This window comes from Phenylobacterium sp. VNQ135 (assembly GCF_049445735.1).
Classification (GTDB): domain Bacteria; phylum Pseudomonadota; class Alphaproteobacteria; order Caulobacterales; family Caulobacteraceae; genus Phenylobacterium.
Map to the genome: position 1 here is coordinate 163,413 of NZ_JBMSDS010000002.1, position 51,878 is coordinate 215,290.

Genomic DNA, 51,878 nt, shown 5'->3' on the forward strand with positions numbered 1-51,878 from the left:
CCTGCGCCTGCTGCACTATCCGCCGGTGCCGCAGGACGGGCCGCACATCCGCGCCGGCGCGCACGAGGACATCAACGTCATCACCCTGCTGCTCGGCGCCGAAGAGGCCGGGCTCGAGGTGAAGGACCACGACGGCCGCTGGATCGCGATCAACCCGCCGCCCGGCGCCTTGGTGGTGAACATCGGCGACATGCTGCAGCGGCTGACCAACCACCGGCTGCCGTCGACGACGCACCGGGTCGTCAATCCGGCCCCTGAGCGCCGCGGCTTCCCGCGGTACTCGACGCCGTTCTTCCTGCACTTCAACTCGGACTACGAGATCCGCACGCTGCCCAACTGCGTCGACGCCGAGCACCCGGACCGCTACCCGACGCCGATCACGGCGGACGAGTACCTCCAGGAGCGCCTGCGCGAGATCAAGCTGGCCTGACCTGCCTTCCCCCGAGCGGCGGGAGGCAAGTCAGGCACGGTTCAGCCGCCAGCGCGTTTTCTGGCGTCATGAAGACGCTGATCCTGACCTCCGCCTGCGCCCTCGCCTTCGCGGCGACCGGCGCCCATGCCGCATCCGGGAACTGGCGCGACGACGCCACGCGCGAGGACGTGCGCCGTATCCGGCAGCTCGACCGCGCCTGGAGCGAGGCCCTGGAGAGCAGCGGCCGCGCGCCGGAGCTCCGCCGGCTGGGCGCGGTGGCGAGGCCGGGCGGCGCGCTGGCGCGGCCCCAGCCGACGCCGGGGACCTATCGCTGCCGCACCATCAAGCTGGGCGCAGGCGCCGGCGGCGCGGGCGGGGGCGTGATCGCCTATGGCTGGTTCCAGTGCCGGGTGGCCTTGAGCCCCGGCGGCGACCTGACGATCCGCAAGACCACCGGCTCGCAGCGGCCGATGGGCAATCTCTATCCCGATACCGCCCGGCGGCTGGTCTACCTGGGCGCAGTGGCCTGGGGCCAGGAGCGGGACGCCGCCTATGGCCGCGACCCGGAACGGGACCAGGCGGGCGTGTTCGAGCGCATCGGCCCCAACCACTACCGCCTGGTCCTGCCCTATCCGAAGGTGGAGTCCACCCTCGACATCATCGAGCTGAGACGCTGAGGCCTACCAGCCGCAGTTCTCGCCCTTGTTCTGCTTCACGAGCCACGTGTTGAGCGGCTTGAAGTAGTCGGCCACGGCCGAGGCGTCGGTGCGGCTCTCGCCGGTGAACACCGCGAGCGTCTTCGGCCATTCCTGCGATTGGCCAAGCTCCATCATGGCGTTGAACTTCTGGCCCATCTCCTTCTCGCCGTACACGGAGCAGCGGTGCAGCGGCCCCTTCCAGCCGGCCTGCTTGCAGGCGGCGCGGTGGAACTGGAACTGGTAGATGTGGGCCAGGAAGTAGCGCGTGTACGGGGTGTTGCCCGGCACGTGGTACTTGGCGCCCGGATCGAAGGCGTCGGCCGGGCGCTGGGCCGGCGGCGTCAGGCCCTGGTACTGCAGGCGCAGCTTCCACCAGTCCGTGTTGTATTCGTCCGGGGTCGTCTCGCCGGAGAACACCTGCCAGCGCCAGCGGTCGACCAGCAGGCCGAACGGCAGGAAGGCGATCTTGTCGAGCGCCATCTTCAGCAGGAACGGGATGTCCTCCTGCTCGCCCGGGACCTTCTCCAGCAGGCCGATCTGCTGGAGGTAGGTTGGCGTCGAGGCCGACAGCGCCGCGAAGTCGCCGATGGCTTCGTGGAAGCCGTCGTTGGCCGCGCCGCGGAACAGCACCGGCTGGTTCTTGTAGGCGCGCTGGTAATAGTTGTGACCCAGCTCGTGGTGCACGGTCCGGAAATCGTCCGCGTTCACCTTGGTGCACATCTTGATGCGGATGTCGTCCTTGTCGTCGATGTCCCAGGCCGAGGCGTGGCAGACGACTTCGCGGTCGCGCGGACGGGTGATCAGCGAGCGCTCCCAGAAGGTCTCCGGCAGCGGCGCATAGCCCAGCGACGAATAGAAGTTCTCGCCGGTCTTCACCATCTTCACCGGGTCGTAGCCCTTCTCGACCAGCAGCTTGTCGAGATCATAGCTGGAGGTCACGCCCTTCGGCTGGACGACGTCGTAGATGTTGCCCCACTGCTGGGCCCACATGTTGCCGAGGAGATCGGCGCGGATCGGGCCGGTGCGCGGCTGCACGGCGTCGCCGTACTTCTCGTTGAGGCGCGCACGCACGTAGCAGTGCAGGTTCTTGTAGAACGGCTCGACCTGCTTCCAGAGACGGTCGGTCTCGGCGGCGAAGGCGTCGGGCTCCATGTCGTAGTTGGAGCGCCAGAGGGCGCCGGTGTCCTTGTAGCCGAGGCTCGTGGCGCCTTCGTTCGAGAGCTCGGCGAACTTGGCGTAGTCGGGCTTCATCACCCGGGCGGTGTTGTGCCAGCCCTCCCACACGGCCTTCAGCTCGGCCGGGTCGCGGCTCTCGGCCAGGACGTCCTCGGCGTCGTTGAGGGTGATCGGCTTGCCCTTGTAGTCGAACTTGCCCGTCGAATAGGTGCTGTCGAGCTTGGTCAGCAGGCCGGCCAGCTCGTCGGCCGCGCCGGGGCGGTCCGGCGCCGGCGAGACGATGTAGAGCTTCAGCAGCTTCAGCTTGCGCGCGGTGACGGGGTCGACCGCCACGCCGTTGTAGCGGGCGGCCTCCTTGGCCAGGCGCGTGGCGAGTTCGTTCTGCTCGGCCGAGGCCTTGGCCTCCAGCCACTGGGTGTCGGGGGTGATGAAGTTGGCCCGCACCCAGGCGGCGCGGCTGGCGAAGGCGTTCACCTTCTCGAGCTGGGCCTCGGCGCTCTCGACGAAGGCCTTGGCGTCGGCGGCGGTGGGCCGCGCGGCGGCGGAGGCCGGGGCCGGGGTCTGGGCCACGGAAGGCCCGACGGCCACGAGCACGGCCACCGCGGCGGCGGCCATCAGCATGGATTTCATTGACGGTTCCTGAGCGTTTTCATCGGCCTTGGCGGCCGTTGCGGGCGACACAAGCCGCCCGCGCCCTTCCCGTCAAGCCAGGGCCGGCGGCCCGGCCGGCCTTCAGCCCTCGGACGCGTCCGGGATGTTGCGGAAGCGGTCGAGGCCGTCGGCCGCCTCGATGCTGGAGACCGTGACGCCCAGGTCGGTGACGAGGCCGTTGGCCAGCGAATAGACCCAGCCGTGCACGTTGAGCTCCTGGCCGCGGGCCCAGGCGTCCTGGACGAAGACGTCGGAGGCGACGTTGCGCACCTGGCGGATCACGTTCAGCTCGACGAGGCGGTCCCAGCGGGCGCGTTCGTCCGGCAGGGCGTCCAGCTCGTGCTTGTGGTCGTGGTGCACCTCGCGGATCGGGTGCAGCCAGTGATCGATCAGGCCCCGGCGCTTGCCGTCCACGGCGGCCGCGACGCCGCCGCAGCCGTAGTGGCCGACCACCAGGATGTGCTTCACCTTCAGGACGTCGACCGAGAACTGCAGCACGCTGAGGTAGTTGGCGTCTTGCGGCGGGGCGAGGTTGGCGACGTTGCGGTGCACGAACAGCTCGCCCGGATCGAGATCGACGATCTCGTTGGCCGGGACGCGGCTGTCGGAACAGCCGATCCACAGGTACTCGGGCGCCTGCTGGCCCACGAGGCGCTTGAAGAAGCCCGGGTCGGCCGAGATCTTACGGTCGGCCCAGCGGCGGTTGTTGGCGATCAGGTCTTGAAGCATCGGGCGGCCGGTCTCTCTAGGAAGGTTGGGCGTCGGGCTGCTTGTCGGGATGGGCGTCCGCGAAGGCCGGGTGGCCCGCGCAGGTGTCGGCCACGGCGCGGATCGCCGGATAGGGCGCGAGGTCGACGGCGTAGCGTTCGGCCGAATAGACCTGCGGGATCAGGAGGCAGTCGGCCAGCGTCGGCGTATCGCCGAACGCGAAGCCGCGGCCATGCCGGGCGACCATCGGCTCCAGCGCGCGGAAGCCGTCGTTGATCCAGCGCTGGGTCCAGAGCGTGCGGCCGGCGTCGTCGACCCCCAGCGCCGAAAGCTGCTTCTGGATGCGCAGGTTGTTCAGCGGGTGGATGTCGCAGGCCACGATCGCGGCCATGGCGCGGACGGTGGCGCGATCGTAGCGATCCTTCGGCAGCAGCGGCGGCTCGGGATGGACCTCGTCCATCCACTCGAGGATGGCGAGGCTCTGGGTCAGCACGTGACCGTCGCCTGTGTCGAGCGCCGGCAGCAGTTCCTGACGGTTGAGGTCGGCGTAGGCCTCGTCGTTCTGCTCGGCCTTGAGCAGGTTCACCGGCGCGTACTCGTAGGGCAGGCCCTTGAGGTTCAGGCCGATCCGCACCCGGTAAGGCGCGGTGGCGCGCCAGTAGCTGTGAAGGATGAGCGGCATCAGGCCACCGTGAACGCGAGCCGGCCCACGCCCTCCACCTCGCCCTCGACGCGGTCGCCGCGCGACAGGGGCCCCACGCCTTCCGGCGTGCCGGTGAAGATCAGGTCGCCGGGCGCCAGCGCCCAGAGCTTCGAAGCCTCGGAGACGATCTCGGCGACGTTCCAGATCATGTCGTCGAGCGTCGCATCCTGCCGCGTCTCGCCGTTGACCGACAGGCGGATCCGGCCCGCCGGCGGCGCCTTGCTCCAGCGGCGGATGGCGGAGATCGGCGCGCTATCGTCGAACCCCTTGGCGGCGTCCCACGGCTTGCCCGCGCCCTTGGCGGCGGCCTGCAGGTCGCGGCGGGTGAGGTCGACGCCCACCGCGTAGCCGAAGATCAGGTCGAGGGCGGCGTCCGGCGCGACGTCGGCGCCCGGCTTGCCGATGGCGACCACCAGCTCGATCTCATGGTGCAGGTTCTGGGTGCGCGAGGGATAGGCGGGGTCGCGGCCCGGCGGGACCACGGCGTCGCTCGGCTTGGAGAAGAAGAACGGCGGGGCGCGGTCGTCGCCGCCCATCTCCGCTCGGTGGGCGGCGTAGTTCTGGCCGACGCACAGGATGCGGCGAACCGGGAAGGCCTGGGCCTCGCCTTCGATCGGGACCGTGGGAACAGGGGCGGGTGCGATCGCGAATTCGGCCATGGCCGGGCATCTACGCCCCGCGGCCGGGGAAGTGAACCCCACGCAACGGCAGGTGTCGCGAGGGGGCCGGCGCGGGTCGCCGCGCGCGATCCGCCCGGATCGGCATCAGGAGGTAGGGTCGCGTGTTTCCGGGCGATATCCCATGGCCGCCGGTCCGGCCCCCGCGACAAGCCGCGGGCCTCCTGGACCGCGACTTAAGGCATAGCTCGGGCCGCGCCGAGGCGGCGCCTTGTCCCAGGACAGGCTGCCGCGCGTCAGGACGTCGCGAGCAACTCGGCGACGGCGGCGGCCACCTGAGTGACATCGTAGGGCTTGCGGATGACGGGAGCGTCGAAGCCCCCCGGCGCGCCGCCGGCCTCGCCGTAGCCGGTGGCGAACACGAAGGGCACGCCGCGCTGAGCCAGCAGCTCGGCGACCGGCATCACCGAGCGGCCATTGAGGTTGGCGTCGAGCACGGCGGCGTCGATGGGCCGGTCGAGGAGCGCCAGCGCCTCCTCCAGCTCATAGGCCGGCCCCACCACCTCGGCGCCCGCCTCCGACAACCCGGTCTCGAGCTCCAGCGCCAGCAGCACGGCGTCCTCGACGATCAGCACGCGCGAGCCCTTGAGGCTGGCCGGGCCGGAGGTGGTGACGACCGTCTCGGTGACCCGCTGGGTCGGGCCGTCGGGCACGGTCTCGGGACGCGGCGCCACGGCCTGGGGCCCGGCCCGGAGGCGTGCGCGAACGCCCGCCGGCGGATATTCGACCCGGGCCTCGCCGTTGAGTTCGCGGCCGGTGACCTGTTCCAGCAGCGTCGAGCCGAAGCCCCGGCGCGCAGGCGCGACCACGCGCGGGCCGCCGCTCTCGCTCCAGGTGAGCTCGAAGCCCCCGTCGGCGGTGCGCAGCCAGCGGACCTCCACCCGTCCGGTCTCGGTGGACAGCGCTCCGAACTTGACGGCGTTGGCGGCCAGCTCGTGCAGCGCCAGCGACAGGGCGTTGGCCGCCCGGGGCGTCAGGAAAAGCTCGGGACCGTCCGAGCGGGTCTGGCCCGGCGCGAGCGCCTTCAGCTCGGCCGCCACCAGGTGCTCGACGGCGGCGCCCCGCCACCGGGCGGCGGTGAGCAGTTCGTTCGCCGACGCCATCGCCTTCAGGCGGCCGCCGAAGTTGGACAGGAACGCCTGCAGCGAGGTCGTCCGCTTGGCGCTCTGGACGGCCAGGGCCTGGACCGTGGCCAGGACGTTCTTCACCCGGTGATCCAGCTCGGCCATCAGCTCCTGACGCTGATCGTCCTCGAGGCGCTGGGCGGTGACGTCCTGGACGATGCCGGTGATGCTGACCGCCCTACCATCGGGGTCGCGCACGATGACGCCGGCCACCCGCAGACACTGGACCGCGCCGTTGTCCGGGCGGACATGACGGTATTCGGTCTCGAAGGAATCCCGGCCGGCGAGATCCTGGTCGCGCTGGGCGATCAGCGCCTCGATGTCTTCGGAGTGGACGTGCTGGATCAGCGCGCGTCCGCCGTCCGCCGGAACCTCGCCGGCGGGCAGGCCGGTGATCGCGGCCATGCGTTCGCTGACCACGAAGATGTCGCGGTCGATGTCCCATTCGAACTCGCCAAGCCCGGCCGCCTTCAGGGCCAGGTCGAGGCGTCGTCGGTCCGGGCTGCGGCCCAGCTCTCGGCGCGTCATGGGTGAACCATAGGCAAACCCGGCAGGCTGCGCGACCGGTTTCGGCGCAACATCGGTCCGCGTTCCGACAAGTCTTCCCGCCGTCACGTCCGAGGCCTACATTGGGCGGAACAGCCAAGCTCTCCGGAGGCGCCTTCCCATGCCCAAGGCCAACGAGCTCACTCCCGACGAAACGCCCGCGGCCGAGGCCGCGAGCCTGGCCGACGAGGCCCAGCGCGTGCTGGCCGACGCCGCCAAGCAGATCGAGGCCGCCGTCCAGCAGGGCCTGGAACAGCTGCGCGCCCAGAGCCGCGTGGCGGCCGACGCCGCCAGCCAGCAGATCGAGGACGCATCGGAATACGTCAGCGAGCAGGTGCGCAGCCGCCCGCTCGCGGCCACCGGGCTGGCGCTGGGCGTCGGCGTGGTGATCGGCCTGCTTCTGGCCCAGCAGACCCGCCGGTGATCGTCCGGCGCCTGTTCAGCCTCGCCGCCGCCGTCGCCGCCATCGTGGCGGCGGTGATCGTGTGCGTGACGGCCGCCGCTTTCGCGCTCTACGCGGTGGCGCGAATCTGGCTGAGTTCGGCCGGCGCCGCGGCGGTCGTGGCCGTGGCCTTTGCCCTGGTGGCCGTCGGCGTGGCGGCCTGGGCCGTGCGCAAGGCGCCGCCGCCGGCGCCGACCGCGGCGGCTGACGACGTCTCGCTCGTGGAGCAGCTTCTCCAGATCGCCAAGGCCCGGCCGCTGATGGCCCTGGGCGCCGCGGCGGCGGCGGTGACGGTGCTGATCCGCAATCCGGCGGTCCTGACGGCCATCCTCAGCGCCGTCCTGGCCGGCGGGGCGGCCAAGACCGAGACCAAGTAGGCGGAACGGCCCCGCCGGCTCGCGGCCCTGGGGCTCCACGCCGGGCCCTGCCGCGCCGTCCCTGGCTTATGGACGCCTAGCGCCCCCGGCGGTCGAGAGACCAGGTGCGGTAGGGCTCGTAGCGCGATCCGGTCCAAGCCAGGGCCTTCACCCGGAAGCAACCCGCCTCGACCTCCACCACGTTGAAGCCCGGCGGCACGCCGCGTTCGCGCACCGAGAGCGTGCCCGCGCCGACGGCGTAGGTGCGGCCGTCGCCGTAGGGATAGGGCCAGGTGAAGGGTGCGTGGATATGGCCGGACAGCACGAGGTCGACCCGCGCCTCGGCGAAGGCCGCGGCCGCCTTCTCGCCGCCCCAGACCTTGGCGGTCATCGGGCCTCCGATCATCTCGATCAGCGGGTGGTGCACCACCACGATGCGGACGGAGGCGTCGTCCTGTCCGTCGAACCAGGCGGCGGCGGCCTGGGCCTGGCGCAGCGAGATCTGCCCCTTCGACCAGTTCAGGCGGGGCTGCGCGCCGCGGGCGGTGTTGACCCCGCGGACCGCGAACCCGCCGCCGGCATAGGTCTGGGCCGGCGCCGTCCCGATCCAGCGCTCGAACCGGCGGAACGGCGCGAAGATGCGCTCGGCCCAGGCGAGGTACGGCGCGTCATGGTTTCCCGGGGTGACGAGGCGCCGCTCGGGCAGGCGGTCCAGCCAGGCCCTCGCCTTCTGGAACTCGTGCACCTCGCCGAAGCGGGTGAGGTCGCCCGACACGATGATGAGGTCGAAGGCCTCCCGCGACAGGCAGTCGGCGGCGGCCGCCACGGCGGCCTCGTTCTCGCCGCCGAAATGGATGTCGGACAGATGGGCGATGCGGATCGTCATCAGACGTCCTTCGGGATCGACAGCACCCGCGCGACCTGGGGCGTGTAGCGCACCTCCGTCGCGGACTTCAGACGGACGGACTCCCCGTCGAGCACCGCCGGGATGCCTTGCGCGGACCAGATGCGGGCGTGGCGGCAGCGGCGGCTGGCCACCGCGGGGTCGTCGCGCCAGTCGCGGACCAGGGCGTTGAGGCCGAGCCGCAGGACGTCGGCGACGCCCGTCACGTCTAAGGCGGCGGCTTCCAGCACCTGCTCCTCGTCGGTCAGCGCGCGGGAGGTGGTCGGGCACATGAAGACCATCGCCTCGGCCTTCTCCCGCGGGCCGCCGTCGAGGGCGTAGCGCAGGCGGCCGGTGAAGGCCTGGCGGATCGCCCGCTTGGCGCGTGTCCAGGCCAGACGCCGGCGGCCGAAGCGGGCGGCCTCGCGGGCCGGGGCCCACAGCGCGGGCGAGCCCAGGATCGCGGCGACCATGAAGCGGTGCCCCTCGACCTCGCCGCCGCCGATCGCCCGCTCCTCGCCCTGGGCCAGGGCGATGGTCAGCGCGTCCTGCCAGGGCCGGACGCCATAGATGGCGTGGGGCAGCATGTTCATCGTCCCGCCCGGCAGCGGGGCGAGCATGGGGCCGTCGGGGCCGCAGAGCTCGGCGGCGGCGCGGGCGGTCCCGTCTCCCGCCAGCACCACCAGCAGGTCCGGCGCGGCGTCGACCGCCCGGCGCAGGCAGTCGGTCAGCTCATGGGTCTCCGGCGCGCAGACGTTCGCCGTCACGCCGAAGTCGGCGAAGATCTTGCCGAGCTGCTGCGGCGCGTCGTCGTTGACGCTGCCCGACGCCACGTTGGCGACGACCTCGACCTTGCGGATCTGAGTCACCGCCCCCTCCGCGGCCGATGGTGAGACGGGATCAGCGGCCAGGCTGGGTCGCGTCGTTGCCGTCCGTGGCGTCATTGATCGCGCGCCCGGCGTCGTCGGCGGCGTCGCGCACCACGGGCTCGGCCCTGTCGGCGGCGACCGACAGGTTCTGGTCCACCGTGCGTCCGGCGCCGCTGAACGAGCCGTTGATGGCGGCCAGGGCCAGCAGGATCACCCCGATCGCGGCGGCGATGAACATGAAGGTCATCAGGATGGGATGACGCTTGCGCGCGGCGCGGGCATCGCGCCGGCCGCGCTCGTAAGCTTCCCGCAGATCCGCCCGATCGTCGACGTCACGGCGGACGGGGTCGTTGTCGTAGGAACGTGCAACCACGGTTCGAGCCCTCCTCAGGCGGTCCGGCGATGCAACGGCAAGCCTTCGCCTTAGTTCCGCCGACCTGCCGACGGAACTGTGAAGCTTCGACCGCGTTTTGGACGGTCGTAGGGGGACACGTAAGGAGAGCCAAGGAATGCTCAAGCCTCTTATCGCCCTCGTGGGCGCCGGTGTTCTCGCGTCGGCCTGCACCACGACCGGCAATACGGAATCGAACGCCGTCGGCGGCGCCGCTCTGGGCGCTCTCGCGGGCGCCGCTATTGGTGCGGTGTCCGGCGACGTGGGTGTCGGCACGGGGGCCGCTGTCGGCGCCGGCGTCGGCGCCGTGGCCGGCGCCGTGAAGGGCTGCCGTGAAGACGGCGGCTGCGGCGCGGCGCCTGCGAACCGCCGCCAGTACTACGATGAGCGCGCCGGTCGCTACTACTACTACGACTCCGGCACCGGCCGCTATTACTGGGAAAACGGCACGCCCCGCTGACGGGCTGCACGCCTCTTTTCAGACGGCGAGGGCGGTCGGAGGTTTCCGGCCGCCCTTTTCGTACCTATCGAAACAGAGAACGGGAGGGGCTTCATGGCGCCCAAGGCAGGACTTCTGATCGTCGCCGCGGCGCTGGCGCTCGCGGGCTGTCAAACCGTGCGCGACGCACGCGATCGCTGGGTCAAGGCGCCCGCGCGCTGCGAGGACCAGACGGTGCAGATCTATTTCGAGCCGGACCAAGCGGAGGTGACGCCGGAAGGCCGGAGCGTGATCGCCGCGGCGGCGAACCAGGCGCAAGGCTGCACGGTGGAGCGCGTGAGCGTGTTGGGCCTGGCGGACGCCGCCGGCGGCGCCACGGCGAACCTCGAGCTGTCGAAGAAGCGCGCGCAGTCGGTGACCGCGGCCCTGGTGGCGGCGCGGCTGCCCGCCGCCGAATTCAGCGTCGCCGCCGCGGGCCAAGCGGGCGCCGTGACCTCTGACGGCCGGGCCGCGCCGCTGCGCCGCCGCGCCGACGTCACCCTGCACATGAAGAAATAGGAGCCCAGGCCGGCGCGGTCGCGAACCGCCGCCGGTTCGCACGCACGCAAAAAGGAAGGGCGGGTCCTCGGACCCGCCCAGTGTGCATCATCGAGAAAAGGGGTGCGGAGACGGCAGACTGGCATGCTCGCCAGTCTCAAGTCGGGGGGGGCGTCGCCGCCTCCGCATGATCATAAACACAAGATCGCGGCGTGCGTTCCGAACGGCGATCAACTTTTTTGGAAATTTTCGCGCGCCGCCCGAGCCGTTGAAAACTTCGCGAACAACATCAAACGCTTGCGAAGCTTGGCCGCAGGCGGGGGAACGTGGCTTTGCGCCCGCGCGTTTCGCCTCATGGCGGGGGTGCACACGGCGCGCCCGCAGGAAAGGGCTCGGGTCATGCGCAGTTCGTTCGCCACACGTGCTCGCGTCTCGCTGGGCGGGCTGCCGCTCGCCCGAACGCCGAACCATCGCCAGCAGGCCGCGCGGCGGCGCTGGATGGTGGCGGGCGGCATGCTGGCGCTCGCCCTGGCCAGCGGCGCCATCGGGGCGCTCACCACCGGCCGCACCCATCCGCAAGGCTCGGTCGAGACCGGGCCGTTCAGCTATTTCCCTTATCAGTAAGGAGACTTCCATGGCGTCTTCGACGCGCGAGACTTCAAGGCCGGTCGTCGGCGCCACGCGAGCCCGACAGGGCCGCTCCGGGCGCCACGTCCTGCTCGTCCTGGGGTTCGGGCTGCTGCTCGTGATCCTGGGCTTCGCCGCCGCCTACATGTGGCGGTCCGACGACCTGGCCTCCACGAACACCAACAACGGCCCCTCCGACCGGGCCGAGGTGTTCAACGCGCCCGAGCCCGCGCCGATCAACTCGGCGACGGAAGGCAACGCGGCGCAGGACAACATGTCCGCCGCCCCGGCCGGCGGCAGCGCGCCTTCCACGGCCTCGACCCCGACGCCTTAAGCGGCCTCGGCAGAAGCCGGACGTGAAAAGGGCGCCGCTCCGGTCCGGAGCGGCGCCCTCTTCGTTTCGGATGGAACGCTGGAGCCTCAGGCGGCCTGCTTGCTGGCCTTCCGCGGATGGAAGAACAGCGCCTGGCCGATGGCGGCCTTCACCGTCTCGGGCTGGAACGGCTTGGTGATCAGGAAGGTCGGCTCGGGCCGCTCGCCGGTCAGCAGGCGCTCGGGGAAGGCGGTGATGAAGATCACCGGCACATCGTAGCGCTGCAGGATGTCCTTCACCGCGTCGATCCCCGACGACCCGTCGGCGAGCTGGATGTCGGCCAGCACCAGACCCGGGGTCTTGCGGGCGACGGCGTCCACCGCCTCGGTGCGGGTGGCGGCGATGTCGACGACCGTGTGGCCGAGCTCCTTCACCAGCGCCTCGATGTCGGCGGCGATGACCGGCTCGTCCTCGATGATCAGGACGTCGGTGGCCAGTTCGGCGTCGATCTCGGCCTGGGCCTCGGCGATCAGCCGTTCGACCTCCGAGAAATCGGCGCCCAGGATCTGGGCGGCCTCGGTCGGCGTGAAGCCTTCGAGCGCGGTGAGCAGGAACGCCTGGCGCGAGCGCGGCGCGATGCGCATCAGCCGGCGCGTGGTGTCGTCCGTGGAGAGGTCATCCTCCTGCGGCCCTTCCAGCTGGGCGCCCGAGGTGCACCAGATGGCGTGGAACACGTGGTAGAGCGCCACCCGCGGGGTCATGCTGGCTTCCAGCACGCGCTCCCCGGCCGCCAGGGCCTCGAGAGCGACGCGAACATAATGGTCGCCGGTGGACTGGTCGCCCGTGAGCGCGCGGGCGTAACGGCGCACATAGGGCAGATGCGGCGCCAGTCGGGCTAGAAGACTCAAATTGACCCCTCCCGTTTCAACGGATCGAAAGCCGCAGCCCAAGGCAGAGGCTGCGCCCCCGCCCCGATCTGCATGATGATCCAAAAACGCCAGCGAATGGAACCGGTTCCCTTCGCCGCCAGTTTTCCGCATCTTGTCCGTTCCGAAGCGGGAACCCGAACGTGAGTTGAGGCGTTGGACGGCGACAAGGAACCAGCGAGGGGGCGGCCTCCGCGCGAGCGGAACGCCGACGATATGATAGAACAGCGTCCTTCACCGGATCGTACCCGGCCGTCCGCGGCCCTGGACGAAGCCCGCCTGCGCCAGCAGGCGATCGGCGTGCGCCTGCGCCAGATGTTCGACGAAGTCGTCAATGAGTCCGTACCGGACGAGTTCCTGGACATCCTCCGCAGGGCCGACGAACGCGGCGCGGGGGATCGCTGATGTCGGCGGACCCCCAAGCCAGGCCGCCCCGGACAGCGGCCGACGACAACGCCTTCAAGCGTGAGCTGGTCCAGCTCATCCCCCACCTGCGCGCCTTCGCCCGCACGCTGTGCGGCGACCCCGCGGCGGCCGACGACCTGGCGCAGGACGCCATGATGAAGGCCTGGGACGCGCGCGCCAGCTTCCAGATGGGCACGAACATGAAGGCCTGGACCTTCATGATCCTGCGCAACCAGTTCTATTCGGAGAAGCGCCGGTCCTGGCGCCAAAGCCAGCTCGACCAGGAGGCCGCCGAACGCACGCTGGTGGCGGTCGACGATCCGGAAGCCCCTGTGGCGCTGGACGAACTGCGGCAGGGCCTCGCCATGCTGCCGCCGGAACAGCGCGAAGCGCTGATCCTGGTGGGCGCCGGCGGCTTCGCCTACGAAGAGGCGGCCGACATCTGCGGCTGCGCGGTCGGCACGGTGAAGAGCCGCGTCAGCCGGGCTCGGCGGGCGCTGCACGCCATCCTCGACGAAGGGGCGTACGACCGCGACGGCGCCTCGGCCGGTGACGCCATGCGCTCTATCCTGGCGGATGCGGAGCGGCTCAGCACCGTCCGTTAGCGACGGAGCGGGTCGCCGATGTTTCGACTGCCCTCAGCCTCGCCGAGTACGATCCGGGTCCGTCTCATCGCGGCGCTGGCGGCTGCCCTGCTGCCGGTGCTGATGCTGGGCGTGCTGCAGTCCGTGATCGGCTTCCAGCGCGAAGGCCGCATCCTGCGCGAGAACCTCGGCTTCGCGGCCGAGCGCAGCGCGGCGACGGCGCGCGCGCGGATGGAGAGCGCCGACGTGCTGCTCCAGACGCTTGCGCCCGGGGCCGTGGGCTTCCAGTGCGCTCAGCGGCTGGCGCAGGTGAAGGCGCGCATCCCAGGCTATGTGAACCTGATCCGGTTCGATCGGCAGGGCCGCGTGGTCTGCGCCGCCGGCGACGTGCCGCCCGACACGCAGCGCGCCAGCCGGGCCTGGTTCCAGCGCCTCGCGGCGGGCGAGGACCTGGCCATCACCCGCGATCCCGGATCGGCCTACGCCCGCGAGCCCGCCGTGCTGACCGCCGCACGCGCGCTGACGCCGGACGGCCGCTTCGACGGCGCCTTCGTGGCGGTGATCGCGCTCTCGAGCCTGCAGCCGGCGGTGACCGATCCCTCGCTGCCGCCCGGCGCCGAGGTCGGCCTGGTCGAGCGAACCGGGCAGTACATCAGCATGACCAGCGCCGCCGCCTTCCCGCGGCTGCCGCAGGACTGGCGCGCCAAGGTCGACGCCCAGGGCACGCTGGTCTGGTACGGCCGCGACGGCGAGGGCCGACGCCGGGTCTATTCGGCCGCGCCGGTCGTCGGCGAGGAAGTCTATGTGGTGCTCTCGGCCAACTCGCCCGGAATCCTCTCCGCGGCCTGGCTGAACCCGCTGACCGGCGTGCTCTTCCCGCTGCTGACCTTCGCGCTGGCGCTGGCGGCCGTGTCGGTGGTCACCGATCGGGTGGTGGTGCGCTGGATCGCCTATCTCCAGCGCATCGCGGCCCTGTATGCGCGCGGCCGTCTCAGCGTGCGGCCGGTCCAGGCCGAGCAGATGCCGCCGGAGATCCGCGACCTGGCCGAGACGCTCGAGGACATGGCGGACGCCATCGTCGGCCGCGACGCCTCCCTGCGGGACAGCCTCGCCCAGAAGGACGCGCTGATGCGCGAGATCCATCACCGGGTGAAGAACAACCTGCAGGTCATCTCCAGCCTGCTCAACATGCAGCAGCGCTCGCTGTCCGACCCGGCTGCGCGCTCGGCGATGAGCGACACCCGCCAGCGCATCACCGCCCTGGCGCTGATCTATCGCGCGCTCTACCAGGGCCCCGACCTGAAGCGGGTGGACCTGCGACCGTTCCTGGAGGAGCTGACCGCCCAGCTCGTCTCCGGCGACCTGGTGCACGGACCCGCCGTGCGCACCGAGCTGTCGGTCGACCCGCTGGTGATCGACCCCGACCGGCTGGCGCCGCTGGCCCTGTTCGCCGTCGAGGCGATCACCAACGCCCAGAAGCACGCCTTCGCCGGCCGCGGCGGGGTGCTGACCCTGGACTTCACCGTCCATGGCGACGAGGCGGAGCTGGCCATTTCGGACGACGGGACTGCGAGCGACGAAGGCCTGCAGGCCTCGGGCGTCGGACGCACCCTGATGACCGCCTTCGCGCGGCAGCTCCGCGGGCGGGTGGAACTGTCGCGCAACGCGCGGGGCGGCGTCACGGCGCGGCTGGTCTTCCCCACGCCGGCGGCCGACGGCCTGCCGGCGGCGCCTGAAGGCTCGGCGGGGAACCAGGCTGCGGCTTAGCCGTTCTCGCGACGCCAGATGCAAATCCCGGGAGAATCTCTCATGCGTAAGATCATCGTCCTGGCGGCTCTCGCCGCCAGCATGGCCGTTGCCGCCTGCAACACCGTTTCGGGCGCGGGCCAGGACGTGAAGGCCGCCGGTGAAGCGGTCTCGCAAACGGCCGAAGACGCCAAGAACTGAGGCCGCAGGGCCGATGTTGCGAAGCCCCGCCGCGCGAGCGGCGGGGCTTTTCGTTTGCGGATCAGGCCGCCGCGCCGACGGCGAAGACCCCAGCGTGCGGCGCCACCGGGTCGAGCCAGGCCTCGGCGCCGTCGTTCAAGCCGAGGACGAGCCGCCCTCCCGGAGCCAGGGCCCGCGTCAGGCCTTCCAGCACGCGTTCCCGCGCTTCACCGGTGAGCCCGCCCAGCACGTTGCGGCACAGGATCAGTTCGAAGCCGCCCAGGCGGGAGAGATCGTCCAGCAGGTTCACGCGCCTCCAGCGCACCATCTGGCGGATGCGCGGCGACAGCGCGAAGAACTCGCCCTCGCGCTCGAAGTGCCGCACGAGCCGCTGCGCGGGCAGGCCGCGCTGCACCTCGAACTGCGAATAGAGGGCGGCCTGCGCCTTCTCCAGGCTGCGTTCGGAGAGGTCGGAGGCGAAGAGCTCGACGCGGCCCGCCAGCGCCGGCGTTTCGGCCAGCAGCATCGCGAGGGAATAGACCTCCTGCCCCGCGCCGCAGGCCGCGCTCCACACGCGCACCGGACCCTCGGTCCGCGCCGCGAGGCCGGGGAGTACGTCGCGCGCGAGGGCCTCGAACACCGCCGGATCGCGGAAGAAGGCGGTTTCCGGCGGAGCCATGGCCTCGACCATCGCCCAGACCAGCCGCTCCTCCGCCCGGAGGCGCACGCTTTCCAGGAAGTCCGACAGCGAGCCGAAGCCTTCCCGGCGCGCCACGGGGGCGAGACGGCTCTCGATCAGATAGGCCTTATCGGGATCGACGCGCAGCCCCGCGCGGCTCGCACAGATGGCGGCGATGCGCTCGCGGTCCTCGAGCGGGATCATGCGGCGAGCTTCCCCGCGAGCCCCACGAAGGCCAGCTTGCCGGCCAGGATCTCGCCGTCGAACGGTTTCATTACGTATTCGTCGGCGCCGGCGTCCAGCGCCTCGCGGATGCGGGCGAGGTCATTCTCGACCGAGCAGAACACCACGCGGGGCTTGTCGCCGCCGGGCTCGGTGCGCAGCCGGCGGACGAATTCCAGGCCGTCCATCACGGGCATTCGCCAGTCCAGCAGGATGGCGTCGGGCATGGCGGCGTGGCACCAGGCCATGGCCTCGACGCCGTCTCCCGCCTCGGCCACCTCGAAGCCGAGATCCTCCAGGATCCGGCGCGCGACCTTGCGGATCACGCGGCTGTCGTCGACGACCAGGCAGGTCTTCAAGGTTCTACGGCGCCCCCTAACGGGACGACTTGTCGCGCAAGAGGGTTAACGCGAGGCTTAGGCCGGCAGGGTCGCGGCGAAGACGATCCGCTCCTCGTTGACGTCGGCGAAGACCCGGCCCCCGGCGTCGGCGACGAAGAGGTGGACGTAGTAGGCCTGGACCCAGTGGCCGTGCAGCCCCTCGCCCAGCGGCTGGCCCTGCAGGCCGCGCAGAACCTCGGGCCGCAGCCTGGCCCGCGGGCCGGTGGCGTCGACGGCGAGCGCGACCTGGGCGCCTTCCTGGACGGCGCGGACGCGGGCGGTCCCGCCGGTGGGCAAGGCGGCGCCGGCCATCTGGGCGAGGTTCAGCAGCGTGCGGGCGCAGGGCTTGTTCACCGCCGGGGTCTCGACCGTCCACTCGAGCTCGGCCCGCATGTGTCGGAAGACGCCCTGGGCCAGCTTCTCCAGGTCGCGCGCGTCGAAGGTCTCGGCCGAGGCCGAGGCGCCGAACGCCACCCGGGTGAAGGCGAGCAGGTCGGCGAGCTTGCGCGCCGAGGTCTCGATGAGGCCCATGGCCTCTTCCTTCATGTCCTGCGCCGACGGGTCCTCCAGCAGGTCCAGGCCCGAGACGATGGCGCTCGCCGGGCTGATGAAGTCGTGGCACATCCGCGCCGCCAAGTAGGCGGCGAGCTCCGCCGGGCGCACAGCCTCGCCGGCCCCAGAGGGGGCGGCCGGGACGTCTTCGGGCATATCGGTCATGGCGGCGGACCTTGAGGTGATTTGAGCCTTTGGAAAACGCCTGCGGCTCTCTAATAGACCCGCCATGGAGCCGTTCGCGGACCCTTCCTGGAGCCCGGCGTCCTCGTGCGGCATCCGACGCAGGACGACTGGGGCCTGGGGCAGGTGCAGTCCGTGGCCGGTCGCAGGATCACCGTGAACTTCGAGAACGCGGGCAAGCAGACGATCGACGCCGCCGTCGTGCGGCTGGTTTTCGTGGGCGACGATCCCAGGGATCGAATCAGAGGCTGAGGGCGAGTTGACGCTTTCCGACATCGACGTGGGCGAGACCCTCGCCGCCATCTGCGAAGCCGCGGCGGGGGTGATCCTGCCGCTCTGGCGATCCGGTCTGACGGTGCATTCCAAGGCGGACGAAAGCCCGGTCACGGAGGCGGACCGGCGCGGCGAGGCGCTGATCCTGGAGCGGCTCGCGGCCGCCTTCCCCGACGTGCCGGTCGTGTCGGAGGAGGACGCCAGCGAGTTCGGCACGCCCGACCAGATCGGGCCGGTCTTCTTCCTGGTGGACCCGCTGGACGGGACCAAGGCGTTCGTGCGCGGCGATCCCAACTTCACGGTCAACATCGCACTGATCGTGGATGGCCGCCCCGTCGCCGGCGCAGTGACGGCGCCGCCGACCGGCGAGACCTGGTTCACCCGGGCCGGCGAGGCGTGGAAGCGGGTGAACGGCGGCGCGCCACAGCCCGTGCGGGTGCGCGCCTGGGACCCGGCGACCGCGCTGGGCCTGATCAGCCACACGGCCACCGAGGAGCAGATCCGCAACCTCACCGACCAGTACGGCTTCGTCCGGACGCAGGCGATGGACAGCTCGATAAAGCTGTGCCGGATCGCCGAGGGCGCCGCTGACATCTATCCGCGCCACGGCCCGACCATGGAGTGGGATATCGCCGCCGCGCACGCGGTGCTGCTGGGCGCGGGCGGGAGCCTGTCCACGCCCGAAGGCGAGGCGTTCGTATACGGCAAGGCGGACAAGCGCTTCCGGAACGGCTGGTTCGTCGCCCGCGGGGGCTGACAACGGCCGACGTCCGTCAGATGTGCTTGGGCGTGTTCCACTCGTCGGAGACGGGCGCCGATACCTGCGCGGGCCAAGCCTCGTGCTGGGCGGTCATGGCGGCCGTGGCCACCGGCCGGCCGAGCGCCAGGTAGCTCACGAAGCCCACCAGGAAGGCGAGAGCGGCCAACCACAGGAACGGGCGGAGCACTTCAGCGGCGGCGGTCATCTCGGCAGATCCCGTTGGCTTCTGAAGGCTTTAACCCCCTTCGCGAGGCAAGGTTGCGCGGGTCGCGGGTGCGGGCCCCAGCGCCGCCCTTGATAATTGCGAACGATTCTCATTGCGGACCTTCACCAGGGCAACTAAGAACGCCTCGCATTCTTATTCTTAAGTGGACAGGGGACGGGGTTATGTCGGTGAAGGGCGTTGTCGCGCGGAAGAAGCGCGCCCTGGTGTTCGCCGCCGCGGGCGTGGCGGGCCTCTCGATGGGCGCGGTCGCGCAGGCGGCGGACCTGGCGGCCGACGCCGTGGACGCCGCGGCGCCCAAGGAGCTGTCCGGCGTCGACGTGAGCGGCGTCCGCGCCCGCGAGCCGGACGCGCCCAAGTACACGGCGCCGCTGGTGGACACGCCGCGCAGCATCACCGTGATCCCGCGCGAGGTCATCGAGCAGACCGCCGCCACGTCGCTGACCGATATCCTGCGCACCTCGCCGGGCATCACCTTCGGCGCGGGCGAAGGCGGCCAGCCGCTGGCCGACCGGCCGTTCATCCGCGGCCAGTCCTCGGGCAACAACATCTTCGTCGACGGCGTGCGCGACACCGGCGGCCAGATGCGCGAGGTGTTCGCCATCGAGCAGGTGGAAGTGGTGAAGGGCGCCGACAGCGCCTATTCCGGCCGCGGCTCGGGCGGCGGCAGCATCAACCTGACCACCAAGCGTCCCCGCCTGGACAGCTTCGTCAACGCGAGCGCCTCGGTCGGCACCGGCAACTACTACCGCGGCGTGATCGACGCGAACTACCAGGTGGGCGACACCTCGGCCGTCCGGCTGAACGTCATGGGCATGGACAACGACAGCCCCGGCCGGGATGCCGCCAACTTCAGCCGCTACGGCCTGCTGGCGGGCGTCGCCACGGGCCTGGGGACCGAGACCCGCGCCACCCTGCTCTACTACCGCCTGCGGACCGACGACCTGCCGGACTACGGCGTGCCGCTGTTCACCAAGGCGCAGGCCCTGCCGCGCACGGCAAGCGGCGTCCTGCCCGTGCCGCGCGACAGCTTCTATGGCCTGAAGGCGCGCGACTATCAGGAGACCGAGGCCGACATCGCCACCCTGATCGCCGAGCACGACGTCTCCACCGCCTTCAAGATCCGCAGCGTCTTCCGGGCGTCGAAGACCCTGAACGACTATGTGGTCACCAATCCCGGCGACGGCGGCGTGGCCCAGCTCGTGGGCGGCCAGTGGTGGATGAAGCGCGGCACCAAGAGCCGCTGGAACCCCACGAAGACGGTCGCCAACGTCACCGACGTCTATGGCGCGTTCGACCAGGGCTTCATCAAGCACAGCTACGACGTCGGCCTGGAGCTGAGCCGCGAGCAGAACAAGAACGCCGCCTACGTCGTCTATACGACCGCCGGCGCGCCCTGCCCGGCCGGGTTCACCGGCGCGAGCAACAACCTGGGCGTCGGCGACTGCACCCTGCTGTTCGACCCGAACCCGAACGATCCCTGGCAGGGCACGCTCACCCGCCCGACGCCGTCGCGGAACATCACCAAGACGGTCGGGATCTACGCCTTCGACACCATCTCGTTCGGCGAGAAGTGGCTGCTGAACCTCGGCGTCCGGCACGACAGCTATGAGGTGAACGGGACCGACGTCACGGTGACCAGCGCCAACGGCGTAATCACCGGCGAGACCCTGACGCCGCGCCACGGCGACTGGGAATTCACCAACTATCAGGTGGGCCTCGTCTACAAGCCGACCGAAAACTCCAGCGTCTACGTGGCCTACGCCACCACCTCGACGCCGCCGACCATCGCCTCCGGCGACCAGAACACCGGGACGGGCACCGGCACGGGCAACCTCGCCAACCTGCTGCTGGACCCCGAGGAGGTGACGAACTTCGAGGTGGGCGCCAAGGCCACGTTCTTCGGCGAGAAGCTGAGCGCCTCGGTCACCTACTTCGACCTGAAGCGCGAGAACGCCCAGATCCAGGTGGCCAGCGGCGTCTACGCCCAGGTCGGCGAGGCCGCGGCAAAGGGCGTCGAGATCGGCGTCACGGGCGCGGTGACCGAGCGCTGGGACGTGTTCGGCGGCTACACCTACATGGACACCGAGCTGGTTCGCGGCGCCTACAACGTCGTCAACGAGGGCGACCCTCTGGCCAATTCGCCCAAGCACAGCTTCAGCCTGTTCACGACCTATGACGTGACCGACGCGCTGACCCTCGGCGGCGGGGCGTACTACGTGTCGAAGAGCTTCGGCGGCAACCAGGGCGGCGCCGGCGGCGGGACCAACCGCATCTACGCGCCCGCCTACTGGCGGTTCGACGCCTTCGCCTCCTATCGGATCACCGAGAACGTGGACCTTCAGCTCAACGTCCAGAACGTCGGCGACGAGGACTACATCATCCGGACCAACGGCGTGCACCACGCCGACTACGGCCCCGCCCGCCAGGCGATCCTAACCCTCAACGTCCGCTACTGATCCTCCCCTCCGAGGTAGCGGACGCGCCGGCCCCGCCTCCCGCACGGAGGCGGGGCCGCTTCGCATCCCGACCCGCCGAGGCTTAAGGTTGACCCGCCATGATGCTGCATATCCCCGAGGTGCTGACCAAAACCGAGGTCGCGACCCTGCGCGAGCTGATCGACGCCGCGCCCTGGGTCGACGGCAACGAGACCTCGGGGACCCAGGCGGCCCTGGCCAAGAAGAACGCGCAGCTTCCGGAGGGCTCGCCGGCGGCCGTCCAGGCGGGCGAGGCGATCCTGGACGCGCTGTCGCGCAATCCGCTGTTCGTGGCCGCGGCCCTGCCGCAGGTCGTCTTCCCGCCCCTGTTCAACCGCTATGCCGGGGGCGAGGCGTTCGGCATGCACGTGGACAATTCGATCCGCCAGAGCCGCGACGGGCGGGTCCGCATCCGCAGCGACCTGTCGGCGACGCTGTTCCTCACCGAGCCCGAGGCCTACGACGGTGGCGAGCTGGTGGTGGAGGACACCTTCGGCGCGCACGAGGTGAAGCTGCCGGCCGGCGACATGATCCTCTATCCCGCCTCGAGCCTGCATCGGGTGACGCCGGTGACACGGGGCGCGCGGGTGTCCAGCTTCTTCTGGATCCAGAGCCTGGTGCGGGAGGACGCCCGGCGCGAGCTGCTGTTCCAGATGGACCTGGCCATTCAGCAGCTCTCGGCCAGGGTCGGCGCCGACGCGCCCGAGCTGATCTCGCTGACGGGCGGGTACCACAACCTGCTGAGGATGTGGGCCGAGACCTGAAGAGGGCCTACCCGCGCCCCTGAAAAGCCGGTATGCCCCCGCGGAAAGATCGTGGGGAAAGACCAAGGGGAACCGCCATGCCGCTCGATAGCGCTCCGCAGAAGACCTACCGCTGGGACGATCCGCTGGACCTGTCCTCGCGCCTCTCGGAAGAGGAGCGGATGGTCTGGGAGGCCGCCCGCCAGTACGCCCGCGAGAAGCTGCTGCCGCGCGTGGTCTCGGCCTATGCCGAGGAGCGGTTCGACCGCGAGATCATGACCGAGATGGGCGAGCTGGGCTTCCTCGGCCCGACGCTGCCCGAGGAATACGGCTGCGCCGGGGTGAACCACGTGGCCTATGGCCTGATCGCCCGCGAGATCGAGGCGATCGATTCCGGTTACCGCTCGGCGATGAGCGTGCAGAGCTCGCTGGTCATGTATCCGATCTACGCGTTCGGGTCGGAGGACCAGAAGCGCAGGTTCCTGCCGGGCATGGCGGCGGGGACGATCATCGGCTGCTTCGGCCTCACCGAGCCCGACGGCGGCTCGGACCCCGCCTCGATGCGGACGGTCGCCAAGAAGGTCGACGGCGGTTACGTCCTGAACGGCGCGAAGATGTGGATCACCAATTCGCCGATCAGCGATGTCGCCCTCGTCTGGGCGAAGCTGGACGGCAAGATCCACGGCTTCCTGGTGGAGCAGGGCTCGAAGGGCTTCGAGACGCCGAAGATCCAGAACAAGCTGTCGCTCCGCGCCTCGATCACCGGCGAGATCGCGCTCTCGGACGTGTTCGTGCCCGAAGACATGATGCTGCCCGGCGTGGAAGGCCTGCGCGGGCCGTTCTCGTGCCTGAACAAGGCCCGCTACGGCATCGCATGGGGCGCGATGGGCGCGGCCGAGTTCTGCCTGCACGCGTCGCGGGATTACGTCTCCAGCCGCAGCCTGTTCGGGCGCACCCTGGCCTCGCGCCAGCTGGTGCAGAAGAAGCTGGCCGACATGTCGACCGAGATCGCGCTCGGCTTCGAGGGCGCGCTGGCCCTGGGCCGGCTGATCGACGAGGGCGCCTGGGTCCCCGAGGCCATCTCGATGCTCAAGCGCAACAACTGCGGCAAGGCCCTCGAGATCGCCCGCGTCGCCCGCGACATGCACGGCGGCAACGGCATCTCGGGCGAGTACCACGTGATGCGCCACGCCTCGAACCTCGAGACCGTGAACACCTACGAGGGCGCGCATGACGTGCATGCGCTGATCCTGGGCCGGGCGATCACGGGCGAAAGCGCCTTCTGATCGCGGACGACCATCGCGGTACGCCCACAACTTTGCGTTTACCCCCGGAGGTGTAAGCCTTCGCCGCACACTGGGGGAAACAGATGGCCCGCAAGAGCGCGATCAGCGCCGGCGACAGGGCTGAGATGGTGCAGCGGCTGTTCGAGAACAGCTGCGATCTCATGCACGTGGTCGGGCCCGACGGGCGCCTGCGTCTCGTCAATCCGGCCTGGACGAAACTCACCGGCTGGACCGAGGACGAGCTGATCGGCCGCCGCGCGATCGAGCTGTTCCACCCCGACGATCGACCGGGCGTGCGGGAGCGCGCGGCCCAGTCGAAACCCGGCGTGATGTACGAGAGCGAGGCGCGTGTCCTGCTGAAGGACGGCAGCTATCGCTGGGCGGCCGCGCGTCGCTCGATGCTGGCGGACGGCTGCCACCTGGTGACGATGCGCGACGCCACCCAGGAGCGCGCCCATCGCGACGAGCTGGACTCGGCGCGCCGCACCCGCAAGGCGCTGGGCGTCTCGGCGGGCATCGGCATGTGGACCTTCGAGCCGCACGAGAGCCGCATCTGGTGGTCGGACGAAATCGTCAGCATGGTGGGCTTCAAGCCCGTCGAGCACGACACGCCCGAAGGCTTCGCCGCGCTGGTCCATCCGCGCGAACGCAAGCGGGTGATCGACGCCTTCACGCGCGCGGTCACCAAGGGCCATCCGATCCAGCTCGAGCACCGGATGTGGGCGCGCGATCACTGGATAACGGTTCGCGCCACCGTCGCCACCGAACCGCGCCCCGGCGGCCAGCACGCCTTGAAGGGGATTTCGGAGGACATCACCGAACTCGCCGCCGCGCGCGACGCCGCCCGCCATGGCGAACAGCAGGCGCGCAAGGCCCGCCGCGAGGTGCAGGTGGCCGCCCGGCGCCTGGAGATGGCGCTGAAGGCCGCGGAGGCCGGGGTCTACGAAATCGACCACGTGAACCGCAGCTTCTGGGCCTCGCCCGAGTTCGAGCGGATCACGGGCCTGCGGGGCTCCAGCTACGAGGAGGCGGTCGAGCTCAGCTATCCCGGCTTCCACCCCGACGACCTGCCGCACGTCCGCGCCTCGTTCCGCGCGCTGCACCGCGGCGACAAGCGGTCGGGCGAGAGCTTCGAGGCGCGGATCATCCGCCCGGACGGCAGCGAACGCTGGGTGAGGGTCCACCATCACCTGAAGGTCGGACGCGGCGGGCGCTGGCTGAAGGCCGTCGGCCTGATCCAGGATTGCGACGCCGGCAAGCGGCAGGAGCTGGCGCTGAAGGAGGCCCAGCGCGCGGCGGAAGCGGCCGGCGAGGCCAAGGCCGCCTTCCTGGCCAACATGAGCCACGAGATCCGCACGCCCCTGAACGGCGTGATGGGCGTGCTGCACCTGCTGAAGAGCGAGCATCTCACTGAAGACGGCCGCGCCCTGCTCGAGGAGGCGCTGTCGTGCGGCCAGATGCTGGCCGAGCTGCTCAACGACGTGATCGATTTCTCCAAGATCGAGGCGGGCCGACTGGAGCTGGCCTGCGAGCCGGTGGACGTCAGAGCTCTGGTGGGAGGCGTCGCGCGGCTGCTGAAGCCGCAGGCGCAGGCCAAGGGCCTGCAGCTCATCGTCGAGGCCGCCCCCGACGTGGGTTGGGTGCGTTCCGACCCCGTGCGCCTTCGCCAGGCGCTGTTCAACCTGGTCGGCAACGCGGTGAAGTTCACCGAGCGCGGCCACGTGGTGGTCCGCTGCCGGACGGCGGACGCCGGCGTGCTGCGCTTCGAGGTCGAGGACACCGGCGTCGGCATCCCCGAGAGCGCCCAGACGCGGCTCTTCCAGCGGTTCAACCAGGCCGACGCCTCCACCACGCGGAAGTTCGGCGGCTCGGGCCTGGGTCTCGCCATCACAAGGCGGCTGGCCGAGCTGATGAACGGCGACGTGGGCTTCACGTCCGTCGAGGGCCAGGGCTCGACGTTCTGGCTCGAAGTCGCGGCCGAGCCGGCCGAGGCTCAGGTCGCCGTCGAGGCCGCGCCGCAGACCGTGCTGGAGGGCCTGCGGGTCCTGGTCGTCGAGGACAACGCCACCAACCGGCTGATCGCCACCAAGCTGCTCGAGAACCTGGGGGCCTCGGTCGAGACCGCCGCCGACGGCTACCTCGGCGTCGAGGCGGCCGGCCGCGGGGGCTTCGACCTGATCCTGATGGACGTGCAGATGCCGGGCATCGACGGGCTGGAGGCGGCGCGCCGCATCCGCGGTCTGGGCGGCGCGGTGGCGGCGACGCCGATCGTGGCGCTGACGGCCAACGTGCTCTCGCATCAGCGCCAGTCCTACCTCGACGCGGGCATGGACGGCGTGGTGGGCAAGCCGATCTCGCCGGCGGCGCTGCTGGCCGAGATCGCCCGCCTGAGCGCCCCGGCGGCGCCGGAGGAAGACGTCGGCGACGCCGTCGTGGCCTGACGCCGCCTTCCCCCGCTTCGCGAAGCGGTGTTAGAGCAGGCGAAACAACGCCCTCGGGGGAGGATCAGCGCATGGCGGACGTCGCCGCAGACCGGGCCGACGCGCCGGAGAACGAAACGTCTCTGAGGACGGTGGTCGCGGCGTCCGCGGCCGGCACCGCCTTCGAGTGGTACGACTTCTTCGTCTTCGGGAGCCTGGCGGGCGTCATCAGCCGGGTGTTCTTCGCAGGCCTGCCGGAGACGGCCGGCCTGGCCGCGGCCCTCGCGCTGTTCGGCGCGGGCTTCCTGTTCCGGCCGCTGGGCGCGCTGGTGTTCGGCCGCATCGGCGACCGCGCCGGCCGCAAGGGCGCCTTCCTGATGACGGTGCTGCTGATGGGCGGCGCCACATTCGCCATCGGCTTGCTGCCTTCCTATCAGCAGGCGGGCCTCCTCGGACCGGCCCTGCTCATCCTGATGCGGATCATCCAGGGCTTCGCGCTGGGCGGCGAATACGGCGGCGCCGCCATCTACGTGGCCGAGCACGCGCCGGCCGACAAGCGCGGCTGGGCGACGAGCTGGGTCCAGACCTCGGCGGCCCTGGGCCTGGCCGGCGCCCTGCTGGTGATCCTGGCGACCCGGCTGGTGCTGGACGAGTTCGTCGGCGCCGAGGCGTTCGACGCCTGGGGCTGGCGGATCCCGTTCCTGTTCTCGGCCGGCCTGCTGGGGATCTCGATCTGGATGCGGCTGAAGCTGTCGGAAAGCCCGGCCTTCGCCAAGCTCAAGGCCGAGGGCCAGCAATCGAAGGCGCCGTTCAAGGAAGCCTTCGGCCAGTGGGGCAACCTGAAGCTCGTGCTGCTGGCCCTGTTCGCCTTCATGTGTGCGCAGGGGGCGGTCTGGTACACGGCCTTCTTCTACGTCCAGACCTTCATGGAGCGGTTCCTGAAGGCGCCGCCCGAGACCATCAGCGCCCTGATGCTCTCGGCCACCGCGGTGAGCGCCGTGGCCTACGTCTTCTTCGGCTGGCTGTCGGACCGGATCGGCCGCAAGGCCGTGATGCTGTTCGGCATGACCTTGATGCTGGTCGCCTACTTCCCCGGCTTCCACATGCTGGCCAAGACCCTGAACCCGGCCCTGGCCGAGGCCGAGGCGCGCACCCCGGTGGTGGTGATCGCCGATCCCGCCGACTGCTCGCTGCAGTTCGACCCGGTGGGCAAGGCGCACTTCACCTCGTCCTGCGACATCGCCAAGGGGGTGCTGGCCAACGCCGGGGTCTCGTACCGCAACGAGGCGGGCGCGCCGCGCCAGCGGGCCATGGTGCGCGTGGGCCTGGCGACCATCACCTCGGCCGACGCCCGCGGCCTGCCCGCCGACGCCGCGAAGGCCGTGAAGGCCAGCGTCGAGGGCCGCATCAAGCAAGGCCTGGCGCGCGCGGGCTATCCCGAGAAGGCCGATCCCGCCCGGATGAACTTCGCCGGGGCGTTCGCCGTGATGCTGGTGTTCGTGATCGCCGCGGCCGCGCTCTACGGGCCGATGGCGGCGGCGCTGGTGGAAATGTTCCCGACCAGGGTCCGGTACACGGCGCTGTCGCTACCGTACCACGTGGGCACCGGCTGGGTCGGCGGCTTCGTGCCGTTCTCGGCCTTCGCCATCGTGACGGCGGTCGGCAACATCTACTCCGGCCTGTGGTTCCCGGTCGTGTTCACCGCCATCTCGGTCGCCACCTGCCTGCTCTTGATGCGCGAGACCAAGGGCCGCGACCTGGACTTCTAGGAGGCGGGGCGGTCCAGCTCGGCGATCGTCGCGTTCGAAGCCGGCCGCTCGACCTGGAGGCGCTTCGAGACGGCTTCGGCTTCGCGCATGACGCGGAGCACGTTGCCGCCGGCCAGCCCCGCGAGCTCGGCGTCCGTCCAGCCGCGACGCGCCATTTCGGCCAGCAGCGCCGGGAACTTGCCCACGTCGTCGAGCCCCGCCGGCGCCGAGCCGATGCCGTCGAAGTCGGAACCGATGCCCACGCAGTCCTTCCCGCAGACCTTGGCGATGTGTTCGACGTGGTCGGCGATCATGGCGAGCGTGACCGGCGGCTGCGGATGGGCCTTCTCCCAGGCCTCCAGCGCGGCCTTCGCCTTCTCGGGCTGGCCGATGAAGTTGCCAGCGTAGGGCGGCGCGTTGTTGCGGGTCGCCTCTGCGGCGCGGTCCGACGCCCAGCGCGCGGACGCGTCGGACGCATAGCCCGGCGCGAAGTTGGCCATCACGACCCCGCGGTTCCGCTTCACCAGCGCCAGCACCTCGTCCGAGACGTTGCGCGGGTGGTCGGCGACCGCCCTCGATCCCGAGTGGGAGAAGATCACCGGCGCCTGGGTGACCCGCAGGGCGTCCTTCATGGCGTCTTCCGAGACGTGGCTGAGGTCGACCAGCATGCCCAGCCAGTTCATCTCGCGGACCACCGCCTCGCCGAAGGGCGTGAGGCCGCCGTGCTTCGGATTGTCGGTGGCGCTGTCGGCCCATGGGATGGTCGAGGAATGGGTCAGCGTCATGTAGCGCGCGCCGGCGGCGTGCATCTGGCGCAGCACCGGCAGCGAACCGTTGATCTGATGGCCGCCTTCGACGCCGACGAGAGAGGCGACCTTGCCGGCCTTGTGGATGCGGACGATGTCGTCGGCCGTGTAGGCCATCTCGAACGCCTGCGGCCAGCGCTGGGCCATCTGGCGCACGATATCGATCTGCTCCAGCGTGACCTGCACCGCCTCCGGTCCGGTGATGGTGGCGGGGATCCACACCGACCAGAACTGGCCGCCGACGCGGCCGGCCTTCAGGCGCGGGATGTCGGTCATCAGCGGCGGATCGGCCGGGGCGTGCGGCAGGACGGTGGTGTCCTTCGACAGGTCGACCTTCTCCACCTTGCTCGCGAAACGCTCCCGGATGGCCCAGGGCAGGTCGTTGTGGCCGTCGATGAGGGGCGTCCTGGCCAGCACGCGGTCGACGCGGGCGGCGATCCTGGGATCGGTCTGGGCGTGGGCGCCGGTGGCGACGAGGGCCGCGAGCGCGACCGAGCAGAACAGCCTCTTCATGCGCAAGGCTTGGCAAGCGCGGCCGCGGCGGTCAACGCCGCGCGTGGATCAGCCGGCGATCGGCAGGACCTGGGTCTCGGTCCCGTCAGCTTCCAGTGCGGCTTGTTCGGTCCGCCAGGTCGAGCCTGTGACGAGGCGGGCGACCCGGCGGCCCTCGCGGGCGAGGTCGGCCAGGGCGTCGGTCCGAAGGCCGGAGCGCCGCTCGGCGTCGCGGCGGGCGAGCGCCAGGACGTCGGCGTGGGCCCCCTCGTCGCAGACCAGCACGTCGGCGGCGGCGAGCGCGCGGGCGGCGCGGAGGGTGAGCAGGTCGGCGGGACCGCGCGCGTCGATGTACTGCACCGCGGCGGGCAGAGGCGCGTCCTGCGCCAGCCCCTGGCGTAGCAGGTCGCGGGCGCGGTCCATGTCCCCGGCGATCGCGGCCTCCGCCGCGGGCCCGGTGAGCGCGCCGCGCAGGAAAGCGCGGCGGCGATGCGGCTCGGGCAGCGCCTGGCGCACCTCGTCCTGCATCTGTCGGAACAGGGCCGCGACCCGGCCGGCGCCCTCGGGCACGCGGGTTTCCAGCTCGTGGCGCAGCAGGGTGGCCAGCATGGGCGAGGCGCCGCCGGTGCCGATGGCGGCCACCACCTCGCCGCGATCGATCACCGCCGGCGTGGTGAAGTCGCAGAGCGCCGGACGGTCGACGACGTTGACCGGAACGCCGGCGGCGCGCGCGGCCTCGGCGGCCTGGCGCGCGAAGTGGTCGTCCTCGGCGGCCACAAAGGCCAGGGTGGCCGCGGCATAGGCGCGATGGTCCAGCGCCTCCTCAGCCGAGAGGCGCACGACCGTGGCGGGCGAGCCTTCGAACAGGCGCGCCTTCGCGTCGGCCGCCTCGCCCTCCCCCGCGATCACCACCGTGCGGCCGGCGAGCGGGAAGAAGGCGGGAAAGGCGTCCATGCGCCGGAGCCTACTGCGCGGCTACTTCAGGGTCTTGAGGAAAGCGACGATCGCCTGCCGGTTCTCGTCCGAGGGGACCGAGATCATCATCTTCGTGCCGGGCGCGAACTGGGCGGGCGCCTTCAGGAAGGCGTCGAGGTTGGCGTCGGTCCAGGTTCCGCCCTTGGCCTTCAGGCCCGGCGAGTAGGCGAAGCCGTCCTTCGATGCGATCTTGGCGCCGGCTACGCCCGTCAGGCTCGGGCCCATCGGACCGCCCGCGTGGCACATCTTGCACTGCATGTTGAACAGCTGCTGGCCGTCGGCGGCGAAGGCCGGAGCGGCGGCGAGCGAGAGCGCCAGGGCGGCGGCGACGCGGATCATGAACTCTCCCCAGGTTCTTGAACGGGCAATTCGTAAGAGCGGTACGCTTTAGCGGGCCTTCGTGCGCAAGGCCATCACCGGCTTTCCCAGACCGCCGCAGCACAGCTACTATGCCAGATGACGTGTCGTGGGAGGACGTGGAATGGCTTCGACGCTCGATGTGAACGGACGCGTCTTGAACGTCAACGCGGGCCCGGACACGCCCCTACTCTGGGTGCTCCGGGATGAACTGGGGCTGACCGGCACGAAGTACGGTTGCGGCATCGCCCAGTGCGGCGCCTGCACGGTGCTGGCCGACGGGCAGCCGATCCGGTCCTGTTCGGCGCCGGTCTCGGCGTTCTCGGGCGTGAAGATCACCACCATCGAGGGGCTCGGCGGCGCGCATCCGCTGCAGCAGGCCTGGGTGAAGCACGACGTGCCCCAGTGCGGCTACTGCCAGTCGGGCCAGATCATGGGCGCGGCCGCCCTGCTGGCCCAGAACCCCAAGCCGGACGATGCGGCGATCGACGCGGCGATGGACGGCCACATCTGCCGCTGCGGCGCCTACCAGCGGATCCGCGCAGCCATCAAGGACGCCGCAGGCATGCCGGTCGTCGCGGGCGCGCCCGTGCCGGCGGTTCCGGCGCCGAAGTCCTGAGGAGGAGAGCCCCGATGAACAAGCCGCTCTTCCCCAAGGCCGTCACCCGCCGCGACGCGCTGGTCGTCGGCGCAACGCTGACCGGCGGCGCCCTGCTGGTCGGCTGCTCGCCCGCCGACATGCTGAGCGTCGGCGCCAAGAAGGACTTCGGCGCCTTCGGCCCCTTCATCCGCATCGCCGCGGACGGGACCGTCACCGTCGTCTCCAAGCACATCGAGTTCGGCCAGGGGAACCACGCGGGCCTGGCGGCGATCGTCGCCGAAGAGCTGGACGCCGACTGGGCCAAGGTGCGCGTCGAGCAGGCGCCGGCCATCGCCAACGTCTATGGCAACGCCGGGATGGGCGGCACCCAAGGGACCGGCGGCTCGTCGGCGATCTCGAATTCCTGGGAGCAGCTCCGCAGGGCGGGCGCCTCGGCGCGGGCGATGTTCGTCCAGGCCGCCGCCGGCAAGTGGAACGTCCCAGCCGGCGAGGTGCGGGTGCAGAACGGGCTCGTCAGCCACGCCTCGGGCAAGCAGGCCCACTTCGGCGAACTGCTGGAGGACGCGGCCAAGGTGAAGCCGCCGGCCGAGGTGACGCTGAAGGACCCGAAGACCTTCACCCTCATCGGCACCGACCGGGTGCGCCGCAAGGACTCGGTCGCCAAGAGCACGGGGACGGCGCGCTACACCCAGGACGTCCGGCTGCCGAACATGCTGGTCGCCATGGTGGCGCATCCGCCGAAATTCGGGGCCAAGGTGAAATCCTTCGACGCCGCGGCGGCGAAGAAGGTCCCGGGCGTCGTCGCAGTCCATCAGATCCCGACCGGCGTGGCGGTGGTGGCCAACGACACCTGGGCCGCGCGGCAGGGCCGCGACGCCCTGCAGGTGACCTGGGACGAGTCGGCGGCGGAAACGCGGAGCTCGGCGGCGATCCTCGCCAGCTTCAAGGACCTCGCCGCGGGCAAGGCGCAGCCGGCCGAGGGCGCCAAGTGGCAGGGCTTCGACTCGAAGGGCGACGCCGCGCGCGCGGCGGGCGGGACGGCGGCCGTCGAGGTCGCCTACGACTTCCCGTACCTGGCGCACGCGACCATGGAGCCGATGAACTGCGTGGCCGTCGTGAAGGGCAACTCCGCCCGGCTGGTGTTCGGTTCGCAGACCCAGACGCTGGACCAGCTCAACACGGCGAAGATCGTCGGCAACCTGCCGGGCGCGATCCAGATCGAGACGCTGCCGGCCGGCGGCTCGTTCGGGCGCCGCGCCAACTTCCAATCGGACTACGTGGCCGAGTGCGTGCAGATCGCCAAGAAGGTGGGCGGCGGCCGGCCGGTGAAGCTGGTCTGGACCCGCGAGGACGACATGCGGGCGGGCTACTACCGGCCGCTGGTGCATCACACCGTCCGCGTGACCACCGACGCGGACGGATTCCCGGCCACTTGGCGGCACCGGATCGTCACCCAGTCGATCATGAAGGGCGCGCCTCCGGGGATGCCGGGCGGCGACATCGACTTCACGGCCGTCGAAGGCGCCATGGGCTCGCCGTACCTGAAGGCGACGCCCGTCGTGGACGCCCAACTGCTGACGCCCGACGCCGGCGTTCCGGTGCTGTGGTGGCGCAGCGTCGGCGCGACGCACACCGCCTACGTCATGGAGCACACCATCGACCAGCTGGCCCGCAAGGCCGGCAAGGACCCCGTCGAGTACCGCCGGGCGCTCTACGTGAAGGCCGGCGCCAACCGGCACCTCGCCGTGCTGAACACCGCCGCCGAGAAGGCCGGCTGGACCACGCCCGCGCCGGCGGGTTGGACGCGCGGCGTGGCGGTCCACGAGAGCTTCGGCTCGGTGGTGGCCCAGATCGCCGAGGTGCAGCTGGAGAACGGCGCGCCGAAGGTGGGTCGGGTGGTCACCGCCATCGACTGCGGCATCGTCATCTCGCCCGACCAGATCGCCGCCCAGATGGAGGGCGGCACGTGCTATGGCCTTTCCGGCGCGATGTTCGGCGAGATCACGCTGACCGACGGCGCGGTCGACCAGGCCAATTTCGACACCTACCGCGTGCTGCGCAATTCCGAGGCGCCGACGGTGGAGACCTACATCGTGCCGTCGACCAATCCGCCCAGCGGCGTTGGCGAGCCCGGGACGCCGGTGATCGGCCCTGCCGTGGCCAACGCCCTGCTCGCCATCAACGGCCAGCCGGTGCTGAGCCAGCCGTTCGTGAAGGCTTAGGCGTGAAGGCCTAGGCGGTCTCCACGTCGCGGCGGTGGTCCACGTCGAAGAGGACGCCGTCGTCCGGCGCCTCGACCAGGGCCACGGCTTCGCCCAGGGCATCCAGGATGCGGCGGGCGCCGACGTCGCCGCGGAGGTCCAGCACCTGCGGGAACAGCGCCCGGGCCAGGACCACGGGATTGCCGCGCTGGCCGTCGAACACGGGAGCCGCCGCCGGCGCCCCGGCCGCCACCGCCTCGCACAGCGGCTTCAGCACCTCGTGCGGCACGCGCGGCATGTCGCCCAGGAAGACCATGCAGGCCTCGGTGTCGGCGGGCAGGCCCGCGATGGCGGCGCGCAGGGAGGCGGCCATGCCCTCCTCCCAATCGTGGGCGTCGACGATCTGGACGCTGGGGTCGTAGGCGATGGCCGCCTCGGCGACCTGGGAGCCGTCGGCCCCGGTGACCACCGTGACCCGGCGGACGGGCGCGGCGAAAGCGGCCGCCAGCGCGCCATGCAGCAGGACGCCTTTCCCGTAGGCCGTCAGCAGCTTGCCGCCGCCAAAACGCGAGCCCGACCCCGCCGCGAGAACAACCGCCTCTGTCGCCACGCCGTCTTCGCCTCTATCTTGGGTCCCACATGACGCTCACCGATCCAGGATCGCCGCAAGGGGCGCTCGTCGACGGCTTCGGCCGGACGGTGACCTATCTGCGCCTGTCGGTGACCGATCGCTGCGACCTGCGTTGCGTCTACTGCATGGCCGAGCACATGACCTTCCTGCCGAAGGCCGAGGTGCTGACCCTTGAGGAGCTGGACCGCATCGCCTCGGCCTTCGTGACGCTGGGCGTGCGGAAGCTGCGCCTCACGGGCGGCGAGCCGCTGGTGCGCAAGGGCGTCATGGGGCTGATCGAGGGGCTGTCGCGGCACCTGGCGAGCGGCGCGCTTTCGGAGCTGACCCTGACCACCAACGGCGCCCGGCTCGTGGAGTTCGCCGACCGGCTGGCGGCGGCCGGGGTGAAGCGGATCAACGTCTCGCTCGACACCCTGAAGCCGGAGCTGTTCCGGACGCTCACCCGCGGCGGCAACCTGACAAAGGTGCTGGACGGAATTTCGGCGGCCCAGGCCGCGGGCCTGTCGGTGAAGATCAACGCCGTGGCGCTGAAGCAGGACAACGCCGAGGAGCTGCCCGGCCTGATCGCCTGGGCGCACGGCAAGGGCTGCGACATCACCCTGATCGAAACCATGCCGCTGGGCGAGGTGGAGGCCGACCGCACCGACCAGTTCCTGTCGCTCAAGGACGTGCGGCGCGAGCTGGAGAGCTTCTGGAGCCTGGAAGACATCGGCCTGAACACCGGCGGGCCGGCGCGCTACGTGCGCGTCGCCGAGACCGGCGGGCGCCTCGGCTTCATCACCCCGCTCAGCCACAATTTCTGCGAGGCCTGCAATCGGGTGCGGCTGACCTGTACAGGTACGCTCCACACCTGCCTGGGCCAGGAGGATAGCGCCGACCTGCGGGCCGTGCTGCGGGGCGGCGCCTCCGACGCCGACCTGATCGAGGCGATCCGCAACGCCGTCGACGCCAAGCCCAAGGGGCACGACTTCGACGTGGCCCGCGCCCAGCCGGCGGTGGCGCGGCACATGTCCACCACGGGCGGCTGAGCATGGCCCGCGTGCTGCTGTTCGGTCCGTTGCGCGACCTCGCCGGCTGGCGGGAGCGGACCATCGACGCCGGCTCGCTGTCGGGCCTGAAGGCGCTGATCGCCGCCGAGGACGCGACGTTGGCCGAGGCGCTGGACGGACCGGGCGTGCAGGTGGCGCTGGACCAGGCGCTGGTGCGCGGCGACCGGGCGCTGGGTCCCGCCAGCGAGGTGGCCTTTCTGCCGCCGATGAGCGGCGGATGATCACCCTCACCGACCAACCGTTCGATCCCGGCGATCTCCTGACCGCCTTCACGCGGGGACGCACGGAGACGGGCGCGGTGGCGACGTTCACCGGCCTCGCCCGCGCCGAGAAGGGCTCGACGGCGATCCTCGAGCTCGAGGCCTATCCGGGCTTCACCGAGGCGCAGATCGGGGCGCTGGCCGACCAGGCGCGCGAACGTTTCGCCCTCGACGACCTGATGATCCTGCACCGCGTGGGCCGGATCGCGCCGGGCGAGCCGATCGTCTTCGTCGCCACGGCGGCCGCGCATCGGCGCGCGGCGTTCGAGGCCTGCGACTTCCTGATGGACTACTTGAAGTCCAAGGCGCCCTTCTGGAAGAAGGAGCACGGCCCCGGCGGCGCCCGCTGGATCGAGCCGACGGACGCCGACCACGCCGATCGGGCGCGCTGGGATGAGGAGACCCCGTCATGAACGCTTTCACCCCCGGCGGCCGCATCGACGAGAGCAAGCCGATCAAGCCGGTGAAGGTCGCGGTGCTGACCATCTCCGACACCCGCGACGAGGAGAGCGACACGTCCGGCCACCTGCTGGCCGAGCGGGTGAAGGCCGCAGGACACGAGCTGGCGGGAAAGGGCATCGTGCCCGACGACGTCGAGGCGATCCGCCGCCAGGTGCTGGCCTGGGTCGAGCAGGGCGTCGAAGCCATCGTCACCACCGGCGGCACCGGGATCACCGGCCGCGACGTGACGCCCGAGGCCATCCGCCCGCTGTTCGACAAGGAGATCGACGGCTTCAGCGTGATCTTCCACCTCGTCAGCTACCAGTCGGTGGGCCTGTCGACCCTGCAGAGCCGGGCGTTGGCCGGCATCGTGAAGGGCTGCTTCGTCTTCTGCCTGCCGGGCTCGAACGGCGCGGTGAAGGATGGCTGGGACAAGGTGATCTCGGCCCAGCTCGACAGCCGCCACGGCCCCTGCAACATGGTCGAGCTGATGCCGCGCCTCATGGAAGCATGAGCAAGCTCACGCATCTCGACGAGACGGGCCGCGCCCGCATGGTCGACGTCTCGGACAAGGCGGTGACGACCCGGGAGGCGGCGGCCGAGGGCTTCCTGCGCATGGCGCCCGAGACCCTTGCCCTGGCGCTGTCCGGCGAGGGCCGGAAGGGCGATGTGCGCGCGGTGGCTGAGATCGCCGGCGTCATGGCGGCGAAGAAGACCTCCGACCTGATCCCGATGTGCCACCCCCTGCCGATCAGCAAGGTGGAGGTGCGGGTCGAGCCCGGCGACGGCGGGCTCTCGGTGAGCGCGCGGGTGAAGACCACCGGCCAGACGGGCGTCGAGATGGAGGCGCTGACCGCCGCCTCGGTGGCGCTGCTGACGCTCTACGACATGCTGAAGGCCGCCGAGAAGGGCATGGTCATCGAGGCCGTGCGCCTGGTCAGCAAGACCGGCGGCAAGAGCGGGGACTGGCGGGCCCCCTAGACTGTCATCCCGGAAAGCGCGAAGCGCTTGTCCGGGACCCATAAGCGCCCGATGGTGGCGGAGTGACCTATTGGGTCTACATCCTCGCGAGCAAGGGATTCGGCACGCTCTATGTGGGTGTGACGAACGATCTTGCGCGTCGTGTGGGAGAGCATAAGGCCAAGCAGATCCCTGGTTTCACGCTGAGGTACGGTGTGGACCGGCTTGTGTTTTATCGCGGCTTCGGAGACGTCCACGCTGCGATCCACTTCGAGAAACAACTGAAGCGATGGCGACGAGAGTGGAAGATCCGGCTCATCGAGGAGGACAATCCGCACTGGGAGGATTTGTATCTTCAGATGATGCGCCTTCCTCCCCTCGATCCGGCGCTTATGGGTCCCGGTCTTCCGCTTCGCGGAAACCGGGATGACACCTGAAATGAAGCTGCTTCCCGTCGAGGCGGCGCGGGCGCGGATGCTGGCTGAGGTTCCCGCGGCCGCCGCCGAGACGGTGAGCGTCGCCCAGGCCTGCGGCCGGGTGCTGGCGGAAGACGTCGCGGCGGTGCGCGACCAGCCGCCGTTCCATGCCTCGGCGATGGACGGCTATGCGGTGCGGAGCGCCGATGCGCCGGGCCTTCTGCGCGTGGTGGGCGAGAGCGCCGCCGGGCGCGGCTACGATGGAAGGCTGGCGGCGGGCGAGGCCGTACGGATCTTCACCGGGGCGGCAGTTCCGGCCGGCGCGGACGCCGTCGTCATCCAGGAGGACGCGGGACGTGACGGCGAGCGCGTGACCGTGCCGGAGGTCGAGGCGGGCAAACACATCCGGCGAGCGGGCGGCGACTTCCAGGCCGGTCAGGCCTTGCTGGCGGCCGGCGCACCGCTGGACCCTTGGCGCATTTCGCTCGCCGCCGCCGCCGGCCGCGCCGAGCTGGCCGTGGCGCGCCGGCCGCCCGTGGCGCTGTTCTCCACCGGCGAGGAGATCGTCGAGGCGCCCGCAGCGCCCGGTCCCTTCCAGATCTACGATTCCGGCACGCCCGCGCTCGCAGCGATGATCGCCGGCTGGGGCGGCGCGGTGAGCCGCGCGCGGCCCGTCCGCGACGATCTCGAGGCGACCGTGGAGGCCTTGCGCAAGGCAGACGGCGAGCTGATCGTCACCGTCGGCGGCGCGTCCGTCGGCGACCACGACCTGGTGCGGAAGGCGGGCGCCGCCCTGGGCCTGGAGCTGCGCGTCGCCAGCGTCAACGTCCGTCCGGGCAAGCCCACCTTCTTCGGCAGGTTGGCCGATGGCCGGCTGATGCTGGGCCTGCCGGGCAATCCCGCCTCGGCCTTCGTCTGCGCCGAGATGTTCCTGCGGCCGATCCTGGCGAAGTGGCAGGGCGCGCCGGTCGAGCCGCCGACGATCCCGGCACGCTTGGAACAGGACCTGCCGCCCAACGGCTCACGCGAGCACTGGATGCGGGCGAAGCTGTCGTTCGCCGGCGGCGGCGTGACTGTCCGGCCGTTCCCCGACCAGGACTCTTCCCTGGTGACCGTCTTCGCCGCCGCCGACGCCCTGCTGCGGCGTCAGGCCGACGCGCCGGCCGCCTCGGCGGGCGAGGTGGTCGAGGTGCTGCCGCTGTCGCGCGCATAGCGCAGGGCGGTGATCTCGCCGATCACCGAGACGGCGACCTCGAACGGCGCCTTGCCCCCGATGTCGAGGCCGATAGGGGCGTGCAGGCGCGCGATGGCGGCCTCGGCCATGCCCTGGGCGCGCAGCTCCTCCAGCCGGCCGGCCAGGCGCCGCCGCGCGCCGAGCAGCCCGACGTAGGCCGCCGTCGACGGCAGGGCCGCGCGCAGCGCCTCCCGGTCGGTTTCGAGATCGTGGGTGGCGACGGCGACGTGGGTCCAGGGGTCCAGGCCGACAGCCGCCAGCGCCTCGGCGGGCGCCTCTCGCCGGTAGGCGACGCCGACGATCGGCGGCGGGGCGGCAGGGCCCTTGGGCCGCACGAGGGTGGTCTCGAAGCCGGAACGGACGCCCAGCTCGGCGATGGCCAATGCCGTGGGATCGCCGCCGACCACCACCAGGCGGGGCGTGGGGTCGTAGGCGCGCTCGACCACCGCCTCCATCCACGGCGAGACCTCGGCGGCGCACACCCGCGCATAGCCGTCGCTCACGTAGGCGACCGGCCGGCGCTCGGCCCAGGCGGCCAGCATCTCGGCGACCGCATTGTCGTCGGCGGCGATCCGCTCGAGGAAGATCTCGATCCGGGCGCCGCACAGCAGCCGGATATCGGGCCAGGGACTGCCCTCGCCATAGACCAGGGTGCGCGGCTCCCCGTCGGCGAGACAGGCGGCGGCATGGCCCGCGACGTCGCCTTCCACGCAGCCGCCCGAGAAGTAGCCGCTGACGAGGTCGGCCGCGAAGACCATCTGCGTGCCCGCCGGCCGCGGCCCGCCGCCTTCCACCGCCGTCAGCGTCGCCAGCACGCAGGCCTCGCCCGCCGCGCGGACAGCCTGGAGGGCCGGGCGCATGTCGTCGGCGAGACCGAAGATCGGCCAGTCAGGTAACGCTGAGATATGCGGCGGAATCACGCTTTAAGACTCACGAAAGGTCTCGGTCACGGCTTCTTAGGCCTTCCAGGTGAAGATGACGGCCCAAGAGGACTACACCAAGCCTTCGCATCCCATGACCTCCTTGCTCAACAAGCTCGGGCTCGGCTCCGGGCAATTCGGGCTCGACCAGCCGGCCCTCCGTGGCCGGCCCCGTGAGGCCGAAGCCCGCGATATCCTGTCGATCGCCGCCCGATCGGGCCTGGGCGTGCTGGAGATCGGCCGTCACGGCCATGCGGGCGAAGGTCTCCTGGGCCAGGCGCTGCCGCGCCCGTGCCCCTTCCGCCTCACCGTCACGACGGTCCGCCCCGACCGCGGGCCCGACCTCGTTGAAGCCGAGGTCCGCGCACAGCTCGCCCGCATGGGCGTCGAGCGGGTGGACGCGCTGCTGGCGCCGTCGGCCACCGACCTGTTTTCTCCGCTCGGGCCCCAGCTCTGGGACCGGCTGCGCAAGCTGAAGGACGAGGGCCTCTGCGCCCGCATCGGCGTCTCGGTCTATGCCTCGGACGATCCGGTGGGGCTCGCCAAGCGCTTCAAGCCTGACATCGTGCAGGCGCCGGCCTCGCTGCTGGACCAGCGGCTGCTGATCGACGGCACGCTCTCGGAACTCGCGGGCATGGGCGTCGAGGTGCACCTGCGCTCGATCTTCCTGAACGGCGTGCTGTTCCTGCCGCCGGACCGGGCGCCCAGCCACCTGAAGGCCGCCGCCGGCCGCATCAGCCGGGCGCGGCGCCTGATCGCCGAGGGCCGGTCCGACCCGCTGCAGGCGGCCCTGGGCTTCGCGCTCTCCCGCCCTGAGGCCTCCGCCGTGCTGGTGGGCGTCAGCTCGGCCGCCGAGATGAGCGCCGTCGTGGCCGCCGCCATGAGCCCGCCGCCCGACCTCGACTGGGACGAGATGGCCCTGGACGATCCCGAGGCCCTGGCCTGGGCCGCGGCCTAGGCTGCCTCACACGCCATTGCGCGGCCGCCGCCGGGCGGGCAATGCTCGGCGCATGCGCACCCTCGCCCTCGCGACGGCCCTGAGCCTCGCCGCCGCTCCGTTCGCCGTCGCCCAGACGGTTCCCGGCGACAAGCCGCTGCTGCGGGAACTCGCCGGCCAGGTGCAGCCCGCGCGCCAGCGGGCCGACATCGCCAGGATGGTCGGCTTCGGCACGCGGCACACGCTGTCGGACACCAGGAGCGACAAGCGCGGGATCGGCGCGGCCCGGCGTTGGGTGGCCAGCGAGTTCGAGCGCATCTCCGCCGACTGCGGCGGCAAGCTGACGGTCGCGACGCCGTCGCAGACCTTCACCAACAATCGCGTGCCGACGCCCACCGAGGTCATGGACGTCCTGGCGATCAAGAAGGGCACGAGCGACCCCGAGCGCGTGATCGTCATCTCCGGACACCTGGATTCCCGGGTCACCGACGTGATGAACGCCAAGGACGACGCGCCGGGCGCGAACGACGACGCCTCCGGCGTGGCCGCGGTGATCGAAGCCTCCCGCCTGCTCTGCAAGCACGACTTCCCTGCGACGCTGGTCTTCGCCGCCCTGTCGGGCGAGGAACAGGGCCTGCTGGGCGGCAAGGTGCTGGCCGACTATGCGGTGAGCCAGGGCTGGCGGGTCGAGGCGAACCTCAACAACGACATCGTCGGCAATTCCGAAGGCATCGGCGGCGTGCGCGACAACGCCCACGTCCGGGTGTTCTCCGAGGGCACCCGCACGACCGAGAGCGCCGAGGAGGCCAACCGCCGGCGCTACAACGGCGGCGAGGTCGACAGTCCCTCGCGCAACCTCGCCCGCTTCATGGATCGGGTCGCCGACGAGTACCTGACGAATTTCGACGTGGTCATGGTCTATCGCACCGACCGCTTCGGCCGCGGCGGGGACCAGGTGGAGATGCTGCGCGCAGGATTTCCGGCGGTGCGCGTCACGGAGGCCCAGGAGCACTATCACCGCCAGCACCAGGACCTGCGCACCGAGAAGGGCGTGAAGTACGGCGACACGATCGACGGCGTCGACTTCGACTACCTGGCCCAGGTGACACGGCTGAACGTCCTGACGATGGCCTCGCTGGCCATGGCGCCCGCCCCGCCGACGGGCGTGGAGATCTCAGGCCAGGTGAGCCCCGACACGACGGTGAAGTGGAAGCCATCGGCTGACGCGGCGGCCTATCGCGTCTGGTGGCGCGGGACGACCGAGCCGCAGTGGCGCTATGCCCGGCCCGCAGGACCCGAGGGCTCCGTGACGCTGAAGGGCGTCAACATCGACGACTGGTTCTTCGGGGTCAGCGCCGTTTCGAAGGACGGCTGGGAAAGCCCCGTGGTGTTCCCGGGCGCCGCCGGCACGTTCGAGCGGCGACCCCCGGAAACGAAACCGCAGGGCTGAGGCCTAGCCGAGAGCCTTCTTGTAGAGCCGGGTCAGCTCGGCCCAGGCGCGCTCGGCCTCGGCCTGGTTGTAGACCTGGCTGCCGGGCACGGTCCAACCGTGGTCGCCCTGGTAGACCTCGACCGTCGCCGGGCGCTTGGCTTCCGCGAAGGCCTTCTTGAGGATCTCCTTCGACTCCGGATCGCGGGCGTCGTCGTTTTTGGCGACGGCCACAAGGTAGGATGCCCTGGTCTTGGGGATCAGCAGGTGCGGGCTGGCCGCATCCTTGGTGGTGAGGCCGCCGCCGTGGAAGCTGGCCACCGCGCCGATGCGGCCCGGGACCGCGCCGGCCGTCTGGAACGATAGCGGCCCGCCCATGCAGTAGCCCTGCACGCCAACGGGCTTCTTCTTGTTGACCTGCGGCTGGGCGTCGAGGAAGGCGACATAGGCCTTGGCGTCCTCGAACGGGTTCTCGCCCTCGATCAGGGCCGCGCGGTAGCCCATCAGCGCCTTGCGGCCCTCAGGATCGCCGAAGTTCAGCTTCTGGGTCTCGGCCTGCTTGGCCGAGCGGTAGAAGGGGTTCACCACGAGGACGGCGTAGCCCTGGGCCGCGAGCCGCCGGCCCATGTCGCGAAAGACCGGCCGCAGGCCGCCGATGTCGGGCCACACCAGCACGCCGGGCCAGGGGCCCTTGCCGGCGGGATGGAAGAACGCTGCCTCGGACTCGCCGTCCGGCGTCTTCACCACGACGTCCTTCTCGGTGACGTTCGCCTGAGCCTGGGCCTCGGCGGCGGTCAGCGCCACGGCGGCGACGCCCAGCGCGCCCAGGCCCACCGTGCGGCGCGAAACCGGCTCCGCCCACGGATTGATGTCTTCGTCGCACATGGCGCGTCCTCCCTCTTCGTTCGGCCCGAAAGCGTGGGCGCGATTGTTGCGGCGTTATTTCGGGAAGGGGAACAAAGAAAAAGGCGCCGGCTCGCGGGGCCGGCGCCTTCGTCATCGGATGGGGCGGCTGCGGGTCAGCCCCAGACGCCGTAGGCGTCCTTGAACGGCTTGTTCAGCGCCTCGGCCACGGCCGGATGGGTGATCTCGCCCTTCAGCACGTTCAGGCCCTTGGCCAGGTGGCGGTTGGTCTTCAGCGCATCCAGCCCCTGGTCGGCCAGCTTCAGGCCGAAGGGCAGGGTCGCGTGGCCCAGCGCCTCGGAGGAGGTGCGCGGCGCGGCGCCCGGCATATTGGCGACGCAGTAGTGGACCACGCCGTCGACGGTGTAGGTCGGGTTCTTGTGGGTGGTGGGCTTCGAGGTCTCGAAGCAGCCGCCCTGGTCGATGGAGACGTCCACCAGCACCGCGCCCGGCTTCATCTTCGACAGGTGCTCGCGGCGCACCAGCTTGGGCGCGGCGGCGCCCGGCGTCAGCACGGCGCCGATCACCACGTCGGCCTTCAGGATCTCCTCCTCGACGGAGTCATAGGTCGAGTAGCGGGTGATCACCCTGCCGGCGAAGATGTCGTCGATGTAGCGCATGCGCGGGATCGACCGCTCCATGATCACCACCTCGGCGCCCAGGCCCGCCGCCATCACCGCGGCGTTGGCGCCGACGACGCCGCCGCCCAGGATGCAGACACGCGCCGGCGGCACGCCGGGCACGCCCGAGATCAAGAGGCCCATGCCGCCGTTGTGCTTCAGCAGGGTCTCGCCCGCCGAGAAGACGGCGATGCGCCCGGCGACTTCCGACATCGGCGCCAGCAGCGGCAGGCCGCCGGCGTCGTCGGTGACGGTCTCGTAGGCGATGGCCGCGCAGCCCGAGGCCAGCAGCCCTTCCGTCTGCGCCGGATCGGGCGCCAGGTGCAGGTAGGTGAAGAGGATGTGCTTGTCGGTGAGGCGGGCCCATTCGACGGCCTGCGGCTCCTTCACCTTCACGATCATCTCGGCGCCGGCGAACACCGCCTCGGCGTCGGGGACGATCTTCGCGCCGGCCCGCACATAGGCCTCGTCGGCGTAGCCCGCGCCGCCGCCGGCGCCCTGCTCGACCAGGACTTCGTGGCCGTGGGCGACATACTCGCGGACCGCCGCGGGGGTCAGACCCACACGATATTCGTCCGGCTTGATCTCACGAGGCACGCCAACGCGCATGAGGCCCTCCATCGGGGTGCGATATTGCGGAGAGCGCGTGGTTTGGGGGGAGACTGTACCGGAGTCAACCGGAGTTCTCCGGGAGCCTCATCGCTTGCCCGGATGATCCTCGGCTTCGTCATCCCGTGGGCGGGCGTCCCAGACCGAAGGGCCTTCCGGCGCCACGGCGACGTCCTGGACCGGCTGGCCCTTGGATGCGCCCTGGCCTTCCACGGTGGCCATCTGCGGCGGCAACGGCCCCTCGGGCCGCTTGAGGTGCTGGGCCTTCAGGTCGCCGTCGTCGCGCCGTTCGAAGTGGATCTCTTCGCGACGGTCGCCCGTGGCGATGCGCTCGTCGCTGTCGCGCATGCCGTCGCCGATCGGCACGCCGTGCTGGATGTTCTGTTCGGATGGGTTCGCCATGGCCTCGCCTCCTCGTCCGACAATCGGCGACGACGGAGGCGGTTCCGGCCTGCGGATACGAAAAAGCCCGCCGCGGTTTCCCGGGCGGGCTCGTCCGTAGCTTGTGCGAAGGGCCTAGAGCTCTTCGTTGATCAGGGCGACCTGGTAGAAGCCGTTGCCCTGCAGGTCGTTCATCACCGACATGAAGTCGCCGTAGCGGACGTCGCGGTCGGCGCGGATGTACACGCGCTGCTCGGTCGGCGGCGTCGCCGGATCGTCCACCTGCAGGCGGGCGGTCAGGTCGCCGGCCAGACGCTCGAGTTGGGTGGGCTGGTCGCCGATGAAGAGGCCGCCGCGCTGGATGTTGATCAGCGTGGGCTCCTTCACCACCGTGCCGGGCGGCGGCGGGATGGCCGGCGGCAGGTCGAGCTTGATCGACACCGTGGCGGCCGGGATCGACACCATGAAGATGATGAGGAGCACGAGCATCACGTCCACGAAGGGCGTGACGTTCATGTCCGCGTTCTGGCCAAGGCCGAACTTGCCGCCCTTGCCGCCGCCAATCTTTGCAGCCATTCGTCCTGGATCCTTCCCTCAGGCGCACCAACGTCGCGCGCCCGTTCGTCGGGACCATTGGCAAGCCGAAAACGACTTGTAAAGCGTCAACGCGTGCGCCTTGCGGCCGGAGAGGCCCCGATCTAGGGGGAAGCCATGAATTTCAGCTTCGACGCCTATGTAACCGCCGCGCTTTTCGACGGTTCGGGGAACGCCGGATTCGCACTGGGCGACGGGACGGTGCGGTTCGCCGAGGGGCCGACCGTGGAGGCGCACGACGGCGCCAGCCTCGCGGCGGCGGTCCAGCCGGGCGGTTCGGGCCTTGTCTCCGGCGGCGACGACGGCCGGCTCGTGTGGGCCAGGCCGGATGGGTCGACCGAAGTTCTCGCCGAACTGAAGGGCAAGTGGATCGAGACGGTCGCCACGAGCCGGGAGTCGGGCCTCATCGCCTTCGGCGCCGGGCGCGAGCTGCACGTGCGCGACGCGAAGGACGCGGGCTTCCAGCGGACCTTCGCCCACGAAAAGACCGTCGCCCACGCGGCGTTCGATCCCAAGGGCCGCCGGCTGGCGGTGGCGAGCTATGGCGGCGCGTTCCTCTGGTATGCGCGCATCGCCGACCAGAAGCCGGTGACCCTGAAGTGGGCCGGCAGCCACGTGGCGGTGATCTGGAGCCCCGACGGGAAGTTCCTGATCAGCGCCATGCAGGAGAACCAGCTGCACGGCTGGCGGGTGGCGGACGAGAAGAACATGCGCATGGGCGGCTATCCCGCCAAGCCGAGAAGCCTGGCCTTCCTGTCCAAGGGCAGCCTGCTCGCCACCTCCGGCGCCAACGGCGTGGTCATCTGGCCGTTCTCCGGCCCGGCCGGCCCGATGGGCAAGGAGGCGGCCGAGGTCGGCTATGACGAGAGCACGACGGTGACCCAGGTGGCCGCGGCGCCGGCGACGAGCTGGCTGGCGGCGGGAACCGAGGACGGCCGCGTCTGGGCCTGCGACCTGACCGGGCAGAAACTCATCCCGCTGAAGGCCGAGAAGGGCGTGCAGATCACCGCCCTCGCCATCACGCCGGACGGTAAGCGCGTGGCCTGGGGCGACGAGGACGGGAACGCCGGCGTCGCCGAGGTGGCCGGCTAGAAGCCCTTCAGCTCGGCCCAGGCGTCGAACGGGTCGCGGGCGGCCTTCAGGGTGTTGATCGGGTGGTCGGCCTCGCGCCAGCCCAACGCCATCCCTGAGAACAGCATGTGGTCTTCGGGCAGGTCGAGGACCTTGGCCACGGTCTGCGGATACCGGGCCCAGTACTCCTGGGCGCAGGTGTCGAGGCCGCGCTCGACCGCCAGCAGCATCACGGTCTGCATGTACATGCCGACGTCGGCCCACTGGGGCGGCCCCAGCTTGCGGTCCAGGCAGAAGAAGAGGCCGACCGGCGCGCCGAAGAACTCGCCGTTCTTGGCGAGCTGGCGCAGGCGCGCGGGCTTGTCTTCCCGCGGGATGCCGATGGTGGCGTAGAGATCCTCGCCGTTCTGGAAGCGGCGCGTGCGGAACGGGTCCCAGAGGTTCGGCGGATAGACGTCGTACTCCGGCGGCTCGCCCAGCGGGTTGGAGCGGACCTCGGCCTTGAGCGCCTCCAGCGGGGCGCCGGTCAGGGCGTAGACCCGCCAGGGCTGCAGGTTGCCGCCGGACGGCGCCTTGGCCGCCAGCTCCAGGATCTCCCGCACCGTTCCGGCCGGCACCGGATCGGGCCGGAAGGCGCGGACGGACATGCGGGCGGCGACCGCCTCGGTGACGTTCATCTTGCGGCAACCATGATTTCGGACGTTCCCTTCTGCGGGACCTAGCATCCGGTCCCAGGGTCAACACAAGCCGGTTGGGACAGGCGTGGCGAAGCGGGGCAAGGGCAGCGGCTGGTTCCGCAAGCTGATGACGGGCCTGGTGATCGCCGGGCTGATCGTCTTCTGGATTGGGCCGGTGCTCACGGTCGCCGTCTATCGCTTCGTGCCCGTGCCGCTGACCTATCTGATGGTCCAGCGGGTGTTCGAGGGCCAGGGCGTCGAGCGCAAGTGGGTCCCTCTGGAAGACATGTCGCCGAACCTGGTGCGGGCGGTGATGGCCGGCGAGGACGCACGCTTCTGCGAGCACTTCGGGTTCGACTTCAACGCGATCCGCCGGGCGATGGTCTACAACGAGAGCGGCAGGCGGATTCGCGGCGGCTCCACCATCAGCCAGCAGACGGCCAAGAACGTCTTCCTGTGGCCCAAGCGGGACTGGGTGCGGAAGGGCCTGGAGACCTACTTCACTGTCCTGATCGAGATCGGCTGGGGGAAGCGGCGGATCATGGAGGTCTATCTGAACTCCATCGAGTGGGGTCCCGGCGTCTATGGCGCGGAGGCGGCGGCGCAGAAGAACTTCGGCGTCTCGGCCAAGGACCTGACCGCGGCGCAGGCGGCGCGACTGGCGGCGATCGTTCCCAAGCCCCTGTCCTGGAAGGCGGCCAAGCCCGGGCCGTACATCAAGCGCCGCTCGGGCAGCATCCGCCGCAACGCCGCCGCCGTGCGCGGCCAGGGCCTGGCGGCCTGCGTCCTGGATTAGGCGGCTAGTCCCCGCCTTCCTCTTCCAGCGCCTGCAGCTTGGCCCGTTCGGCCGCGAGCAGGGCTTCGAGCCGCTGCCGGTCCTCAGGCGCCACGGCGGATTCCAGCAGATCCTCGAAGTGCTGGATATTCTGACTGATGACGAACTTCTGCATCCGCAGCGATCCGCGAGCTTGAAGAGCTGATGGCCACGACGACGGCCACGTCTTCGATAGCACGGGACTCGCCTGGGGCGCGAATCTTAGAGTCGTAAGCGTTAGGGTTACTTGGTCTCACCCCGCGGAAGCCGGGGGGCGGCGCGACGGCGTCCGATCTCTACTTAACGCTGATCAGTCGTCGCGCCGCCTGATGTCGGCTAGCGGTAATAGCCGTAGTAGTTGCTGCGGGCCGGGGCGTAGTAGCGGCTGTCGTAACGGCCGTAGCGGTCATAGCGGTCGTAGCGGTTGTAGTTCGAGTAGCGCGGGGCCGCGCGGTAGCCGTAGCGGCGATGGTTCTTGTCCTTCGCGGTGGCCGCGCCGAGCGCCGCACCCGCCGCCGCGCCGACCAGGGCGCCGGTGGTGTCGTCACGGGACACGGCCGCGCCGGCCACGCCGCCGATCAAGGCCCCGATGATGGCCCGTTCGGTCTTCTCGCCCGCGGCGGCCGTGCCGGCCGGCAGCGCGATCGAACCCGCGACCAGGGCGGCGACAGCGATCTTCGTCTTCTTGCCTTGGATGTTCATGGGTAGCTCCTTGTTCGTTGGAGCCAGTTCTAACGGGGGCCGACTGAACCCACCCTGAAACGCGCTGTTCAGGTTCCGGTCATCTCGCCAGCCGCCCGACACACGTTGCGGACGCCAAAAAAGAAAGCCCCGCGGGCCGGGGACGCCTGCGGGGCAGATGGGCTAGCGATACTCTCCCTGGCGCAGGGAGATCTTACACAAGCTTCAGCGTGCCGGCCTCGGATCGGTTCCCGCTCCGGGGCAAACAGCGCCTCAGGTTTCGAGGGCCGCGTCCAGGGTGATCTCGGCGTTCAGGACCCTCGAGACCGGGCAATTCTGCTCCGCCTCGCGGGCAAGCTCCTGGAACTTGGCCTCCTCCAGGCCCGGGACCTTGGCGCGCAGGGTCAGCGCCGATTTCGAGATCTTGAAGCCCGCGCCGTCCTGATCCAGCGACACGGCCGCCTCGGTGCGGAGCTCGTCCGGCGTGAACCCGGCCCGCTGCAGGCCGAACGCCAGGGCCATGGTGAAGCAGCCCGCGTGCGCGGCCGCGATCAATTCTTCGGGGTTCGTGCCCGGGTCGCCCTCGAAGCGGGTCTTGAAGCTGTAGGGCGTTTCGGACAGCACGCCGGACCCGGAGGTCAGCGCGCCCGTTCCATCGCGGCCCGTGCCGCGCCACGCCGCGTTCGCCTTGCGGATCATTCGAAGAGCTCCTGGTCTGCAACCGGCGCCGTCCGCGCCGACGCCGGATATAGGGGCTCAGCCCGCGCGGCGCTCTTCGAGGGTCCAGCTCCGCGGTTCGGCGGCGATGGCCTGCATGCGTTCGGCCAGCGCGCGGTAGCCTTCGGCGAGATCGAGGCAGCGCAGACGGCCGGACAGGCTCTGCGCCCGGGCCGCGAGAGCTTCGGCTTCGGCGGCGTGCTTGAGGTAGGTTTCAGCCCTGGTCATGGCCATCGAACGAGCTTGGCCGCGTCCCGGTTCCGCTCAGGTCTGCGGCGGCTCGCCGACGTCCCCGGCCGGAGGCTTCGCCTGGCTGGACCAGGCGGCGCAGGCCGCAGCGCCGACGACCAGCGCCACGCCGGCGATCTGCGCGAGGCTCAGGCGCTCGTGCAGCAGGACGAGGCCGGACAGCACGCCGAACGCGGGCTCCAGGCTGGTGAACACTGCGAAGGTGCGGGCCGGCATCCGCGGCATGGCGAAGAATTCGAGCGCGAACGGCACGGCGGTGGACATCAGCGCCACCCCCAGCGCGTACGGGAGGATGGCCGGATCGAAGAGCGCGACCCCGGCGTGGGCGAACCCCACCGGCAGGACGGCGACGGCGGCGATGGCCACCGAGAGGCTCGCCGCCGCTACGCCGTAGTTCCCGCTGACGCCGCGCCCGATCAGGATGTAGGCCGCCCAGCAAGCGCCCGCGCACAGGCCCCAGCCGACGCCCACGGGATCCAGCGGCGCGCCGCCGAAGAGGCCCGTTCCCACCAGCAGCCAGACCCCGGCCGCGGCCATGGCCGCCCAGACGAGGTCGCCGGCCTTGCGCGAGCCGAAGATCGCCACGCCCAGCGGCCCCAGGAACTGCAGCGAGATGGCGACGCCCAGCGGCAGGCTCTCCATCGCCAGGTAGAAGAAGAGGATCACGCCGGCCACCGAGAGGCCCAGGCCGACCAGCGGCAGGGCGGACTTGCGCCCCGGCCACGCCCGCCACGGCCGCCCCACCGCCAGCAGCATCAGCGCGCCCAGCGAGATACGCAGCGCCGCCGCACCCTGGGGACCGACGGCGGGGAAGAGGCCCTTGGCGAGGGCGGCGCCCACCTGGAACGCGCACATCGCCAGCGTCACCGCCGCCAACGGCAGGATCACGCCCGACGGCCAGGCCGGATTGCGGTTCGTCACTTGGCTGCCTCCCTCGAGCGCCCGGCTTAAGGCCCCGCCCGGCCCGCGGGAAGGGCCGGTTCGCGCGCCGCTGGCCACGGCCAGGCTTTTCGGGCCATCCTCGCCGCCTCGAAGACGCGTCTGGGGAGGGACGCCTGCGATGGAAACCACGACGATCCTCGCGCCCGTGGTGGCGCTGGTCCTCTGGTCGCTGGTCATGTGGCTGTGGCTCTACGCCACCCGCATCCCGGCCATGCGGAAGGCCAAGGTCCCGCTCGACCCGAACATCACCACGGCCGAGCTCGCAGCCAAGGTGCCGCCGAACGTCCGGTGGAAGGCCGACAACTACAACCACCTGATGGAGCAGCCGACCATCTTCTACGCCACGGCCCTGGCGCTCGCCGTGGCCGGGGCGGGCGAAGGGCTGAACGCCTGGCTGGCCTGGGCCTATGTCGCGCTCCGCGTGGTCCACAGCCTGGTGCAGGCCACGGCCAACGTGATCATGGTCCGCTTCCTGGTCTTCATGGCCGCGTCCGTCGTCCTGACGGTGCTGGCCATCCGGGCGGCGATGGTCGTGTTCTGACCCAAACGTGCTAGGTCGGCGGGATGAGCAACCCTCCCGCCGACGAAACCCCGATCCAGAAGGCGCTGCGGCTGAAGAAGGCCGCCCAGGCCGCGCAGCAGCGCCCGGGCGCCAAGCTGCCGAACGAGCGGGCCGCCGCGCACGCCTCGTCGTCGAAATCCAAGCCTTGGATGAAGCGGGGATAGGCGGCGAGACGCGCTCGCCTGACCGCCCGCCGTTGACTCGGCGGGCTTCCGCTGTATAACCGCGCCTCCTCGCTCGTGAGCCCTGCTCGCGGGCGCGAACACGCTTTCAATCAAGAAGAAATACAAAGGCGCGAATGATGTACGCGGTGATCAAGACCGGCGGCAAGCAATACCGGGTCCAGCCCGGCGACCTGCTGATCGTCGAAAAGCTGGACGGTGAGCCGGGCGCGAACGTCGCCTTCGGCGAAGTGCTGATGCTGGGCGACGGCGACGCCGTCACGGTCGGCGCCCCCGTCGTGGAAGGCGCCTCGGTCGCCGCGACCCTGATCGAAACCCGCAAGGGCGAGAAGGTTAAGATCTTCAAGAAGATCCGCCGCCAGGGCTATCGCCGCACCCGCGGTCACCGCCAGGCCGAGACGGTCCTGCGCGTCACCGGCATCACCGCCGGCGGCAAGGAGACCAAGTGGGACGGCACGGTGGACCTGACCACCAAGGCCGAACTGGACGCCCGCGCCCGCGGCTTCGACTTCGCCACGCTGAACAAGCCGAAGAAGGCCGCCGCGGCCGCTGAAGCCGCTCCGGCTCCGAAGGCCGCCGCCAAGAAGGCCGCTCCGAAGGCGAAGACCGCCGAGGAAGTCGCCGCCGATCCGGCGGTGAAGGAAGCCATGGCGTCCGCCGAAACGAACGCCCCGGTCGAAACCGAAGCCAAGCAAACGCGCGCGCCGAAGAAGGCCGCCGCCCCGAAGGCCGAAGGTGAAGCCAAGAAGCCGGCCGCCAAGAAGGCGGCCAAGAAGGATGACGGCGCCGCCGAGTAATCGGTAGCGTCCTCTAGAGAGAGCAGGAGCACACAATGGCTCACAAGAAATCTGGCGGCTCCTCGCGCAACGGGCGCGATTCCGCGGGCCGCCGTCTCGGCGTGAAGAAGTTCGGCGGCGAAGCCATCAACGCCGGCAGCATCATCGTGCGTCAGCGCGGCACCAAGTTCTGGCCGGGCGAAGGCGTGGGCATGGGCAAGGACCATACCCTTTTCGCGCTCGTCACCGGCGCGGTGAAATTCGTCACCAAGCGCAACAACCGTACCTACGCGACGGTGGTGCCGGCGACCGAGGTGATTGCTGCCGAATAGGCGGAACCCCTCCAACCGGTTCCGCCCATCCAACTGAGGCGGACCGGAGAAGACGATCCTAGCGGGGAGTCCGGTCAGCCGGGCTCCCCGCTTTCGTTTTGGGCCCCGCGAGAGGGTCCGGGAGGGTAGAGAGATGTGTGCGATCGAAACGACGCCGGTCATCCAGACGGACAGGCTGATCCTGCGCCGCCCGGTGATCTCGGACGCCGGCGAGCTGTGCCAGCTGGCCAACGATCTCGGCGTAGCCGGCATGCTCTCGACCATGCCCTATCCATACGCCCCGAAAGACGCCGACGAGTTCCTCGGGCGCGAGGCGAACTGGCGCGAGCCGAACTTCGCCATCGAGCACAGGGAGTTCGGCTTCATCGGCATGATCGGCTTCTCCGAAAAGGAGCCCGGCCGCCCCGAGGTCGGCTACTGGCTGGGCCGTCCCTTCTGGGGGCGCGGCTACGCCACGGAGGCGCTGGGCGGCGCGCTCGGCTGGATGAAGTCGGGATGGCGCCGCAAGGTCGTCTGGGCCGGGCACTTCAGCGACAACCGCGCCTCGGGCCAGGTGCTGGTGAAGGCCGGCTTCCTCTACACCGGCGACGTGGTGCTGCAGGACTGTCTGGCGCGCGGGCAGAAGGTCCCGTCGCGCAAGATGGTCTGGCTGGCCTAAGGCGAACGGCGTTCCCGTGCTAAGCGCTAAGCCCATGACCTCCGCCCTGCCGCTGTTGCCGT

65 protein-coding genes and 1 pseudogene (2 of these 66 cut by a window edge) are annotated in these 51,878 nt (G+C 70.7%); 38 read left to right on the top strand and 28 right to left on the bottom strand.

Translation table 11 applies throughout. The features are described from left to right. Together ACO2Q0_RS06465 and ACO2Q0_RS06470 are read left to right on the top strand one after the other, a co-directional pair. Window positions 1-430, top strand: the end of a protein-coding gene (locus ACO2Q0_RS06465) for an isopenicillin N synthase family dioxygenase (protein WP_423350681.1). The gene continues 524 nt to the left of window position 1, outside the view; only the last 430 of its 954 coding nucleotides appear in the window; its start codon lies beyond the left edge, outside the window; the stop codon is at window positions 428-430. 68 nt (window positions 431-498) lie between these two features. Continuing rightward, the gene (locus ACO2Q0_RS06470; protein ID WP_423350682.1) at window positions 499-1,089 is read left to right on the top strand and encodes a DUF4893 domain-containing protein; all 591 of its coding nucleotides are present in this window, start codon (window positions 499-501) and stop codon (window positions 1,087-1,089) included. A gap of 3 nt (window positions 1,090-1,092) precedes the next feature. Here ACO2Q0_RS06470 and ACO2Q0_RS06475 read toward each other — a convergent pair whose 3' ends face one another. The 5 genes from ACO2Q0_RS06475 to ACO2Q0_RS06495 form a co-directional block, all read right to left on the bottom strand. After that, a complete protein-coding gene (locus ACO2Q0_RS06475; RefSeq protein ID WP_423350683.1) occupies window positions 1,093-2,916 on the bottom strand; it encodes a M2 family metallopeptidase in 1,824 nt (607 codons plus the stop codon). A gap of 102 nt (window positions 2,917-3,018) precedes the next feature. Next, complete coding sequence (locus ACO2Q0_RS06480) at window positions 3,019-3,666, bottom strand: carbonic anhydrase (protein ID WP_423350684.1); 648 nt, start codon at window positions 3,664-3,666, stop codon at window positions 3,019-3,021. Window positions 3,667-3,682: 16 nt separating this feature from the next. After that, complete coding sequence (gene maiA / locus ACO2Q0_RS06485; RefSeq protein WP_423350685.1) at window positions 3,683-4,327, bottom strand: maleylacetoacetate isomerase; 645 nt, start codon at window positions 4,325-4,327, stop codon at window positions 3,683-3,685. Further along, a complete protein-coding gene (locus ACO2Q0_RS06490) occupies window positions 4,327-5,007 on the bottom strand; it encodes a fumarylacetoacetate hydrolase family protein (protein WP_423350686.1) in 681 nt (226 codons plus the stop codon). Before ACO2Q0_RS06490 ends, maiA begins: the two co-directional genes overlap by 1 nt. A 254-nt stretch (window positions 5,008-5,261) precedes the next feature. After that, window positions 5,262-6,677 (bottom strand): HWE histidine kinase domain-containing protein, encoded by a 1,416-nt coding sequence (locus ACO2Q0_RS06495; protein WP_423350687.1) that lies wholly within the window; start codon window positions 6,675-6,677, stop codon window positions 5,262-5,264. A gap of 139 nt (window positions 6,678-6,816) precedes the next feature. Between ACO2Q0_RS06495 and ACO2Q0_RS06500 the strand changes: the two genes are divergently transcribed. Next, window positions 6,817-7,119, top strand: a complete 303-nt coding sequence (locus tag ACO2Q0_RS06500; protein ID WP_423350688.1) for a DUF883 family protein — start codon at window positions 6,817-6,819, stop codon at window positions 7,117-7,119. Then, window positions 7,116-7,514, top strand: coding sequence for a hypothetical protein (locus tag ACO2Q0_RS06505; protein WP_423350689.1), 399 nt, complete (start codon window positions 7,116-7,118; stop codon window positions 7,512-7,514). Before ACO2Q0_RS06500 ends, ACO2Q0_RS06505 begins: the two co-directional genes overlap by 4 nt. A 76-nt stretch (window positions 7,515-7,590) precedes the next feature. On the opposite strand, the gene ACO2Q0_RS06510 is transcribed toward ACO2Q0_RS06505, so the two are convergent. The 3 genes from ACO2Q0_RS06510 to ACO2Q0_RS06520 are packed head-to-tail and all read right to left on the bottom strand — an operon-like array spanning window position 7,591 to window position 9,618. Further along, a complete protein-coding gene (locus ACO2Q0_RS06510) occupies window positions 7,591-8,379 on the bottom strand; it encodes a metallophosphoesterase family protein (protein WP_423350690.1) in 789 nt (262 codons plus the stop codon). Further along, window positions 8,379-9,245 carry a diacylglycerol/lipid kinase family protein gene (locus ACO2Q0_RS06515; RefSeq protein ID WP_423350691.1) on the bottom strand — a complete coding sequence of 289 codons (867 nt, stop codon included), beginning with the start codon at window positions 9,243-9,245 and terminating at the stop codon, window positions 8,379-8,381. Before ACO2Q0_RS06515 ends, ACO2Q0_RS06510 begins: the two co-directional genes overlap by 1 nt. Window positions 9,246-9,276: 31 nt before the next feature. Beyond that, complete coding sequence (locus tag ACO2Q0_RS06520; protein ID WP_423350692.1) at window positions 9,277-9,618, bottom strand: hypothetical protein; 342 nt, start codon at window positions 9,616-9,618, stop codon at window positions 9,277-9,279. A 136-nt stretch (window positions 9,619-9,754) separates the two neighbouring features. On the opposite strand from ACO2Q0_RS06520, the gene ACO2Q0_RS06525 reads away from it, so the two are divergent. From ACO2Q0_RS06525 to ACO2Q0_RS06540, 4 genes are all read left to right on the top strand, one after another. After that, window positions 9,755-10,096, top strand: a complete 342-nt coding sequence (locus ACO2Q0_RS06525) for a YMGG-like glycine zipper-containing protein (RefSeq protein WP_423350693.1) — start codon at window positions 9,755-9,757, stop codon at window positions 10,094-10,096. Window positions 10,097-10,189: 93 nt separating this feature from the next. Beyond that, window positions 10,190-10,633 (top strand): OmpA family protein, encoded by a 444-nt coding sequence (locus tag ACO2Q0_RS06530; protein ID WP_423350694.1) that lies wholly within the window; start codon window positions 10,190-10,192, stop codon window positions 10,631-10,633. Window positions 10,634-11,011: 378 nt separating this feature from the next. Continuing rightward, window positions 11,012-11,236, top strand: coding sequence for a hypothetical protein (locus ACO2Q0_RS06535; RefSeq protein ID WP_423350695.1), 225 nt, complete (start codon window positions 11,012-11,014; stop codon window positions 11,234-11,236). Window positions 11,237-11,246: 10 nt separating this feature from the next. After that, window positions 11,247-11,573, top strand: a complete 327-nt coding sequence (locus tag ACO2Q0_RS06540; RefSeq protein ID WP_423350696.1) for a hypothetical protein — start codon at window positions 11,247-11,249, stop codon at window positions 11,571-11,573. An 86-nt stretch (window positions 11,574-11,659) separates the two neighbouring features. Here the strand turns inward: ACO2Q0_RS06540 and ACO2Q0_RS06545 are convergent, their stop codons facing one another. After that, window positions 11,660-12,460 carry a response regulator gene (locus tag ACO2Q0_RS06545; RefSeq protein WP_423350697.1) on the bottom strand — a complete coding sequence of 267 codons (801 nt, stop codon included), beginning with the start codon at window positions 12,458-12,460 and terminating at the stop codon, window positions 11,660-11,662. 174 nt (window positions 12,461-12,634) lie between these two features. Between ACO2Q0_RS06545 and ACO2Q0_RS06550 the strand changes: the two genes are divergently transcribed. The 4 genes from ACO2Q0_RS06550 to ACO2Q0_RS06565 are packed head-to-tail and all read left to right on the top strand — an operon-like array spanning window position 12,635 to window position 15,414. Then, entirely contained in the window at window positions 12,635-12,883 is a 249-nt protein-coding gene (locus tag ACO2Q0_RS06550; protein WP_423350698.1) for a NepR family anti-sigma factor, read from the top strand. Beyond that, on the top strand, window positions 12,883-13,488 hold the full coding sequence (locus tag ACO2Q0_RS06555) for a sigma-70 family RNA polymerase sigma factor (protein WP_423350699.1): 606 nt from the start codon (window positions 12,883-12,885) through the stop codon (window positions 13,486-13,488). The genes ACO2Q0_RS06550 and ACO2Q0_RS06555 overlap by 1 nt, the downstream gene beginning before the upstream one ends. Before the next feature lie 18 nt (window positions 13,489-13,506). Continuing rightward, the gene (locus ACO2Q0_RS06560; protein ID WP_423350700.1) at window positions 13,507-15,234 is read left to right on the top strand and encodes a sensor histidine kinase; all 1,728 of its coding nucleotides are present in this window, start codon (window positions 13,507-13,509) and stop codon (window positions 15,232-15,234) included. Between the two features lie 42 nt (window positions 15,235-15,276). After that, entirely contained in the window at window positions 15,277-15,414 is a 138-nt protein-coding gene (locus ACO2Q0_RS06565; RefSeq protein ID WP_423350701.1) for an entericidin A/B family lipoprotein, read from the top strand. A 61-nt stretch (window positions 15,415-15,475) separates the two neighbouring features. On the opposite strand, the gene ACO2Q0_RS06570 is transcribed toward ACO2Q0_RS06565, so the two are convergent. Genes ACO2Q0_RS06570 through chpT form a run of 3 tightly spaced genes read right to left on the bottom strand, consistent with a single transcriptional unit; the run spans window position 15,476 to window position 17,391 of the window. Beyond that, the gene (locus tag ACO2Q0_RS06570) at window positions 15,476-16,276 is read right to left on the bottom strand and encodes a CheR family methyltransferase (RefSeq protein WP_423350702.1); all 801 of its coding nucleotides are present in this window, start codon (window positions 16,274-16,276) and stop codon (window positions 15,476-15,478) included. Then, complete coding sequence (locus tag ACO2Q0_RS06575; RefSeq protein WP_423350703.1) at window positions 16,273-16,653, bottom strand: response regulator; 381 nt, start codon at window positions 16,651-16,653, stop codon at window positions 16,273-16,275. Before ACO2Q0_RS06575 ends, ACO2Q0_RS06570 begins: the two co-directional genes overlap by 4 nt. Before the next feature lie 57 nt (window positions 16,654-16,710). Further along, complete coding sequence (gene chpT, locus ACO2Q0_RS06580; protein WP_423350704.1) at window positions 16,711-17,391, bottom strand: histidine phosphotransferase ChpT; 681 nt, start codon at window positions 17,389-17,391, stop codon at window positions 16,711-16,713. Between the two features lie 87 nt (window positions 17,392-17,478). Between chpT and ACO2Q0_RS06585 the strand changes: the two genes are divergently transcribed. After that, window positions 17,479-17,661: a DUF3553 domain-containing protein gene (locus ACO2Q0_RS06585; protein WP_423351570.1), complete on the top strand. Its 183-nt coding sequence runs from the start codon at window positions 17,479-17,481 to the stop codon at window positions 17,659-17,661. Between the two features lie 7 nt (window positions 17,662-17,668). Beyond that, a complete protein-coding gene (cysQ, locus tag ACO2Q0_RS06590) occupies window positions 17,669-18,439 on the top strand; it encodes a 3'(2'),5'-bisphosphate nucleotidase CysQ (RefSeq protein WP_423350705.1) in 771 nt (256 codons plus the stop codon). A 16-nt stretch (window positions 18,440-18,455) separates the two neighbouring features. Here cysQ and ACO2Q0_RS06595 read toward each other — a convergent pair whose 3' ends face one another. Further along, window positions 18,456-18,647 (bottom strand): hypothetical protein, encoded by a 192-nt coding sequence (locus ACO2Q0_RS06595; protein ID WP_423350706.1) that lies wholly within the window; start codon window positions 18,645-18,647, stop codon window positions 18,456-18,458. Window positions 18,648-18,829: 182 nt separating this feature from the next. Between ACO2Q0_RS06595 and ACO2Q0_RS06600 the strand changes: the two genes are divergently transcribed. From ACO2Q0_RS06600 to ACO2Q0_RS06620, 5 genes are all read left to right on the top strand, one after another. Beyond that, window positions 18,830-21,124 carry a TonB-dependent receptor gene (locus ACO2Q0_RS06600; protein WP_423350707.1) on the top strand — a complete coding sequence of 765 codons (2,295 nt, stop codon included), beginning with the start codon at window positions 18,830-18,832 and terminating at the stop codon, window positions 21,122-21,124. Window positions 21,125-21,222: 98 nt separating this feature from the next. Further along, window positions 21,223-21,906, top strand: a complete 684-nt coding sequence (locus tag ACO2Q0_RS06605; protein WP_423350708.1) for a Fe2+-dependent dioxygenase — start codon at window positions 21,223-21,225, stop codon at window positions 21,904-21,906. A gap of 77 nt (window positions 21,907-21,983) precedes the next feature. Continuing rightward, a complete protein-coding gene (locus tag ACO2Q0_RS06610) occupies window positions 21,984-23,171 on the top strand; it encodes an acyl-CoA dehydrogenase (protein WP_423350709.1) in 1,188 nt (395 codons plus the stop codon). Between the two features lie 83 nt (window positions 23,172-23,254). Further along, window positions 23,255-25,612 (top strand): PAS domain-containing protein, encoded by a 2,358-nt coding sequence (locus ACO2Q0_RS06615; RefSeq protein WP_423350710.1) that lies wholly within the window; start codon window positions 23,255-23,257, stop codon window positions 25,610-25,612. Between the two features lie 71 nt (window positions 25,613-25,683). After that, window positions 25,684-27,360: an MFS transporter gene (locus tag ACO2Q0_RS06620; RefSeq protein WP_423350711.1), complete on the top strand. Its 1,677-nt coding sequence runs from the start codon at window positions 25,684-25,686 to the stop codon at window positions 27,358-27,360. On the opposite strand, the gene ACO2Q0_RS06625 is transcribed toward ACO2Q0_RS06620, so the two are convergent. Genes ACO2Q0_RS06625 through ACO2Q0_RS06635 form a run of 3 tightly spaced genes read right to left on the bottom strand, consistent with a single transcriptional unit; the run spans window position 27,357 to window position 29,951 of the window. Then, the gene (locus tag ACO2Q0_RS06625; protein ID WP_423350712.1) at window positions 27,357-28,658 is read right to left on the bottom strand and encodes a dipeptidase; all 1,302 of its coding nucleotides are present in this window, start codon (window positions 28,656-28,658) and stop codon (window positions 27,357-27,359) included. The genes ACO2Q0_RS06620 and ACO2Q0_RS06625 overlap by 4 nt on opposite strands. 48 nt (window positions 28,659-28,706) lie before the next feature. Beyond that, on the bottom strand, window positions 28,707-29,591 hold the full coding sequence (locus ACO2Q0_RS06630; RefSeq protein ID WP_423350713.1) for an NAD(P)-dependent oxidoreductase: 885 nt from the start codon (window positions 29,589-29,591) through the stop codon (window positions 28,707-28,709). 21 nt (window positions 29,592-29,612) lie between these two features. Continuing rightward, complete coding sequence (locus ACO2Q0_RS06635; protein WP_423350714.1) at window positions 29,613-29,951, bottom strand: c-type cytochrome; 339 nt, start codon at window positions 29,949-29,951, stop codon at window positions 29,613-29,615. 142 nt (window positions 29,952-30,093) lie between these two features. On the opposite strand from ACO2Q0_RS06635, the gene ACO2Q0_RS06640 reads away from it, so the two are divergent. Both ACO2Q0_RS06640 and ACO2Q0_RS06645 read left to right on the top strand, forming a co-directional pair. After that, complete coding sequence (locus ACO2Q0_RS06640) at window positions 30,094-30,588, top strand: (2Fe-2S)-binding protein (RefSeq protein WP_423350715.1); 495 nt, start codon at window positions 30,094-30,096, stop codon at window positions 30,586-30,588. A gap of 14 nt (window positions 30,589-30,602) precedes the next feature. After that, window positions 30,603-32,792 (top strand): molybdopterin cofactor-binding domain-containing protein, encoded by a 2,190-nt coding sequence (locus tag ACO2Q0_RS06645; protein WP_423350716.1) that lies wholly within the window; start codon window positions 30,603-30,605, stop codon window positions 32,790-32,792. Between the two features lie 10 nt (window positions 32,793-32,802). On the opposite strand, the gene ACO2Q0_RS06650 is transcribed toward ACO2Q0_RS06645, so the two are convergent. Then, complete coding sequence (locus ACO2Q0_RS06650; RefSeq protein ID WP_423350717.1) at window positions 32,803-33,381, bottom strand: nucleotidyltransferase family protein; 579 nt, start codon at window positions 33,379-33,381, stop codon at window positions 32,803-32,805. 29 nt (window positions 33,382-33,410) lie between these two features. On the opposite strand from ACO2Q0_RS06650, the gene moaA reads away from it, so the two are divergent. The 7 genes from moaA to glp all read left to right on the top strand — a co-directional run bounded on the left by moaA (window position 33,411) and on the right by glp (window position 37,741). Continuing rightward, window positions 33,411-34,430, top strand: coding sequence for a GTP 3',8-cyclase MoaA (gene moaA, locus ACO2Q0_RS06655; RefSeq protein WP_423350718.1), 1,020 nt, complete (start codon window positions 33,411-33,413; stop codon window positions 34,428-34,430). 2 nt (window positions 34,431-34,432) lie between these two features. Then, on the top strand, window positions 34,433-34,672 hold the full coding sequence (locus tag ACO2Q0_RS06660) for a MoaD/ThiS family protein (protein WP_423350719.1): 240 nt from the start codon (window positions 34,433-34,435) through the stop codon (window positions 34,670-34,672). Continuing rightward, window positions 34,669-35,124: a molybdenum cofactor biosynthesis protein MoaE gene (locus tag ACO2Q0_RS06665; protein WP_423350720.1), complete on the top strand. Its 456-nt coding sequence runs from the start codon at window positions 34,669-34,671 to the stop codon at window positions 35,122-35,124. The genes ACO2Q0_RS06660 and ACO2Q0_RS06665 overlap by 4 nt, the downstream gene beginning before the upstream one ends. Then, entirely contained in the window at window positions 35,121-35,666 is a 546-nt protein-coding gene (moaB, locus tag ACO2Q0_RS06670; RefSeq protein ID WP_423350721.1) for a molybdenum cofactor biosynthesis protein B, read from the top strand. Before ACO2Q0_RS06665 ends, moaB begins: the two co-directional genes overlap by 4 nt. Then, complete coding sequence (gene moaC / locus ACO2Q0_RS06675) at window positions 35,663-36,133, top strand: cyclic pyranopterin monophosphate synthase MoaC (protein ID WP_423350722.1); 471 nt, start codon at window positions 35,663-35,665, stop codon at window positions 36,131-36,133. Before moaB ends, moaC begins: the two co-directional genes overlap by 4 nt. A 62-nt stretch (window positions 36,134-36,195) precedes the next feature. Further along, on the top strand, window positions 36,196-36,549 hold the full coding sequence (locus tag ACO2Q0_RS06680; RefSeq protein ID WP_423350723.1) for a GIY-YIG nuclease family protein: 354 nt from the start codon (window positions 36,196-36,198) through the stop codon (window positions 36,547-36,549). Between the two features lies 1 nt (window position 36,550). Then, window positions 36,551-37,741: a gephyrin-like molybdotransferase Glp gene (glp, locus tag ACO2Q0_RS06685; RefSeq protein ID WP_423350724.1), complete on the top strand. Its 1,191-nt coding sequence runs from the start codon at window positions 36,551-36,553 to the stop codon at window positions 37,739-37,741. Here the strand turns inward: glp and ACO2Q0_RS06690 are convergent. After that, window positions 37,675-38,622 carry an XdhC family protein gene (locus ACO2Q0_RS06690; RefSeq protein ID WP_423350725.1) on the bottom strand — a complete coding sequence of 316 codons (948 nt, stop codon included), beginning with the start codon at window positions 38,620-38,622 and terminating at the stop codon, window positions 37,675-37,677. The two genes, glp and ACO2Q0_RS06690, sit on opposite strands and share 67 nt — an antisense overlap. A gap of 154 nt (window positions 38,623-38,776) precedes the next feature. Here ACO2Q0_RS06690 and ACO2Q0_RS06695 point away from each other — a divergent pair, with 154 nt between their 5' ends. Continuing rightward, on the top strand, window positions 38,777-39,640 hold the full coding sequence (locus tag ACO2Q0_RS06695) for a bifunctional regulator KidO (protein ID WP_423351571.1): 864 nt from the start codon (window positions 38,777-38,779) through the stop codon (window positions 39,638-39,640). Window positions 39,641-39,692: 52 nt separating this feature from the next. Continuing rightward, window positions 39,693-41,069 carry a M28 family metallopeptidase gene (locus ACO2Q0_RS06700; protein ID WP_423350726.1) on the top strand — a complete coding sequence of 459 codons (1,377 nt, stop codon included), beginning with the start codon at window positions 39,693-39,695 and terminating at the stop codon, window positions 41,067-41,069. 3 nt (window positions 41,070-41,072) lie between these two features. On the opposite strand, the gene ACO2Q0_RS06705 is transcribed toward ACO2Q0_RS06700, so the two are convergent. The 4 genes from ACO2Q0_RS06705 to ACO2Q0_RS06720 form a co-directional block, all read right to left on the bottom strand. Further along, window positions 41,073-41,933 carry a dienelactone hydrolase family protein gene (locus ACO2Q0_RS06705; protein WP_423350727.1) on the bottom strand — a complete coding sequence of 287 codons (861 nt, stop codon included), beginning with the start codon at window positions 41,931-41,933 and terminating at the stop codon, window positions 41,073-41,075. A gap of 134 nt (window positions 41,934-42,067) precedes the next feature. Continuing rightward, the gene (gene ald, locus ACO2Q0_RS06710) at window positions 42,068-43,180 is read right to left on the bottom strand and encodes an alanine dehydrogenase (RefSeq protein WP_423350728.1); all 1,113 of its coding nucleotides are present in this window, start codon (window positions 43,178-43,180) and stop codon (window positions 42,068-42,070) included. Between the two features lie 87 nt (window positions 43,181-43,267). Beyond that, a complete protein-coding gene (locus ACO2Q0_RS06715; RefSeq protein ID WP_423350729.1) occupies window positions 43,268-43,582 on the bottom strand; it encodes a hypothetical protein in 315 nt (104 codons plus the stop codon). A gap of 114 nt (window positions 43,583-43,696) precedes the next feature. Next, window positions 43,697-44,137 carry a biopolymer transporter ExbD gene (locus ACO2Q0_RS06720; RefSeq protein ID WP_423350730.1) on the bottom strand — a complete coding sequence of 147 codons (441 nt, stop codon included), beginning with the start codon at window positions 44,135-44,137 and terminating at the stop codon, window positions 43,697-43,699. Window positions 44,138-44,272: 135 nt separating this feature from the next. Here ACO2Q0_RS06720 and ACO2Q0_RS06725 point away from each other — a divergent pair, with 135 nt between their 5' ends. Continuing rightward, entirely contained in the window at window positions 44,273-45,247 is a 975-nt protein-coding gene (locus ACO2Q0_RS06725) for a WD40 repeat domain-containing protein (RefSeq protein WP_423350731.1), read from the top strand. On the opposite strand, the gene ACO2Q0_RS06730 is transcribed toward ACO2Q0_RS06725, so the two are convergent. Continuing rightward, the gene (locus tag ACO2Q0_RS06730; protein ID WP_423350732.1) at window positions 45,244-45,903 is read right to left on the bottom strand and encodes a nitroreductase; all 660 of its coding nucleotides are present in this window, start codon (window positions 45,901-45,903) and stop codon (window positions 45,244-45,246) included. The genes ACO2Q0_RS06725 and ACO2Q0_RS06730 overlap by 4 nt on opposite strands. A 127-nt stretch (window positions 45,904-46,030) precedes the next feature. Between ACO2Q0_RS06730 and mtgA the strand changes: the two genes are divergently transcribed. Beyond that, entirely contained in the window at window positions 46,031-46,699 is a 669-nt protein-coding gene (gene mtgA, locus ACO2Q0_RS06735) for a monofunctional biosynthetic peptidoglycan transglycosylase (RefSeq protein ID WP_423351572.1), read from the top strand. A gap of 4 nt (window positions 46,700-46,703) precedes the next feature. Here mtgA and ACO2Q0_RS06740 read toward each other — a convergent pair whose 3' ends face one another. The 5 genes from ACO2Q0_RS06740 to ACO2Q0_RS06760 all read right to left on the bottom strand — a co-directional run bounded on the left by ACO2Q0_RS06740 (window position 46,704) and on the right by ACO2Q0_RS06760 (window position 49,285). Next, on the bottom strand, window positions 46,704-46,853 hold the full coding sequence (locus tag ACO2Q0_RS06740; RefSeq protein ID WP_423350733.1) for a hypothetical protein: 150 nt from the start codon (window positions 46,851-46,853) through the stop codon (window positions 46,704-46,706). A gap of 200 nt (window positions 46,854-47,053) precedes the next feature. Further along, on the bottom strand, window positions 47,054-47,419 hold the full coding sequence (locus tag ACO2Q0_RS06745) for a glycine zipper 2TM domain-containing protein (RefSeq protein ID WP_423350734.1): 366 nt from the start codon (window positions 47,417-47,419) through the stop codon (window positions 47,054-47,056). 252 nt (window positions 47,420-47,671) lie between these two features. Continuing rightward, entirely contained in the window at window positions 47,672-48,097 is a 426-nt protein-coding gene (locus ACO2Q0_RS06750; protein ID WP_423350735.1) for an OsmC family protein, read from the bottom strand. A 57-nt stretch (window positions 48,098-48,154) separates the two neighbouring features. Next, window positions 48,155-48,343, bottom strand: coding sequence for a hypothetical protein (locus ACO2Q0_RS06755; protein ID WP_423350736.1), 189 nt, complete (start codon window positions 48,341-48,343; stop codon window positions 48,155-48,157). Between the two features lie 36 nt (window positions 48,344-48,379). After that, complete coding sequence (locus tag ACO2Q0_RS06760; protein WP_423350737.1) at window positions 48,380-49,285, bottom strand: EamA family transporter; 906 nt, start codon at window positions 49,283-49,285, stop codon at window positions 48,380-48,382. Window positions 49,286-49,424: 139 nt separating this feature from the next. Between ACO2Q0_RS06760 and ACO2Q0_RS06765 the strand changes: the two genes are divergently transcribed. The 6 genes and pseudogenes from ACO2Q0_RS06765 to ACO2Q0_RS06790 all read left to right on the top strand — a co-directional run. Next, window positions 49,425-49,847: an MAPEG family protein gene (locus tag ACO2Q0_RS06765; protein WP_423350738.1), complete on the top strand. Its 423-nt coding sequence runs from the start codon at window positions 49,425-49,427 to the stop codon at window positions 49,845-49,847. A gap of 23 nt (window positions 49,848-49,870) precedes the next feature. Next, window positions 49,871-50,032: a hypothetical protein gene (locus ACO2Q0_RS06770; RefSeq protein WP_423350739.1), complete on the top strand. Its 162-nt coding sequence runs from the start codon at window positions 49,871-49,873 to the stop codon at window positions 50,030-50,032. Window positions 50,033-50,169: 137 nt separating this feature from the next. After that, window positions 50,170-50,664, top strand: a pseudogene (gene rplU, locus ACO2Q0_RS06775) (50S ribosomal protein L21); the annotation flags it as partial. Window positions 50,665-50,882: 218 nt separating this feature from the next. Beyond that, entirely contained in the window at window positions 50,883-51,158 is a 276-nt protein-coding gene (rpmA, locus tag ACO2Q0_RS06780; RefSeq protein WP_423350740.1) for a 50S ribosomal protein L27, read from the top strand. Between the two features lie 133 nt (window positions 51,159-51,291). Then, the gene (locus ACO2Q0_RS06785; protein WP_423350741.1) at window positions 51,292-51,816 is read left to right on the top strand and encodes a GNAT family N-acetyltransferase; all 525 of its coding nucleotides are present in this window, start codon (window positions 51,292-51,294) and stop codon (window positions 51,814-51,816) included. A gap of 34 nt (window positions 51,817-51,850) precedes the next feature. Continuing rightward, a protein-coding gene (locus ACO2Q0_RS06790; RefSeq protein ID WP_423350742.1) for a biotin transporter BioY crosses the window boundary here: on the top strand, window positions 51,851-51,878 show its start. It continues 542 nt past the right edge of the window; the window shows 28 of its 570 coding nt (coding positions 1-28); it begins with the start codon at window positions 51,851-51,853; its stop codon lies off the right edge, out of view.

Bases quoted from the DNA above. Each gene is read 5' to 3' on its own strand.
- ACO2Q0_RS06700 (WP_423350726.1), top strand. From the start codon at position 39,693: ATGCGCACCCTCGCCCTCGCGACGGCCCTGAGCCTCGCCGCCGCTCCG.
- ACO2Q0_RS06620 (WP_423350711.1), top strand. From the start codon at position 25,684: ATGGCGGACGTCGCCGCAGACCGGGCCGACGCGCCGGAGAACGAAACG.
- ACO2Q0_RS06490 (WP_423350686.1), bottom strand. From the start codon at position 5,007: ATGGCCGAATTCGCGATCGCACCCGCCCCTGTTCCCACGGTCCCGATC.
- ACO2Q0_RS06530 (WP_423350694.1), top strand. From the start codon at position 10,190: ATGGCGCCCAAGGCAGGACTTCTGATCGTCGCCGCGGCGCTGGCGCTC.
- glp (WP_423350724.1), top strand. From the start codon at position 36,551: ATGAAGCTGCTTCCCGTCGAGGCGGCGCGGGCGCGGATGCTGGCTGAG.
- ACO2Q0_RS06615 (WP_423350710.1), top strand. From the start codon at position 23,255: ATGGCCCGCAAGAGCGCGATCAGCGCCGGCGACAGGGCTGAGATGGTG.
- moaB (WP_423350721.1), top strand. From the start codon at position 35,121: ATGAACGCTTTCACCCCCGGCGGCCGCATCGACGAGAGCAAGCCGATC.
- ACO2Q0_RS06565 (WP_423350701.1), top strand. From the start codon at position 15,277: ATGCGTAAGATCATCGTCCTGGCGGCTCTCGCCGCCAGCATGGCCGTT.
- ACO2Q0_RS06525 (WP_423350693.1), top strand. From the start codon at position 9,755: ATGCTCAAGCCTCTTATCGCCCTCGTGGGCGCCGGTGTTCTCGCGTCG.
- ACO2Q0_RS06745 (WP_423350734.1), bottom strand. From the start codon at position 47,419: ATGAACATCCAAGGCAAGAAGACGAAGATCGCTGTCGCCGCCCTGGTC.
- ACO2Q0_RS06635 (WP_423350714.1), bottom strand. From the start codon at position 29,951: ATGATCCGCGTCGCCGCCGCCCTGGCGCTCTCGCTCGCCGCCGCTCCG.
- ACO2Q0_RS06495 (WP_423350687.1), bottom strand. From the start codon at position 6,677: ATGACGCGCCGAGAGCTGGGCCGCAGCCCGGACCGACGACGCCTCGAC.
- ACO2Q0_RS06540 (WP_423350696.1), top strand. From the start codon at position 11,247: ATGGCGTCTTCGACGCGCGAGACTTCAAGGCCGGTCGTCGGCGCCACG.
- rpmA (WP_423350740.1), top strand. From the start codon at position 50,883: ATGGCTCACAAGAAATCTGGCGGCTCCTCGCGCAACGGGCGCGATTCC.
- ACO2Q0_RS06720 (WP_423350730.1), bottom strand. From the start codon at position 44,137: ATGGCTGCAAAGATTGGCGGCGGCAAGGGCGGCAAGTTCGGCCTTGGC.
- ACO2Q0_RS06625 (WP_423350712.1), bottom strand. From the start codon at position 28,658: ATGAAGAGGCTGTTCTGCTCGGTCGCGCTCGCGGCCCTCGTCGCCACC.
- ACO2Q0_RS06750 (WP_423350735.1), bottom strand. From the start codon at position 48,097: ATGATCCGCAAGGCGAACGCGGCGTGGCGCGGCACGGGCCGCGATGGA.
- ACO2Q0_RS06535 (WP_423350695.1), top strand. From the start codon at position 11,012: ATGCGCAGTTCGTTCGCCACACGTGCTCGCGTCTCGCTGGGCGGGCTG.
- ACO2Q0_RS06480 (WP_423350684.1), bottom strand. From the start codon at position 3,666: ATGCTTCAAGACCTGATCGCCAACAACCGCCGCTGGGCCGACCGTAAG.
- ACO2Q0_RS06665 (WP_423350720.1), top strand. From the start codon at position 34,669: ATGATCACCCTCACCGACCAACCGTTCGATCCCGGCGATCTCCTGACC.
- ACO2Q0_RS06730 (WP_423350732.1), bottom strand. From the start codon at position 45,903: ATGAACGTCACCGAGGCGGTCGCCGCCCGCATGTCCGTCCGCGCCTTC.
- ACO2Q0_RS06660 (WP_423350719.1), top strand. From the start codon at position 34,433: ATGGCCCGCGTGCTGCTGTTCGGTCCGTTGCGCGACCTCGCCGGCTGG.
- ACO2Q0_RS06630 (WP_423350713.1), bottom strand. From the start codon at position 29,591: ATGGACGCCTTTCCCGCCTTCTTCCCGCTCGCCGGCCGCACGGTGGTG.
- ACO2Q0_RS06640 (WP_423350715.1), top strand. From the start codon at position 30,094: ATGGCTTCGACGCTCGATGTGAACGGACGCGTCTTGAACGTCAACGCG.
- ACO2Q0_RS06605 (WP_423350708.1), top strand. From the start codon at position 21,223: ATGATGCTGCATATCCCCGAGGTGCTGACCAAAACCGAGGTCGCGACC.
- ACO2Q0_RS06570 (WP_423350702.1), bottom strand. From the start codon at position 16,276: ATGATCCCGCTCGAGGACCGCGAGCGCATCGCCGCCATCTGTGCGAGC.
- moaA (WP_423350718.1), top strand. From the start codon at position 33,411: ATGACGCTCACCGATCCAGGATCGCCGCAAGGGGCGCTCGTCGACGGC.
- ACO2Q0_RS06785 (WP_423350741.1), top strand. From the start codon at position 51,292: ATGTGTGCGATCGAAACGACGCCGGTCATCCAGACGGACAGGCTGATC.
- ACO2Q0_RS06510 (WP_423350690.1), bottom strand. From the start codon at position 8,379: ATGACGATCCGCATCGCCCATCTGTCCGACATCCATTTCGGCGGCGAG.
- ACO2Q0_RS06715 (WP_423350729.1), bottom strand. From the start codon at position 43,582: ATGGCGAACCCATCCGAACAGAACATCCAGCACGGCGTGCCGATCGGC.
- ald (WP_423350728.1), bottom strand. From the start codon at position 43,180: ATGCGCGTTGGCGTGCCTCGTGAGATCAAGCCGGACGAATATCGTGTG.
- ACO2Q0_RS06705 (WP_423350727.1), bottom strand. From the start codon at position 41,933: ATGTGCGACGAAGACATCAATCCGTGGGCGGAGCCGGTTTCGCGCCGC.
- ACO2Q0_RS06765 (WP_423350738.1), top strand. From the start codon at position 49,425: ATGGAAACCACGACGATCCTCGCGCCCGTGGTGGCGCTGGTCCTCTGG.
- ACO2Q0_RS06725 (WP_423350731.1), top strand. From the start codon at position 44,273: ATGAATTTCAGCTTCGACGCCTATGTAACCGCCGCGCTTTTCGACGGT.
- maiA (WP_423350685.1), bottom strand. From the start codon at position 4,327: ATGCCGCTCATCCTTCACAGCTACTGGCGCGCCACCGCGCCTTACCGG.
- ACO2Q0_RS06695 (WP_423351571.1), top strand. From the start codon at position 38,777: ATGACCTCCTTGCTCAACAAGCTCGGGCTCGGCTCCGGGCAATTCGGG.
- ACO2Q0_RS06500 (WP_423350688.1), top strand. From the start codon at position 6,817: ATGCCCAAGGCCAACGAGCTCACTCCCGACGAAACGCCCGCGGCCGAG.
- ACO2Q0_RS06755 (WP_423350736.1), bottom strand. From the start codon at position 48,343: ATGACCAGGGCTGAAACCTACCTCAAGCACGCCGCCGAAGCCGAAGCT.
- ACO2Q0_RS06475 (WP_423350683.1), bottom strand. From the start codon at position 2,916: ATGAAATCCATGCTGATGGCCGCCGCCGCGGTGGCCGTGCTCGTGGCC.
- mtgA (WP_423351572.1), top strand. From the start codon at position 46,031: ATGACGGGCCTGGTGATCGCCGGGCTGATCGTCTTCTGGATTGGGCCG.
- ACO2Q0_RS06560 (WP_423350700.1), top strand. From the start codon at position 13,507: ATGTTTCGACTGCCCTCAGCCTCGCCGAGTACGATCCGGGTCCGTCTC.
- ACO2Q0_RS06770 (WP_423350739.1), top strand. From the start codon at position 49,871: ATGAGCAACCCTCCCGCCGACGAAACCCCGATCCAGAAGGCGCTGCGG.
- moaC (WP_423350722.1), top strand. From the start codon at position 35,663: ATGAGCAAGCTCACGCATCTCGACGAGACGGGCCGCGCCCGCATGGTC.
- ACO2Q0_RS06595 (WP_423350706.1), bottom strand. From the start codon at position 18,647: ATGACCGCCGCCGCTGAAGTGCTCCGCCCGTTCCTGTGGTTGGCCGCT.
- chpT (WP_423350704.1), bottom strand. From the start codon at position 17,391: ATGACCGATATGCCCGAAGACGTCCCGGCCGCCCCCTCTGGGGCCGGC.
- ACO2Q0_RS06470 (WP_423350682.1), top strand. From the start codon at position 499: ATGAAGACGCTGATCCTGACCTCCGCCTGCGCCCTCGCCTTCGCGGCG.
- ACO2Q0_RS06555 (WP_423350699.1), top strand. From the start codon at position 12,883: ATGTCGGCGGACCCCCAAGCCAGGCCGCCCCGGACAGCGGCCGACGAC.
- ACO2Q0_RS06645 (WP_423350716.1), top strand. From the start codon at position 30,603: ATGAACAAGCCGCTCTTCCCCAAGGCCGTCACCCGCCGCGACGCGCTG.
- ACO2Q0_RS06600 (WP_423350707.1), top strand. From the start codon at position 18,830: ATGTCGGTGAAGGGCGTTGTCGCGCGGAAGAAGCGCGCCCTGGTGTTC.
- ACO2Q0_RS06740 (WP_423350733.1), bottom strand. From the start codon at position 46,853: ATGCAGAAGTTCGTCATCAGTCAGAATATCCAGCACTTCGAGGATCTG.
- ACO2Q0_RS06690 (WP_423350725.1), bottom strand. From the start codon at position 38,622: ATGCGCCCGGCCCTCCAGGCTGTCCGCGCGGCGGGCGAGGCCTGCGTG.
- ACO2Q0_RS06610 (WP_423350709.1), top strand. From the start codon at position 21,984: ATGCCGCTCGATAGCGCTCCGCAGAAGACCTACCGCTGGGACGATCCG.